The sequence below is a fragment of the Microvirga vignae genome (assembly GCF_001017175.1).
GTDB lineage: Bacteria > Pseudomonadota > Alphaproteobacteria > Rhizobiales > Beijerinckiaceae > Microvirga > Microvirga vignae.
This window is the reverse complement of the sequence record NZ_LCYG01000019.1, coordinates 55820-113490: the sequence shown is the minus strand read 5'-3', so window position 1 is coordinate 113490 and position 57671 is coordinate 55820. Positions and strand designations below refer to the sequence as shown.

Annotated in this window: 49 protein-coding genes and 1 pseudogene (2 of these 50 running past the window's edge); 16 read left to right on the top strand and 34 right to left on the bottom strand. The window is 59.4% G+C overall.

What is annotated here, in order from left to right; translation table 11 throughout:
* Positions 1–917: the 5' portion of a LysR family transcriptional regulator gene (locus AA309_RS08190; RefSeq protein ID WP_047188510.1), read on the bottom strand. 1 nt of this gene lie to the left of the window's left edge; 917 of the gene's 918 nt are visible here — the first part of the coding sequence; it begins with the start codon at positions 915–917; only part of the stop codon is in view: it crosses the left edge, with 2 bases visible at positions 1–2.
* A gap of 151 nt (positions 918–1068) precedes the next feature.
* On the opposite strand from AA309_RS08190, the gene AA309_RS08185 reads away from it, so the two are divergent.
* The gene (locus AA309_RS08185; RefSeq protein ID WP_047188546.1) at positions 1069–2538 is read left to right on the top strand and encodes an MFS transporter; all 1470 of its coding nucleotides are present in this window, start codon (positions 1069–1071) and stop codon (positions 2536–2538) included.
* A gap of 1076 nt (positions 2539–3614) precedes the next feature.
* A complete protein-coding gene (locus AA309_RS08175; protein WP_047188508.1) occupies positions 3615–3986 on the top strand; it encodes a hypothetical protein in 372 nt (123 codons plus the stop codon).
* A 327-nt stretch (positions 3987–4313) separates the two neighbouring features.
* Here the strand turns inward: AA309_RS08175 and AA309_RS08170 are convergent, their stop codons facing one another.
* The 5 genes from AA309_RS08170 to AA309_RS08150 form a co-directional block, all read right to left on the bottom strand.
* A complete protein-coding gene (locus AA309_RS08170; RefSeq protein ID WP_047188507.1) occupies positions 4314–6314 on the bottom strand; it encodes a CocE/NonD family hydrolase in 2001 nt (666 codons plus the stop codon).
* Positions 6315–6424: 110 nt separating this feature from the next.
* The gene (locus AA309_RS08165) at positions 6425–8056 is read right to left on the bottom strand and encodes an ABC transporter ATP-binding protein (protein WP_047188506.1); all 1632 of its coding nucleotides are present in this window, start codon (positions 8054–8056) and stop codon (positions 6425–6427) included.
* Positions 8049–8876 carry an ABC transporter permease gene (locus tag AA309_RS08160; protein ID WP_047188505.1) on the bottom strand — a complete coding sequence of 276 codons (828 nt, stop codon included), beginning with the start codon at positions 8874–8876 and terminating at the stop codon, positions 8049–8051. Before AA309_RS08160 ends, AA309_RS08165 begins: the two co-directional genes overlap by 8 nt.
* Complete coding sequence (locus tag AA309_RS08155) at positions 8873–9880, bottom strand: ABC transporter permease (protein ID WP_047188504.1); 1008 nt, start codon at positions 9878–9880, stop codon at positions 8873–8875. Before AA309_RS08155 ends, AA309_RS08160 begins: the two co-directional genes overlap by 4 nt.
* A 79-nt stretch (positions 9881–9959) precedes the next feature.
* A complete protein-coding gene (locus AA309_RS08150) occupies positions 9960–11549 on the bottom strand; it encodes an ABC transporter substrate-binding protein (protein ID WP_047188503.1) in 1590 nt (529 codons plus the stop codon).
* A 214-nt stretch (positions 11550–11763) separates the two neighbouring features.
* Here AA309_RS08150 and AA309_RS08145 point away from each other — a divergent pair, with 214 nt between their 5' ends.
* On the top strand, positions 11764–12015 hold the full coding sequence (locus tag AA309_RS08145; protein WP_047188502.1) for a CBU_0592 family membrane protein: 252 nt from the start codon (positions 11764–11766) through the stop codon (positions 12013–12015).
* 6 nt (positions 12016–12021) lie between these two features.
* On the opposite strand, the gene AA309_RS08140 is transcribed toward AA309_RS08145, so the two are convergent.
* The gene (locus tag AA309_RS08140; protein ID WP_244470294.1) at positions 12022–12885 is read right to left on the bottom strand and encodes a LysR substrate-binding domain-containing protein; all 864 of its coding nucleotides are present in this window, start codon (positions 12883–12885) and stop codon (positions 12022–12024) included.
* Positions 12886–13566: 681 nt separating this feature from the next.
* Here AA309_RS08140 and AA309_RS08135 point away from each other — a divergent pair.
* The gene (locus AA309_RS08135; protein WP_047188500.1) at positions 13567–13971 is read left to right on the top strand and encodes a DUF1236 domain-containing protein; all 405 of its coding nucleotides are present in this window, start codon (positions 13567–13569) and stop codon (positions 13969–13971) included.
* A gap of 417 nt (positions 13972–14388) precedes the next feature.
* Here AA309_RS08135 and AA309_RS31780 read toward each other — a convergent pair whose 3' ends face one another.
* The 4 genes from AA309_RS31780 to AA309_RS08110 form a co-directional block, all read right to left on the bottom strand.
* Positions 14389–15123: a LuxR C-terminal-related transcriptional regulator gene (locus AA309_RS31780; protein ID WP_084730976.1), complete on the bottom strand. Its 735-nt coding sequence runs from the start codon at positions 15121–15123 to the stop codon at positions 14389–14391.
* A 55-nt stretch (positions 15124–15178) separates the two neighbouring features.
* Positions 15179–15550, bottom strand: coding sequence for a DUF1236 domain-containing protein (locus AA309_RS31775; RefSeq protein WP_052954544.1), 372 nt, complete (start codon positions 15548–15550; stop codon positions 15179–15181).
* Between the two features lie 98 nt (positions 15551–15648).
* On the bottom strand, positions 15649–16416 hold the full coding sequence (locus AA309_RS08115; RefSeq protein ID WP_150117437.1) for an anti-sigma factor family protein: 768 nt from the start codon (positions 16414–16416) through the stop codon (positions 15649–15651).
* A 25-nt stretch (positions 16417–16441) separates the two neighbouring features.
* Positions 16442–16933 (bottom strand): RNA polymerase sigma factor, encoded by a 492-nt coding sequence (locus tag AA309_RS08110; RefSeq protein WP_047188497.1) that lies wholly within the window; start codon positions 16931–16933, stop codon positions 16442–16444.
* Positions 16934–18182: 1249 nt separating this feature from the next.
* Between AA309_RS08110 and AA309_RS35100 the strand changes: the two genes are divergently transcribed.
* Entirely contained in the window at positions 18183–19193 is a 1011-nt protein-coding gene (locus AA309_RS35100) for a S8 family serine peptidase (protein ID WP_160310417.1), read from the top strand.
* Positions 19194–19622: 429 nt separating this feature from the next.
* Here AA309_RS35100 and AA309_RS08100 read toward each other — a convergent pair whose 3' ends face one another.
* Together AA309_RS08100 and AA309_RS08095 are read right to left on the bottom strand one after the other, a co-directional pair.
* Entirely contained in the window at positions 19623–20015 is a 393-nt protein-coding gene (locus AA309_RS08100) for a response regulator (protein WP_084730988.1), read from the bottom strand.
* 364 nt (positions 20016–20379) lie between these two features.
* Positions 20380–22824: an AI-2E family transporter gene (locus tag AA309_RS08095; RefSeq protein ID WP_047188495.1), complete on the bottom strand. Its 2445-nt coding sequence runs from the start codon at positions 22822–22824 to the stop codon at positions 20380–20382.
* Positions 22825–23280: 456 nt separating this feature from the next.
* Between AA309_RS08095 and AA309_RS08090 the strand changes: the two genes are divergently transcribed.
* From AA309_RS08090 to AA309_RS08080, 3 genes are all read left to right on the top strand, one after another.
* Complete coding sequence (locus tag AA309_RS08090; RefSeq protein WP_047188494.1) at positions 23281–24432, top strand: efflux RND transporter periplasmic adaptor subunit; 1152 nt, start codon at positions 23281–23283, stop codon at positions 24430–24432.
* A gap of 23 nt (positions 24433–24455) precedes the next feature.
* Positions 24456–27641: an efflux RND transporter permease subunit gene (locus AA309_RS08085; protein WP_047188493.1), complete on the top strand. Its 3186-nt coding sequence runs from the start codon at positions 24456–24458 to the stop codon at positions 27639–27641.
* Positions 27642–27736: 95 nt separating this feature from the next.
* On the top strand, positions 27737–28957 hold the full coding sequence (locus AA309_RS08080; protein WP_047188542.1) for an adenylate/guanylate cyclase domain-containing protein: 1221 nt from the start codon (positions 27737–27739) through the stop codon (positions 28955–28957).
* Positions 28958–29047: 90 nt separating this feature from the next.
* Here AA309_RS08080 and AA309_RS08075 read toward each other — a convergent pair whose 3' ends face one another.
* From AA309_RS08075 to AA309_RS08030, 10 genes are all read right to left on the bottom strand, one after another.
* Complete coding sequence (locus AA309_RS08075) at positions 29048–30070, bottom strand: S1C family serine protease (RefSeq protein ID WP_047188492.1); 1023 nt, start codon at positions 30068–30070, stop codon at positions 29048–29050.
* An 83-nt stretch (positions 30071–30153) separates the two neighbouring features.
* On the bottom strand, positions 30154–30465 hold the full coding sequence (locus AA309_RS37590; protein ID WP_084730986.1) for a response regulator transcription factor: 312 nt from the start codon (positions 30463–30465) through the stop codon (positions 30154–30156).
* 256 nt (positions 30466–30721) lie between these two features.
* Positions 30722–31645, bottom strand: a complete 924-nt coding sequence (locus AA309_RS08065; protein WP_047188491.1) for a S1C family serine protease — start codon at positions 31643–31645, stop codon at positions 30722–30724.
* A gap of 267 nt (positions 31646–31912) precedes the next feature.
* Entirely contained in the window at positions 31913–32386 is a 474-nt protein-coding gene (locus AA309_RS08060) for a MaoC family dehydratase (RefSeq protein WP_047188490.1), read from the bottom strand.
* Positions 32387–32418: 32 nt separating this feature from the next.
* Entirely contained in the window at positions 32419–34020 is a 1602-nt protein-coding gene (locus tag AA309_RS08055; RefSeq protein WP_047188489.1) for an N-acyl-D-amino-acid deacylase family protein, read from the bottom strand.
* 40 nt (positions 34021–34060) lie between these two features.
* Positions 34061–34555 carry a hypothetical protein gene (locus AA309_RS08050; protein WP_047188540.1) on the bottom strand — a complete coding sequence of 165 codons (495 nt, stop codon included), beginning with the start codon at positions 34553–34555 and terminating at the stop codon, positions 34061–34063.
* Between the two features lie 47 nt (positions 34556–34602).
* On the bottom strand, positions 34603–35664 hold the full coding sequence (locus AA309_RS08045) for a D-TA family PLP-dependent enzyme (protein ID WP_047188488.1): 1062 nt from the start codon (positions 35662–35664) through the stop codon (positions 34603–34605).
* 18 nt (positions 35665–35682) lie between these two features.
* On the bottom strand, positions 35683–36564 hold the full coding sequence (locus AA309_RS08040; RefSeq protein ID WP_047188487.1) for a MurR/RpiR family transcriptional regulator: 882 nt from the start codon (positions 36562–36564) through the stop codon (positions 35683–35685).
* A complete protein-coding gene (locus tag AA309_RS08035; protein WP_047188486.1) occupies positions 36561–37640 on the bottom strand; it encodes an ABC transporter ATP-binding protein in 1080 nt (359 codons plus the stop codon). The genes AA309_RS08040 and AA309_RS08035 overlap by 4 nt, the downstream gene beginning before the upstream one ends.
* Before the next feature lie 12 nt (positions 37641–37652).
* A complete protein-coding gene (locus tag AA309_RS08030; RefSeq protein WP_084730984.1) occupies positions 37653–38345 on the bottom strand; it encodes an SDR family oxidoreductase in 693 nt (230 codons plus the stop codon).
* Positions 38346–38590: 245 nt separating this feature from the next.
* Here AA309_RS08030 and AA309_RS08025 point away from each other — a divergent pair, with 245 nt between their 5' ends.
* The 4 genes from AA309_RS08025 to AA309_RS08010 all read left to right on the top strand — a co-directional run bounded on the left by AA309_RS08025 (position 38591) and on the right by AA309_RS08010 (position 42024).
* Positions 38591–39847, top strand: a complete 1257-nt coding sequence (locus AA309_RS08025) for an ABC transporter substrate-binding protein (RefSeq protein WP_244470292.1) — start codon at positions 38591–38593, stop codon at positions 39845–39847.
* A 68-nt stretch (positions 39848–39915) separates the two neighbouring features.
* Positions 39916–40794, top strand: coding sequence for a carbohydrate ABC transporter permease (locus AA309_RS08020; RefSeq protein ID WP_047188484.1), 879 nt, complete (start codon positions 39916–39918; stop codon positions 40792–40794).
* A complete protein-coding gene (locus tag AA309_RS08015; protein WP_047188483.1) occupies positions 40791–41618 on the top strand; it encodes a carbohydrate ABC transporter permease in 828 nt (275 codons plus the stop codon). The genes AA309_RS08020 and AA309_RS08015 overlap by 4 nt, the downstream gene beginning before the upstream one ends.
* A 28-nt stretch (positions 41619–41646) precedes the next feature.
* The gene (locus AA309_RS08010; protein WP_047188482.1) at positions 41647–42024 is read left to right on the top strand and encodes a RidA family protein; all 378 of its coding nucleotides are present in this window, start codon (positions 41647–41649) and stop codon (positions 42022–42024) included.
* Positions 42025–42078: 54 nt separating this feature from the next.
* On the opposite strand, the gene AA309_RS08005 is transcribed toward AA309_RS08010, so the two are convergent.
* From AA309_RS08005 to AA309_RS07970, 8 genes are all read right to left on the bottom strand, one after another.
* Positions 42079–42870, bottom strand: a complete 792-nt coding sequence (locus tag AA309_RS08005; protein ID WP_047188538.1) for a lytic murein transglycosylase — start codon at positions 42868–42870, stop codon at positions 42079–42081.
* A gap of 111 nt (positions 42871–42981) precedes the next feature.
* Entirely contained in the window at positions 42982–43848 is an 867-nt protein-coding gene (locus AA309_RS08000; protein ID WP_047188481.1) for a hypothetical protein, read from the bottom strand.
* Between the two features lie 135 nt (positions 43849–43983).
* Positions 43984–44190 (bottom strand): hypothetical protein, encoded by a 207-nt coding sequence (locus tag AA309_RS07995; RefSeq protein ID WP_047188480.1) that lies wholly within the window; start codon positions 44188–44190, stop codon positions 43984–43986.
* A gap of 688 nt (positions 44191–44878) precedes the next feature.
* The gene (locus AA309_RS07990; RefSeq protein ID WP_425286858.1) at positions 44879–45784 is read right to left on the bottom strand and encodes a shikimate dehydrogenase; all 906 of its coding nucleotides are present in this window, start codon (positions 45782–45784) and stop codon (positions 44879–44881) included.
* Positions 45784–46233: a type II 3-dehydroquinate dehydratase gene (locus AA309_RS07985; protein WP_047188479.1), complete on the bottom strand. Its 450-nt coding sequence runs from the start codon at positions 46231–46233 to the stop codon at positions 45784–45786. The genes AA309_RS07990 and AA309_RS07985 overlap by 1 nt, the downstream gene beginning before the upstream one ends.
* A gap of 27 nt (positions 46234–46260) precedes the next feature.
* A complete protein-coding gene (locus AA309_RS07980; RefSeq protein WP_047188478.1) occupies positions 46261–47562 on the bottom strand; it encodes a TRAP transporter large permease in 1302 nt (433 codons plus the stop codon).
* A complete protein-coding gene (locus tag AA309_RS07975; RefSeq protein WP_047188477.1) occupies positions 47559–48077 on the bottom strand; it encodes a TRAP transporter small permease in 519 nt (172 codons plus the stop codon). Before AA309_RS07975 ends, AA309_RS07980 begins: the two co-directional genes overlap by 4 nt.
* Before the next feature lie 124 nt (positions 48078–48201).
* The gene (locus AA309_RS07970; protein WP_047188476.1) at positions 48202–49194 is read right to left on the bottom strand and encodes a sialic acid TRAP transporter substrate-binding protein SiaP; all 993 of its coding nucleotides are present in this window, start codon (positions 49192–49194) and stop codon (positions 48202–48204) included.
* Between the two features lie 180 nt (positions 49195–49374).
* On the opposite strand from AA309_RS07970, the gene AA309_RS07965 reads away from it, so the two are divergent.
* The 3 genes from AA309_RS07965 (at position 49375) to AA309_RS07955 (ending at position 52669) form a co-directional block, all read left to right on the top strand.
* A complete protein-coding gene (locus AA309_RS07965) occupies positions 49375–50043 on the top strand; it encodes a GntR family transcriptional regulator (RefSeq protein WP_047188475.1) in 669 nt (222 codons plus the stop codon).
* A gap of 5 nt (positions 50044–50048) precedes the next feature.
* Complete coding sequence (locus AA309_RS07960) at positions 50049–50717, top strand: GntR family transcriptional regulator (RefSeq protein ID WP_047188536.1); 669 nt, start codon at positions 50049–50051, stop codon at positions 50715–50717.
* A 65-nt stretch (positions 50718–50782) separates the two neighbouring features.
* Positions 50783–52669 (top strand): bifunctional sugar phosphate isomerase/epimerase/4-hydroxyphenylpyruvate dioxygenase family protein, encoded by a 1887-nt coding sequence (locus AA309_RS07955; RefSeq protein ID WP_047188474.1) that lies wholly within the window; start codon positions 50783–50785, stop codon positions 52667–52669.
* A gap of 218 nt (positions 52670–52887) precedes the next feature.
* Here the strand turns inward: AA309_RS07955 and pepT are convergent, their stop codons facing one another.
* Both pepT and AA309_RS07945 read right to left on the bottom strand, forming a co-directional pair.
* Positions 52888–54123: a peptidase T gene (pepT, locus tag AA309_RS07950; protein WP_047188473.1), complete on the bottom strand. Its 1236-nt coding sequence runs from the start codon at positions 54121–54123 to the stop codon at positions 52888–52890.
* 248 nt (positions 54124–54371) lie between these two features.
* On the bottom strand, positions 54372–54842 hold the full coding sequence (locus tag AA309_RS07945) for an opioid growth factor receptor-related protein (protein ID WP_047188472.1): 471 nt from the start codon (positions 54840–54842) through the stop codon (positions 54372–54374).
* Positions 54843–56824: 1982 nt separating this feature from the next.
* On the opposite strand from AA309_RS07945, the pseudogene AA309_RS37405 reads away from it, so the two are divergent.
* Positions 56825–56962, top strand: a pseudogene (locus AA309_RS37405) (cation transporting ATPase C-terminal domain-containing protein); the annotation flags it as partial.
* A gap of 33 nt (positions 56963–56995) precedes the next feature.
* On the opposite strand, the gene AA309_RS07925 reads toward AA309_RS37405, so the two are convergent.
* Positions 56996–57671 carry the final stretch of a glycoside hydrolase family 2 protein gene (locus AA309_RS07925; protein WP_047188468.1) on the bottom strand. The gene runs 1199 nt beyond the window's last position, so the window shows 676 of its 1875 coding nt (coding positions 1200–1875); the start codon falls outside the window, past its right edge — the gene reads right to left on this strand; it ends in the stop codon at positions 56996–56998.

The following is a 57671-nucleotide window of genomic DNA, read 5'->3' as shown; positions in this document are numbered from 1 at the left end:
CAACTTGACGCCTCGGTGCAGAACTGTTGCGTGCCGCAAACGTCCCGAATGCATCTCCGCAGCCACCGATGCGCTGGATCGGCATCCAGCCGCGGGTGCCACAGCAGCGAAACCGTGACTTCTGGCGTGGGTACGGGAAGGCGAAAACTATGCATTCCGGCGCGAAGGTTTCCGGTATGCCGTTCTGGAACAGTGGCGATCAGGTCGGAGGTCCGAGCGAGAGCCAGCGCAGTCGAAAAGCCGCCGACAATCGTGGCGATGTTCCGTTCCAGCCCCAACGGCTTCAAGGCTTCGTCGATCGGCCCCCTGTCAATTCCCCGCCGCGAGACGCAGATGTGCCTGCCGGTCGCATAACGGGAGGGAGTGATCTCGCCTTGGCTTAGTGGGTGCCCCATACGCACAGCGCCAACGAAATGGTCTCGGAACAATGCCTGAGTACGCACCTCCGGACCCGTTGTCTCCCCCACAACGCCTGTTTCCAGATCGACGAGTCCGTCGCGAAGGGACCTGCTGTCCTTGTCTGGCTTCGGCATGAAGCGGAGTCGTACGCCTGGGGCGTCCTCGCTAACGCGAGCAATGAGATCCGGCCCGAAGTTCTCCACGAAGCCTTCGCTGGTCCGCAGTGTGAACGTACGGACGAGCTGCTTGAGGTTCAGGCTCTCGGCGGGACGTAGAACTGCCTCTGCGGCCTGCACAAGCTGGCTGACTTGGTTTCGGAGTTCGATTGCACGGGGCGTGGGAACGAGGCCGCGTCCGGCTCTGACGAGCAACGGATCGCCGGTTGTCTCGCGCAAGCGCGCCAGCGCCCGGCTCATTGCCGACGGGCTGAGCCGCAATCTTTCGGCTGCGCGCGCAACGCTGCCTTCCGCGAGCAGCACATCAAGCGTGACGAGTAGGTTGAGGTCGGGGGACGGCATGCTTCCACCATAGCACAGCTTCATCATGATATGGCGTCAGGCGCATGAATAAAATGCAGACGATGCGCGTTCCGCCATGTCAGCCAAAGGACTAGGGTTCGGACGACTCCAGTCCCGGAGCCGCCAAGAAGCAGGGTCCAAAGTGAAGCCGATGGTTGTGGAACAAGACAGGACAAGGTCCGAAAATGCCAAACAGGCACCTCCGGTTCGGTGGGTGCTCGTCAGTCTGTCTCTCTCTGTGCTGCTGCCGGCGCTCGGCACAAGCATCGCCAATGTCGGCTTGCCGGCTCTCGCACAGGCGCTCCATGCCTCTTTCCAGCAAGTCCAGTGGATCGTTCTCGCATACCTGCTCACTATCACTGTCCTGATCGTCAGCCTCGGACGGCTGGGCGATATCGTCGGCCGCCGAAAGCTGCTGCTCATCGGGATCGCCCTGTTTACAGCGGCCTCGACCCTGTGTGGCGTCACCTCCACCCTGTGGCAGCTGATCGCCGGAAGGATCGTGCAGGGACTGGGTGCGGCCGTCATGATGACCCTCGCCATGGCCTTTGTCGGAGAAACGGTTCCGAGGGCAAAGACCGGTAGCGTGATGGGGCTGCTCGGGACCATGTCCGCGATAGGCACCGCACTTGGTCCCTCGCTCGGTGGGGTTCTGATCTCCGGCTTTGGCTGGCGGGCGATCTTTCTCGTCACCGTGCCGCTTGGCATACTCGCTTTTTTCCTCGCGTATCACACCCTGCCCATCGACAACGGGCGAACGAAGGCGGATCGACCTGGGTTCGATTCAATGGGCATGCTGATGCTTGGTTTGACGCTTGCAGCTTATGCGCTCGCCATGACAGTCGGGCGCGGGCATTTTGGCCTGCTCAACGTCTCCCTGCTGGCGACTGCTGCTCTCGGAGCCGTCCTCTTCGCGCGCGCCGAAGCAAGAACTGCGTCACCTTTGATCCACCTGGCGATGCTCCGGGATCCGGTGCTGAGCGCAGGTCTCGCCACGAGCACACTCGTCTCGACGGTAATGATGACGACGCTGGTGGTTGGGCCGTTCTATCTCTCCGTTGCGCTCGGGCTCGACGCAACTTTCACCGGACTGGTCATGTCGGTCGGCCCGGGCGTCGCGGCGCTCACCGGCGTGCCCGCCGGCCGCATGGTCGACTGGATCGGCGCCCAACGCGTGACTATCGCTGGACTCGCGGGAATGGCGGCTGGCTCGTTCATCCTATCCATGACGCCGGTGGAGGCCGGCATCGCCGGTTACATCGCTCCCATAGCTGTCGTCACCGCCGGCTATTCGCTGTTCCAGGCGGCCAACAATACCGCCGTGATGAAGGATCTCCGGCCTGACCAGCGGGGCGTCATCTCCGGCATGCTCAACCTTGCGCGTCACCTCGGCCTCGTCACCGGCGCATCTGTCATGGGGGCGGTGTTCGCGCTATCCTTGACGACGACCGATGCCACGATGGCGCACCCTGACGCCGTTGCCGCGGGTTTGAGGATTACGTTCGCAGTCGCCGCGATCCTGATCGTCCTCGCGCTTGCAATTGCAGTTGGAAGCGGAGCTCTTGCGACACACCCTTCCATTCTCCGGAAAATTGCAGGCTCCCTGCGTCACATCAGATAGACCTCTCCGGACGAGACGTATGACATCTCCTCAAGAGCCGCAGCGAGGTTCATGGAAATTGCGTCAAGGATGAGAAGGACGATGCGCAAGGTGATCATGCTCCACGCTCGCGGCCGCTCTCGGCCTCGCTGGCGCGTAGTAATGGCTTAATCGAGTTCTGCACTCCTCTCTGGTCCTTGGCATGCTGACCGCTCCTGTCGTGAACACGTCCCGCTGCTTCGAAGTTGGCGTGGTGATTGCATGAATGAAATACGACCTGAGAGTCAGCACATCTGCTGAAATTCCTTCATTGCTGATGCTTCGCCCGTCGAAAGGGCTACATAGTGAAATTGCTAAGCTTTTGCCGAGCTATAAGTAGCGAAGCCTGCTGGGCATTGATCTGGCGCAAATGGATTCCTAGCCGTGATTGGGATTCCTAAGGTGCAGAAGGACCTTTAGACTTTAGTTCGAGGCGTCGGGCTCACTTTGATCGCGAGGCGAGACCAGGGGCGCAAGCCTGAGCGACGTATTTGTTCGGGAGACCCCTGGTCGTGCTGCTGCAAACCTCACGAGCTGCTGCTCTTTGGTTCTGCTGAGGTATTCTCATCGTCAGAGGCAGATGCTTTTGAGACAGCTTCCTGTGGCGGACCCTTGGGCGCATTCGACTGACCGACACGCTTTCCATCCGACCACTTGTAGACCAGCCAACCCAGTCCTGAGACAATCGCCGCAAGCACAACCACGCCCGTGCTCGGGTAATCACGGAAACTGATACGCTTCCGTGAGCCCAACTCATCGTCCAAATCGGATTTTGGTTCGTCATCCCTGCTGGACATAAGGGCACCTCATCCTGCGAACTCTCTATATAGGTGCTCCGCCGGATCTTTGCGAAAGGCGATGAGTGGCTGCTCCGTCCGTTTTCCTCCTCATGCAGAGCTTTGCAGAATGCGGTGGGCGTCCGGTCATCACCCACAACCGTCTTTTCCGTTTCCGGCGCGGGCGGCCCGCGACCGAAACCGTCGGTTAACCCGGGAAGAGCATCCTTCCTTTGCGTGATTCAGGGACTGGGCGGGCCCCTCATCCGGAGATGATTGCTCATGACGGACAAGAACCTCGATGAAGCTATCGCAGAGAAGCTCAACCTGATCGCTCCGACCCTGAAAGCGATACAAGCCGGGGGAGAGCAAGCCTACCTGGGCGACCTCCAGACGCTCCTGAGAAAGAACTTGGCAAGCCTTCTCGCCCTGTTTGAGCGCGATCCCGGTCTCGATGCCGCGACGGCCGATCTTTACGCTGCGGCCGCCGCTATCGTGAAGGACGTCACGGCGGCCTCTCAGCCGTACGCTCGGAAGCGCCGCCTGCTCAAGGAAGCGCAAATGCGCTTCGAGGAGCGGATTGCTCTGGCAAGGCCCAGAGAGCGCAGACCGTCTGCCTCATGGCGCCAGAGCGAGCTCTTCTTTGCAGCCTGATTAGTATTCGGATCCAGCCTGGACATTGCCAGCGGATGGATCCAATCCGGGCCGATCAGCAATGCGAACAGCTGTGGTACGGTCTTAATTAGGCAACCAATCAAGGCAGGGGCAGGCATGTCGTCGTGGAGCCCTGTGAAGAACCGACCACTCGATTATTTGAGGCCGCCCTGTTTTTGGTCAAAAATGCGGCTCACTCAAGAAGAGAGCTCGTTCCACTCGAGTGGAACGAGCTCTCTTCATCCAATCGACATCTCCAACGGAGTTCTCAAGCCACCTGCCGCCGCTCAGCGTTCAGGTGGGAGCAGTTTGAGGACTACTTGAGGACTACGTGAAATCTCGTGGAATAGCTTTTTCGAAGGTCTTTTCGAAGACCTGGAGATCCCCCTCATAGGCGATCAATTCGCCTCTGAGCAGCCATTCCTTGGCCGTGCAGCGCATCTTCAACGTGGCCACAGTGCGAGCGGACCAGCCGGACCGTTGCAGTTCGCAGGTCCAGACGGAAGTGCCGTTCATCGACAGCGGGTCGTTCGGGGAAATCGACCAGAGCTCGTCTCGCACACTTCGGGTCGCCAGGCCTGTCTCCGGATGCTCGGTCAGACCGGTATCCTCCAAGATGCGGTAATCGGTGCGATTGGCCGAAAGATCACGCGTGACCGTGCGCTCCGTCCGACCAGCCTTGTGGGAAATGTACCTAGGCAGAGGATCAGGATTCTCCGGTTCCTTCACCGTGACCACTTCGTGGGCGCCGAGCCTTGGCAGGCCGAGGTCGAGGCTCGCCAGATCGATCGTCACTCCAGGGTCGACGGGCGGCGGCAGGATCATCGGCCAGTAAGAGGTGGAAATGGAGAGACGGATGCGATGGCCCTTGTTGAACCGGTAGCCGCAGGCATCCAGCACGATGCGGATCGTCGTGGGCCGACCCTTCTCCAGGGCTCTCGGTTCAGCATTGCCATCCCTGTGAGAGAGATTGATGACACCAAATGACACACGCGTCGCCGTGCCGTCCGGATGCACATCGACCAAGCGGGCGCAGAGATTGGCCCAGTCTTCGTCACAGGAGACTTTCATTGTCAGAACCGGCCGACCGAGAAGATCGAGCGTCTCCTCAAGGGGCGCCGTTTCCACCACAAGTGAGCCGGCATCATCAATGCGCTGGTCGCCAGGGAGCTCCGCATCCGGCTTCAGAGTAAAGTACTCTCCGGAGGCCGTGCCGGTATCGAGCGGGGACTTGATATAGACCGGATTTGCCGGGACCTGCGCCGACGGTTCCCCAGGCTTCAATGCGCCGACGGCATCCACGGAGAAGGAAATGACTTCGGGCTCCTCCCAGCGTTCCTTGGCGACCCAGAAGCCGTGATCTTCGCTGCGATGCGGCTGGGGCTTCACGCCGTCGAGGATATAGGCACGCACCTGAGGCATCTGATCGGCACCGGATTCTTCATCCCGAAGCCACCGATTCCACCAGGCGATGGCCTCGCCGAGGAAATCCTGGCGTGGCTTGGGCCAGGCGAAGTGCGGATATTTGTGAACCCACGGACCGATCAACGCTTTGGCGTTCTCCGGCATGCCTTCGACAGCGGCGAGCGGCGTATTGCGGTAGCCGTCGGCCCAACCTGCGATGACGAGGGCAGGGACCGTGACGGCAGAGAAATTCTCGCAGATCGACCCATGCTTCCAGAATTCGTCGCGCCGCTGGTGCGACAGCCATTCCGCCATGAGGAACGGTTCGTTCTCGAGCCGGTGCAGCCACATCTCCCTCCAGCGTTCTCCGACGAGAGCAGGATCCGGCGGGCGCGACTGGTAGCCGAACATGGTGCCGGCCCAGGATAGTTGGGCATAGAGATGGCAGCCGTTCTTATAGTGGATGTCGTCGTTGTAACGGTCGACGGTGGATGCAATCGAGATCACTGCCTTGAGAGCCGGCGGCCGAAGGGCTGCCACTTGAAGGCAGTTGAAGCCGCCCCAGGAAATGCCCATCATGCCGACCGAGCCATTCGACCAAGGCTGTGCGGCGATCCACGCGATGACTTTGCAGGCGTCGGACAACTCGCGCGGCGTATACTCCCCGTCGATAACACCATCCGACTCACCGCAGCCGCGAATGTCCACGCGTACGCCCGCGATGCCCGCTTCGGCAAATGCGGGATAGGTTGCCTCATCCCGCACGGACGTTCCATCCCGCTTGCGGTAGGGAAGATACTCGAGCACCGCCGGTACGGGGGATATGTCGGCCCCATCGGGCATCCAGATCCGCGCGGCCAGACGTGTGCCATCCGCGAGCGTAATCCATTCGTTCTCGATGACGGTGAATGTTCGGTTCGTCATGGGATCACTCTTGTCGTTATTGTGAATGGGTGGCGTCCTTCAACAGGCAGTCCGCGATGTGAGGACGAAGGGATCGTCCTCCTGCGGGCTGAATGCGCGACGTAAAGTCTTCAGTTTCCGGTGCTCTCCATCCGGCGTGCTTCCAGCACGCGCTCGAGCCAGCCGACCTCCATCTCGGGCACGGATTTGAGAAGCAGATCGGTATAGTCGTCGAAAGGAGGCGAAAGGACTTTCGACCTTGGACCGAAACGGACCAGGCGGCCGCGATGCATGACAGCGACGGAGTCGGCGATGGCGCGGACGATGGCGATATCATGGGTGATGAAGAGGTAGGAGACGGCTGTCTCTTTCTGAAGTCTCATCAGGAGTTCAAGAATGCCCTGCGCCACCAGCGGATCCAGCGCCGAGGTTGGCTCGTCGCAGAGGATAACCTCAGGTTGGGCCGCTAGAGCCCGGGCAATGACGACGCGCTGCTTTTGACCGCCTGATAGCTCAGCCGGGTAGCGATCGATGAAGCCGTTGCCCATTTCGATTTGATCGAGCAGTTCCTTGACGCGGGCGGTCTTCACAGCGCCCCGCAGGCCATAATAGAAGGTCAGAGGCCGACCGATGATGTCGCGCACCGTCTGACGCGGATTCATTGCCGTATCCGCCATCTGATAGATGAGCTGAATTCTCCGCAGGTCGTCTTTCGAACGATCCTTGAGTGCCGGCGTCAGTTCCTTCCGGTTGAACGAAATGCGGCCCTCGCTTGGCGGCAGAAGGCCGGTGATCACGCGCGCCAGCGTCGACTTGCCGGATCCGGACTCGCCGACGATCGCCAGGGTCTGGCCTTTCGGCAGATGCAAGGATACGTCGTGCAGAACTTCGAAACCATTGGGGTACCGGGCGCTGATCTTCTCCACCTTTAGGAGAGGGTCCGACTGATCGGCGGTCTCCTGGCGAATGGACTGTCGTACGTTCACCAGCGCACGGGTGTATTCCTCCCGCGGCATTTCGATGATTTGCCGGACGGAACCGCACTCCACGGTTCTGCCTCGACGCAGGACCATGATGTCGTCGGAGACCTGTGCGACGACCGCAAGGTCGTGGGTAATGTAGAGGGCCGCGGTACGGGTCTCTTCAATTGCGTGCTTGATCGCTGCCAGGACATCGATTTGCGTCGTCGCGTCCAGAGCCGTGGTGGGTTCGTCGAAAACGATCAGTTCTGGATTGGGGCAGAGGGCCATGGCTGTCATGGCACGCTGAAGCTGTCCGCCCGACACTTGGTGCGGAAAGCGCCGCCCGAAGGTCTCCGGCTCAGGCAGCCCAAGAATGCGGAACAGATAGACTGCCCGCTTCTCCGCTTCCGCCCGGCTCATGATACGGTGGCGAAGCGATGCTTCTATCACCTGTTCACCGAGGCGGTGGGCTGGATTGAAGGCCGCTGCCGCAGATTGCGCGACATAACATACCCTGGCGCCCCGAATGCCACGTATCTCTTTAGGCCCCAGCGTGAGAATATCCTGGCCATTGAGGCCGATTTGTCCCCCGGCGATACGCGCGCCGCCGCGTCCATAGGCAAGAGCCGCAAGCCCGATGGTGGATTTGCCCGCTCCGGACTCGCCGATCAGGCCAAGGACCTTTCCTTTGGTGAGGTCAAACGAAACGTTGTCGACCAGCGTCACGGTCCTGGGCGGCTCACCCGGCGGGTAGGCGGTCGCCTCGATCTTCAGATTACGTACAGACAGAAGATCAGGCATCGCCGCGCCCTCCCTTGAGTGAGGATGTCCGTTTCGTCAGCCAGTCGACAACGAGATTGATGCAGACGGCCAGAAGGGCGATGGCCGCGCCGGGAATGAGTGACGCGGATACTCCGAAGATGATGCCGTCCTTATTGTCCTTCACCATGCCGCCCCAATCGGCCGTTGGAGGCTGAATGCCGAGGCCCAGGAAGGAGAGAGTGGAGAGAAACAGGATTGCGAAAGCGAAGCGCAGCCCGAATTCGGCCAAGAGAGGCGATAAGGTGTTGGGCAGGATCTCCCGGAAGATGATCCACAGCTTCCCTTCACCGCGCAGCCGCGCTGCTTCGACGAACTCCATCACCGCGACATCCAGAGCCACTGCCCGGCCGATGCGGAAGACGCGGGTGGAGTCGAGAATCGCCATGACGAGGACGAGGATCCATGTCTCCTGCGGCAGGACTGCCAGCACGACGAGTGCAAAGATCAGAGTGGGAATAGCCATCATCAGATCGTTGAAGCGCGAGAACGCCTGATCCACGATGCCGCCCCTGACAACGGCCATGAAGCTGAGGAACATGCCGATGGCGAAGGAGAGAACGGTTGCTGCCAGCGACACGAGAATTGTGGTGCGGGCGCCATAGATCAGGCGTGATAGGAGGTCGCGGCCGAGATTGTCCGTGCCGAGCAGGAAATCGCCTCCCAGGGGGGCCCAGATGTCACCGACGACATCGCCTTCTCCATGGGGCGCGACCCAGGGAGCGAACGCCGCGCAGACCAGTGCAACCGCAAGGCCTGCCATGCCGATCCACGCACTCAAGGGAATAGTTCTCAGATTCATCGCGGATGTCTCAGGCGCGGATTCGCAATGATCGCGAGAATATCAGCGATCATGTTGAGGAAGATGTAGAAGGCTGCAAAGATGAAGCCGCAGGCTTGGACGACCGGCATGTCGCGCACCGAAACTGCGTCGACCATGTACTGGCCTATGCCCGGGTACACAAAGACCACCTCAACGACCACCACGCCGACTACAAGATAGGCAAGGTTGAGGGCGACGACATTGATGACCGGAGCCAACGCGTTGGGAGCGGCATGTCTGGCGATAATACGCAGCCCGCCAAGGCCTTTAAGTTCCGCCGTTTCCACGTAGGCTGAGGACATGACGTTGATGATCGCGGCACGGGTCATGCGCATCATATGAGCGATCACGACGAGGACCAGCGTGGCGGTCGGCAACGCGATTGCCGACAATCGGTCGAGAAAGGGCATACCGTCATAGACGGTCGCCGGAAAGGTGGCGATTCCAGTGTTTACCGCGAACCACACGATCAGCAGGTAACCTACGAAGAATTCCGGCAGCGAGATGGCGGCCAAGGATACGATGTTGATGATCCGGTCCGGCAGACGGTTGCGGAACAACACGGCCAACATGCCAAGGCCGACCGCGAGCGGTACGGAGATAATGGCGGCGAAAAAGGCGAGGAAGAGCGAGTTTCCGAGCCTCCCGCCGATCTGCTCGCTCACAGAATTACGATTAGCCCAGGATGTGCCAAAATCTCCGGTGAGCGCGCCACCGAGCCACTCGACATAACGCGTGACGACCGGTTTGTTGAGCCCCAGCTCCGTGCGGATGTTGGCAACAGCTTGCGGCGTCGCCGATTGGCCCAGATATGTGGTGGCAAAATCGCCAGGCAGAGCCTCAATCCCGCCGAAGATGACGATCGAAACCGCAAACAGCAGGACGACGCTGAGAAGCAGCCGCTGAATGATCATGGACAGCAGCGGAAAACGCTGTCGCAGCGTCCGGCCGGACATGAATCCGGCCTTGGATGAATGGATCATGGAATAATCCCATGGCAATTCATGTCAGGACCACGACTATGTCGTGGTCCTGACCGATTATGCAGGTCGTTGCGAAGGATCAGGCGTCTATCCAGACGCGGCTGGCGACATAGCCATTGGAGCTGTCGTTGCCGATGTCGTGCACGAAACCCTTCAGCGACTTTGTCGAGGCGGCCAGATAGTCATTGAAGACCGGCAGGATCAGACCACCCTCATCGCGCACGATGACGGCGATCTGTCTGTAGAGTTCCTTGCGCTTGGCCTCGTCCAGCTCGGAGCGAGCCTGGAGCACCAGCTTGTCGAAATCCGGCCGCTTGAACCTCGTGTCGTTCCATTCGGCGTTCGAGACATAGGATGTCGCATAGCGCAGATCCTGCGTCGCCCGACCGCCCCAGTAAGAGGCACAGAAGGGTTGCACGTTCCAGACATTCGACCAGTAGCCGTCGTCAGGCTCCCGCTTCACGTCGATTTGGATGCCGGCTTTTTTCGCGCTCTGCTGGAAGAGGACGGCTGCATCAACCGCGCCGGAAAACGCCGTGTCGGCCGTGCGTAGCACCAAGGCACCGGTATGGCCTGACTTCTTGTAATGGAAGGCAGCCTTGTCGGGATCATACATACGCTGCTCGATGCCTTCGGGAGCCAGCGCGTAGCTCGTGTTGATCGGGTAGTCGTTGCCGATCCTGCCGTATCCGCCGATGACTTGTTTCAGCATAGCTTCTCGGTCGATTGCGTATTTCAGCGCCAATCTCAGATCGTTGTTGTCGAAGGGCGCCGTGTCGCAGTGCATCAGGAAGCTGTAGAAGCCTTTGCCCGGAGAGTTGAGAATTTCCACGTTCCGGGCGCGCTTCAGCAATCCGACGGTCTTGGCGTCGACGGAGTTGATGTAATGAACCTGGCCTGACGACAAAGCTGCGACGCGCGCCGTCGCATCGTTCATGACGATGATTTCAACGGTATCAGCATGACCGCGGTCGGAGTGCCAGTCGTCCCGGTTCTTCTCGAATGTGATGCGGACGCCCGGTTGGAAGTTCGTCAGCTTGTAGGGGCCTGTGCCGATCGGGGCAGAAGGATTGTCGAGGCCGCCATTCGGCTGAACGAGGAGATGATAGTCGCTGAGGGTCAGCGGCAGGTCTGCGTTACCTTCACTCAGGGTGATGACGAGGTCGCCGCCCTTGCTTTCGATGCTCTTGATCGAGCGCAAGAGGCCGAGGGCCCCGGATTTCGACGTTTCGTCCGAGTGACGTTTCAGTGTTGCGACGGCGTCTTCGACCTTCATTATTCGGCCGTCGTGAAACTTCACGTCCTTACGAAGTTTGAAGGTCCACACTGCCGCATCCGGCGAGGCTTCCCACGACTCGGCGAGGCCGGGCATCGGTGCGCCGGTGGTCGGATGCGTCTCCACCAGCGTGTCGCCCCAGCAACGGCCGGTAATGAACATGACTGAGGTGCTGTAGGCCGCGGGATCGAGGGAATCGGTCGAAGCGCCACCCTTGAGACCGAGTTTCAGGTGGCCGCCTTTCTTAGGCTGCTGGGCATTCGCGGAGGAGGCGAGCAGCGAGTTGGCCGTAGCCAGGGTCATCCCGGCAACCATGGCGCGGCCCAGAAACTCACGCCGGTTCATCCCGCCGAGCAGCATGCGCGCTCCGAGTTCCCTTATATCATCGGTCATTTTTCTCGTTCCCTGTGCTTAATCGATCTTGAGATGTTCTTTTTGACCTTCTCACAGTCCGGTTGATGACTGCGGGGCCTCCGGGACGGAGGTTAAGGCAAGGATTTTCAACCATTGTCATGAATTTGTCGCATATCCCTATGCGGCATTTTCGTTCCTGCCGTGTGCTCACTTGCTCATAGACACTCTGCTTCACACGAAGTGGAGAGCATCCATGAGCACTGCAGATTTCGTCGGATTGATAGGGGTTGCGGCCTATCTACTGGCCTATGGGCTTCTGCAGATGGGCATGCTGAAGATTGAAGATACCCGCTATGCCGCATTGAATGCTGTCGGGGGACTGGCGATCATTTACTCGCTGCTGTTCAATTTCAATTTGTCATCGTTCATCACGCAGGTGCTTTGGCTTGTTTTTACGATCGTCGGGTATGCACGCTCACGGAGCCGGCGAACACAGCCTAACTGAGTCTTCTTAAGACACGTCTCCTTCATTGCTGGAGATCAGCCAATCAGCGACTTCGCGCGCAATACGTCGCTGGTGGCGATCTGCGGGTCTGAGAAGATAAAAGCATCCTTCCGAGGCCAGAGTGTAGTCGTGGGCGGGAACGAGCTTTCCGCTGTTCAAATGCTCACGGATCAGCCAAGTCCATCCCAGTGTAATCCCGAGTCCGCCGACAGCCGCCTCGACAGCCAGTTGATAGCCTCCCAGTTTCCAGAACCGCGTGGCGGTTGGAAGGTTGGCTTGAGCGGCCATTATCCAGTCGGGCCAATCGAGCCACTCTCGGAGAGGGTCCTCAATAGACAGGAGAATCGGATCCAAGGTGTCTCCGAGCCTTGGTGCCCCAGGACTGCAAACGGGTATGATCTCCTCACGCCCCAGGATTGTAGCGGCAACGCCAACCGGTTTCTCCCGCCGATAGAACACGGCAAGATCGAACTCGTCCAGCCGAAGATGCAGAACATCATCCGTGACCCGCAGGCGCAGCTCGAGGCTGGGAATAGCAGCCTCCATTCGGCCCAGTCGCGGCATGATCCAGAGATCCGCGATCGCCCGGGAGCAGGCGATCGTAACTTGGCGCGGACCAGTCCAGGCCCGGACACCATCCGTCACCCCCAGGATGTCGTTGAGGATTCGCCCGACCTCTGCGGAATAGGTTTGCCCGGTCGGTGTAAGGAGTACGCCGGAGGTTGTGCGCGTGAACAGCTTGGAGCCGAGAAAAGCCTCAAGCTTGTTGACCTGCCGACTTATGGCGCTCTGCGTCAGTCCAAGTTCAAGACCCGCCCGGGAAAAGTTCCCCAGGCGGGCGGCTGCCTCGAAGATGACGAGTGCATCCAATGGTGGCAGCTCTCTCCCTCGCAACATTATTTAGTAACTCCTGGTGAATTCCAACTTTCACGCAATAAAGCGATAATGGTTGCGCTAGCAACGCTTACCAGGAATGCCGCCTATGACATTGTGGCTTATTCCGATCGCAATCAAAAAATTTAAGTTGTTCAGGCAAAGGGCCTGCATCGGGCACGACGCGGAAGTCGGCCGACAGACCAGCATCACTGAAGTTCCCGAGCTTCGCACCTATCGTACATGGTGATCGGCGATGGGATCGCGATGGTCGAGCCTGAAAACCGCCGGGTGCTCGAAGTCACCGAATAAGTCTGCTCCGACACGGAACCCATAGGATCCTCCATGTCCAATCCTAGTTCGGCGGGGTGCTCCAACGCACCCCGCCGATTGCTCTGGGAGATGCTCCACAAAGATGATGTGACAGACCCATGCTGCGATTCCAGAGTAATGTCAGCTGGCGAGTTGGTGCCATGAAGCAGTGTATTCGCAAATGTCATCACTGGAAGCAGTATGCGGCCTTAATGTTGAATAAATGAGCTGTTAATCCAGTGTTCATACTCGTGGCTTCTGCATAAACGGTATGTGAATTGTATATTTGATTTGAAACTACTTCGCGCGAGTCGAGTTGAGTGAGCAGCGGGCAGAGAGCCCGAATCTAAAATTCAGGAGTTATCCATGTCGAAGAAGTTCCTTCTTGCTGGTGTTGTCCTCGCATCGCTCGCCCCTGCGGCTGCTTTCGCGCAGTCCGGCGCCGCGACCGGGGCTGCTGCCGGCGCAGTCGGCGGTGCGGTCGTCGGCGGTCCGGTCGGTGCCGCCGTGGGTGGCGTCACGGGCGCCATCGCGGGCGGTATTGCTGATCAGCAGCAGCCGGAGTTCCGCCAGTATGTGACGACCCAGAAGGTGCCGTCCTATACCTACAAGGAAGAGGTGCGTGTGGGCGCGGTTCTGCCGGAATCCGGCGTGACCTATCACGAGGTGCCAGCCCAGTATAAGGTGAAGGGCTATAAGTACACGGTGGTGAATAACACCCCCGTGCTGGTCGAGCCGGGCAGCCGCAAGATCGTGCAGGTTATTCGCTAAGCGACATTCCGGAAAATTGAAGGGGCGGTCCTGCGGCCGCCCCTCATGTAGAGAACCGGAATCGTGCCGGCAGGTGGCCAAAAGGGATATCGGTCCTCGGGGTTAACCGACGGCTTGTGGTCTTCGGTGGAATAGGAAGAAGTCACCGTCCTTTGCGGATCTGTTCGCAGGGGTGTCAGCGTCAAACAGCGTCCTGATGTCCAGCGCACGGGCATATTCCCAGTCATCCGCCGTTAAGAACTCCGGAACCGGTCTGTCCTCTGGAACGGCACAATACAGGTCCACTTCATCCTTATGTCTGAACAGGTTGTAAATAAGCATGGGCCCCTCGAGTCCGTCGTGTCGTTGATATTCGTTTCACGCACTTGATACGCCAGAGTGACATCGAGCAATTGCTCGTCGTGTCGTCGTCACTGATCATTCGATCACCGCATCGGGCGGCAGGTGATACGCTGCCCAGATAGCGGCTTGAGCCCGATTGTGAACTCCGATCTTCCTGAGGATTGCCTTGACGTGGACCTTCACGGTCGCTTCGGCCAGATCAAGTCTGCGAGCAATGACTTTGTTGGGCGCTCCTTCTTTGAGCAGGCCCAACACCTCAAATTCTCGGTTGGACAAGGGCAAACGCGGAGCCGCGCCAATAGGTTTCTCACGGATGGATCCAGGCAGACAGTCCACGCTGGATACGCGTCCTTCTATGATCGCGAGAGCCAGCTCTGACGGAACCACAATCTCTCCAAGCATAACCAGCTCGATCGAACGGACCAGGACATCGCGGCTGCTGGTCGTGAGACAGAGCCCGTCTGCTCCGGCGTGCCGAGCGGAAATGACAGCATCGATATCAAATTGGCCGGCAAGAACGATCACTCGTGCCGCCGCATTCTGGGCCTTCAATTCTGCGATCAGTTCGAGGACTCCATGGGGACGGTAATTCTCATCCACGATGAAAAGATCTGCTGCCGTATCATCAGCGGCCGAGCGCTCCGAGGTGGTCTGAAGTGCAGAATTGGCCACAACGAAGCGTACGTCATCCAGGATCTGCTCTATTCCCGTACGGAGAAGGGGAGTGGCGTAAACATGCACTCTTGTCATGCATGATCTTGCCGTCTCCATGAGAAATTGTTGTTCCTGATTAGCTTGATCGAATAACATGAGTATCGTTCCGTTCTCAGGATGGAGATGGTGTATGCGTGATCCGGAACAGTCATCACTCGATGACGTAAACGATCTGACGTGAGGCCGCGTCGACGATCACACGGCGTCCATTGACAATCGTGTATCGGTAGGATTCGTGCCTCGGAACCACGTAGAGCACGGCTCCTTCGGGAGGCACATCGCCTATCTGAAGACGTGGAGTGTCCTGGCCTCTTGCGGAAGGTTCCGACCACGTCTGTGCTCTCCCGTCGGCAGACAGATGTGCCTTGGCTTTTCGGACGAAAGAGACGGCTCCGGTGAGGGTTCCAGTCTGTGCATTGGCCAGCTTGGAACCGGAGTTATCAGGAGTCTTTCTGGCCCCTTCGAAGGTCGCCATGGCACCCAGAGAGAACACGGCAAAGATCAGGATGAGCAGTATCCGCATCGTGGACCTCCTTCGCCTGCCTGAATGCAGAACGGATGGCGGCCCGACTTATTCCAGAAGCTGTGGTAATTTTCGAATTTGCGGACGATCGCCGTGCCTCATCTCTGAGGCTGAGCCTCGCTCAATGCCTTCATCTCAGCTGAACCAAGAAGCGGCTCGCCAGCGCCAGCGTTCTGAAGGTAGCTTGCCATGAGATCCGCTCCGCCACTTGGAACATAGGGATCGTTCGTTGGGGCCGACGCGGTTGCGAAGGTGATCACCCAATCGTGATCGCGACAGGCAACCGCATTGGAAGTTCCAGAGGGCATTTGGAGCTGGAATTCCCGACATAGGGGACCGTTCGCCATGCGGAATGTTGAGATCACCCGCATTCGTCCGAAGGGTAAATCCTGGTCCTGTCCTGAGGGGCTTTCGCTGAGGGTACGGTTGACTTCAGGAGCCGTGAGGTTTGCTATTGGGCCAGAGGATGAAGGCTGAAGTCCCTGTCGGCCAGCCAGATAGCCGCCTGTCGCGATTGCGAGCGCCGCGAGGCTGGCAGCCAGAGCCATCCCGAGGCGCCACCTTCCTGAGGAAGGCACGCTCTGCGAGGCTTGGCCTCCTCCAGATGAAGTCGGCTGAGTGGCGTGTCTCTCGAAACGATCGACCTGGGCCTGTACCGCGGCCCGCAGTTCAGGAGGAACGTCGGATGCCGTCTCGCTGGGGAATGCTGACCGGATGAGATGTCGACTGCGCAGGAACTCGGCAACCCGCTTGGCGACTGCCAAGTCGCTGGCCATAGCCTGCTCGACCGTGGCAGCGACCGGCTCATCGAGTTCCCCATCCGCGAAGGCCATGAGGATCTCATCGCTAAAGTGAAGTTGCGCCATCAGCATCTCTCCGCAGTCACGTCCGTCAGGCGGCAGCCGTCATTTCGACGAGCCTTTTACGGGCTCGTGCGAGACGGCTCATCACTGTTCCAATCGGAACACCCAAAACCTCGGCCGCTTCCCGGTAGGCGAGATCCTCGACGCAGACCAGCAGCAGCACCTCCCGCTGCTCCGGCGGCATCGTATCAATGATCTGCTGGACTTCTGCCAGCAGCAACCTGCTCAGGATCGGCTCTTCACCGGCATCTCCGACGATTTCCATCTGCGCTGCGACATCCTCTTTCATGCCCTCGGTCCTCAATCGTCTCAGGTGATCAATCCAATTGTTGCGCAGAATGCGGAATACCCATGCATCGAAGCGCGTCCCGGGTGCCCAGCTGTCCGCATTGGCCAGCGCCCGCTCGCAAGCGCTCTGCACGAGATCGTCTGCCAGGGACGGCGAACGGCAGAGCACCAAGGCGAAGCGCCTCAGCCGCGGCAGAAGCGCCACAAGTTCCTGTCCGATGGCTGCTGGCATTTCTGCTCCGCGCTGCCCCCTGCTCCTGAAAACGGATCTCGGCCCGCTTTATTCCCTCCATAATTTGCATGATTATAGACAGGTCTGTTTGATCCGGGACACTACCGGATACAAAGTCGGACTTTATCGTTATCGTTAGCGCTCTGCGCTGGCGTAACCTCACCAGGGATGTCCCGCTCTGAAATCAGAGCGGGAGGTTTCGGATATCTGCCGAGTATTTCGTAACAGAGTACCGCATGCTGTCCGGTTCATACGGGTTCTTCAGGTCCCGCGTACCGGAAGAGAGCCATGAGGAACCTTAATGGCACGTTGGTGGCGATATCTCGTGATGGTAGCCGGAGGTGTAGCTGTTGCGGCACCCGTTCAATTCCGCTTCGATCATGGTTCACGTGCTGACCTCCAACTTACCCCATCGACAGCCATCGCTAAGCCAGGTGGTGGAAACGGAAACGCTGGTGGAAAAGGCAATTCTGGAAATGGGAACGGAGGCGGCAATGGGGGGGGCCACAATGGTGGCGCCCAAGGAAATGCCGGAGGCAGCAGCGGAAACGCTGGTGGTTCCGGAAACGGGAACTCCGGAAAAGGGAATTCGGGTGCGAGCAACGGAGCTGGTGGGACGAGCAGCGGCGCGAGTAACGGTGGAAGAAGTTCCTCTAGTGGCAGCAGTGCCGGGCAGGGCAGCAGGAGCGGCAATCAGAGTACCGGGAGCGGTCCGGCAGGGGAGGCGCCGGGGCACTCTTTGAACGCATCGAACTCGACGGGCAAGAAAGCGGCTGGATTCGCTAAGGAGCCGAAATCTTGGAAAGGCGGGACGATGAGAAAGATTCATCTTGGAGCCGTGCCAAGTGCCAAGCCTTCGGTTCCAGGCCGGAGCGTCGCAGCCGGTAAGAGGAACAAGGAATCTAAGGAGACCAGGAGAGGACAAATCGCGAAGGGCAGCATTACGCGTGACAATGGAAAGACTGCCCCTGACTTGGTCGCTCGAGACACGCCGGAGTCAGTCAAGGGCTCTCGTGCAGTTCGATCCGCTCAGCCATCCGCGGCCGAACGTGCCGCCTCCACAATCACGAACGATCGCCCAGAGTTGATTGGTTCGCCATCCAAGCCCCGGCAGGCGCCGAACTCAATTGTCGTCTCCGGCCTCTCTGAACAGGAATTGGCTAGGCTGGCGGCATCAGGCCTGCAGGTCAGGTCTCAGACGCGCGGCCTCATCGCTCCGCGTATCGTTCGGCTGGGCGTTCCTGCGGGCATGTCCATCGTAGAGGCCGAGCGGGCCGTGCGGAGGGTCAACTTCAAGGCATCTACCGATGCGGACTCCTACTATTATACGGATGGAGATTCCGAATGTGCCGCCCCTGGTTGTGAAGCTTCCGCACTCGTAGGCTGGAAGCCAATAGCGGTTGATGCCTGCGAGGCGCCGCCGCTCATCGGTCTCATCGACACCGGCATTGATCTTGAGCATGAGGCCCTCAAGGGCCAGTCGATCGAATTGTTGAACATCTCCAAGGAACCCGGGAGCAGTTCCTCTCTTGATCATGGCACTGCTATCGCCGCGCTCCTCGTCGGACGGCCGGGGAGCATGACGCCTGGGCTGATTCCGCGGGCGAACCTCATCGCCGTTGATGCCTTTTCCAAGGGAGACGGTACGGCTGACAGGTCCGACGTCGTGTCCCTTGTCAGCGCCCTGGAGGCTCTCGCCGATCGTGGCGTGAAGGTCGTCAACCTCAGCCTGTCAGGGCCACCGAACAAGGTTCTCGAGGCAGCGATAGAGGCCGCCCATGCACAGGGAATCGTCCTTGTAGCGGCAGTCGGAAACAACGGAGCCGGAGCCGAGCCATCCTATCCGGCGGCCTATTCCGGCGTCATTGGCGTGACAGCAGTGGATCGCCAGCTCAACGTCTATCGGCGTGCAACCCGCGGTTCATATGTTGCTTTCGCGGCTCCGGGTGTCGAGATCCGGACGGCTCAATCGAAGGGAGGAAGCGCGGTAAGGAGCGGAACGTCCTTTGCCGTACCCTTCGTGTCAGCCGCCATGGCGATGATGCTGGCCAATAACGCGGAGATAGATGCTGAGAGACTAGAGAAACACTTGCAAGACACCACGCGGGATCTCGGCGCGCCTGGTCGGGACACCACGTTCGGATACGGTCTCGTGCAGATGACCAACTTGTGCTCTGCGCCGAAAACAACGCCCGTTCCCATAGTCGGCCATGTTTCCTCCGTTGCACCTCCTCGACGCGAAGGGCATCAAACACCATGACGAGGGCAGATTCCGGTCTGATGCACCAAATCTGATCTAGCTGGGAACGGCCATACGCCTCAGCGGCGGTACTGCGAACCGTTCAATGGCTGAAGTCTTCTTACTGCTTCCACACGCAGGGTGTAAGCGACAACTTGGTCATGACTACCAAGCGCGCCCTTCTTCATTCGTCCTCTTGTTGGATGCCGTTGCAGCCCGGAAGACGCTTATCTCCGAGATGAAGCAGGCTTATGCAAATTATGCGGCCTTTTGCTCGCGGAAATGCGTGCGAGTTTTCAGCTTTCGAACCATGCCCCGAAGATGGACTCTTACTCAGCCATCCTGTGCCTTCTTGATCAAAGACTTCTTAGCGTGTGGGGCCGTCATGTGATTAGTTTGTGTTGTGAACTGGGCCTCCTAATCCCGCCACGCTGATGTTCCCAGGCGCACCTATGCCGGCTCATCCCTAGCGGAAGCAGCTACCACCACTTGGGGAGTGGACATCTGCTGAATGACCTGGATCACCGTTGCAGGAAGATAGGGCTTGGACACAAACGCCACTCGATCTGACAGATCGTCCGGACCGGGCCGTTCTCGTCCAGAGGAGAGGACTACTCCCACGCCAGGCCAGCGCTCCTGGATCAGTTTAGCCAATTCAAGGCCGTTCATCGAGCCAGGCATCTCAATATCAGTGATCACTGCCTGTATGTCGGGCCGAGCCTGAAGGAGGGCCATGGCTTCATCGGCACTAACGGCCTCGAAGACCTTGAACCCGGCCTCGTCAAGAAAGTCGGTCAGAAACATGCGCACGAGGGTTTCATCCTCGACAACGAGGACCACCATGCGGGACGCCGAACTGGACATAGGATTATGCTCGACAGAAGGACTAAGAGGCCTAATAAGAACCAGAGATGGAGCAGCTTTGTTCCTGCTGCCCTGGACTGACTGGCACAGGTTCGCGCCGCTCGCCACGGCCTCGCCTAGGGCCCTTTCCGTAAAACAGTCTTCAACGGAATATGACACGCGATCCGGAGTGTCTCCAATCGGCACAATGCGGAAGTCGACCGGCTGTCTGCTTGAGAACGCAACACCGGACGTTACCGAAGGGAGGGAACACTCCTGGTTTGACCCTGAGCCGACCTTCCAGTGCCAAGATCCTGGGGCACCTGCCACAGCGGACTTTGTCTGAGATTCTCTCCGAGGCGCTTCACTGGAACTCACCGACTTTTGGCTCTGTCGATGAATGACTCTTTTGGACGACGCCCGTAGCGTGGGATTGATCTTCAGTGGTCCGGTGCTCAATCTGCGCCATCAATGCATCGGCCATCTCTTGGAGGCGTCGACGGTCCTGTTCCGGGAATTCGCGCGGCTGGGTGTCGATCACGCAGAGAGAACCGATGACGACCCCGTCAGAGGTCCGCAGCGGGGCGCCGGCATAAAAACGAATTCCCTTCTCGAGCACGAGCGGATCATCGGCGAAGCGCGCATCCTTGGTCACGTCCTCGGAGACCAGAACCTCGTTCGCAGCAACCACGTGTGCGTCGAGCGCCTCCTCATGAGAAGCCTGCTGGATCGTCTGAATGCCCTGGGATGACTCCGGTGTATCGGTCCGGGGCTGATGCACCTCGTCAACGAGGGATACCAGAGCGATCGGAGCATCGAATGCCTGCGCGACTTTCCTGGACACCTCATCGAATTGCCGGCTCCTCGCGGAGGCTAGGCCGAGGTCGTGGAGTGCAGTGAGCTGCGCCTGCTCAGTGTCGGGAAGGAGCGGGGGCGTTGATTTGAGCGACGTCGGGCGTGATAGCCATGCATTGACCTGGTCAATACAGGCCTCCAGCGAGGCGAACACAGCATCGGCCGCCATCTGCTTTTTTAGATCCTCCATCTGTCCTGTCCCCGGCGCCAGGTTCCAGCAGCACACGACGAGCTTCACGTGAGGTGCCCTGCGGCGCAGGCGACGGCAGATGTAGCGGGCATAGACCTGTGGCTGCGGGTGAAGATAGGACAGGCACACCACCTCCACGCCTTGGAGATCGAGTTGGCCCAAGGCGCCCTGGCTGACGGCGATCGGCGGGACGACTCGAGCGCCGATTCCGCGTTCGTCCAGCACCTGCGCCATCATCTCAGCCGTGGCGCGATCCAGCTCGGTGCGGCCCGCCACGCAGAGCACGGGCGAGGGCCGCGCCTCATTGGCAGATGCGAGGCGACCTTCGCCTGTTTGTTCGCTTTGCTCGTGGGTGGAAGCAGCCTTTTCCCGGACGTGGTCTTCGATCTCCCGCACGACACAGATCGCCGTATCAGCCACGAGGCGCCGGTAGTTGGTGTCCGTGGTGCTACGCTGGCGGTCGTTTTCTGCGAGACGAAGGGCGGGGATGGCCACCTTGTCGTAAAACTCGCGCGACGAACATTCGTCGACATAGTCCTCGGCGATTTCCACTGCCTCCTCCAGGTTGCCGGCCAGTAGGCGCTGATAGAGCCGCTCCTCTGGCGCGAGCACCGGATCACTGCCCAGGAGCACGCCCAAAAATTCCAGTTGCGGGACATAGCGGCCGATGACGACAAGGCACACCGTCAGGGGCGTCGCCAGAAACAGGCCGACCGGGCCCCATAATGTGGTCCAGAAGATTGCAGCCATGATGATGGCCAGGGAGGATAGGCCCGTGCTGGAGCCGTAGAGCCATGGCTCGATGACGTTGTTGCTAACGAGCTCGGCGATGAGGAACAGTCCCACGACCCAGAACAGCATGGTCCAGCCGGGATCGACCGCGACCGCCAAGGCGATGGGGAAGAGGGCGGCCAAGAAAGGGCCGAGATAGGGGATGAAGCGGAGGACTGCGGCCAGCAATCCCCAGAGCACCGCGTTGGGCACGCCGATGAAGTAGAGCGCGATCCCGATCGGGATGCCGTAGGTCAGGTTGACGACGAGCTGCATCAGCAGGTAGCGGCTGACCCGGGCGGCGGCATCGTTGATAGCCTGCGTGCTCTTCTGGAGATCGCCTGCCCCGGCAAGCTTGATGAAGCGGTCGCGGAGGTCCTCTCGCTCGAGCAGCACGAAGATCACGAAGATCACGACGAGGCCGGCCGTGGCGAGCGGCGCGAGCAGCGGACCGACGACGGTCTGGATAATCTCAAGCGGATTGGCCCGCGGAGCTTCGAGCCGGACGGTGACTGGCTCGTGCGAAGATCCTGCCCCGAGGCGAGGCTGCGGCGTCTCGGGCTTCTTTTCCTCGCCTGAGAGTTCCTTGCCGAGATCCTCGATGGTGGTCGTGACCTTCTCGACGATGCTGCCTCCAGGCGCAGACTGCTGCAAGGACCGGATCTTCTGCGTGATGGTGGTCTGATAAGTCGGAAGGTTGTTCGCGAGTTGGACGAGCTGACGCCCGACCACGAAGGCGATGCCGCCTATGAGAATGAAAGTGAGAGTTACGACAACGAGTACTGCGGCAATCCGGGGCAGCCTGATCCGTCGGAGCCAGTTCACCAGAGGGGTGAGTGCGAAGCTCAGGAGAATGGCCAGAGCAAAGGGAATGAATATGTCCCGGCCGAAATAGAGGCCTCCGATCGCAAGGACGATGCCGCCGGCAGTCAGAAGCGGAGAGCTTACGGACGTTGCGGCCGGCGGGGACGGGAGCGGAGCCGGGTCGGCCATGATGTAACACCTTCCGGTCGAGTCAACCGAAGGACAACTCGGCATAAACCCGTTAGATCCGGTTGCGCCGAGCGGGCATTGTCTCGGATTGACGCTCGCTCGCAAGACGGACTGCTGGGGTGAAAACCCGCTCGCGACAGAGCTCTATGGTTTGCCTTTGAGCAAGTGAGAGATGTTCCCCCTGAAAACCTAGCCGATTGGGCAGGTGACTGGCATCAGACTGGGCTCTACCAATAGGATGGTTGCGGCTGGTTTTCCTGCTCAGCTCCCTGGCGCAAGATGACCGCTTGATTGCGCCGTAGATGCGCATGATTGTTGCATTACCTTTCCGCCGTCACAAAAATGCATAATATGCCGATGCAAGCTGAGCGCAGCTTGTCTTCTCGCTTTCGCAATGAGCCGCAGACGAAAGTGGATGTATAATGTAGCATCGATGATGCCGATCAGGAGGTTCGCATGCGTTGTCTCCGGTCTGTTGTTGCTCTGGGTATCGTCACTGGATGGTTGGCTGTCTTCAGCTCGGTTCTCGCCCAAGGAGGCCCAGGGCAAGCACCGCCCGTGACGGTTGCGAAGCCAGTCGTTAGGAACATTGTCGAGCAGACTGATTTCATCGGACGGTTCGAGGCCATCGATCAGGTCGATATTCGAGCGCGGGTCTCGGGCTATCTCGACAAGGTGCATTTCCAGGACGGGACCTTCGTCAAGGTGGGAGATCTCCTCTTCACCATCGATCCGCGGCCTTACCGAAACGCTCTGGAGCAGGCGCGGGCCGCGGTCACATCCTCCCAGGTCCGCATGGAATTCGCGCAGAGCGATCTCGACCGGGCCGAGCAGCTGCGCCGCACCGGCAACATCACCGACCAGCTCCATGACCAGCGGCGCCAGTCATTCCTGACTGCGAAGGCCGATCTCGATCGTGCACAGGCAGCCTTGCGACAGGCCCAGCTCGATCTGGAGTTCACGGAGATAAAATCTCCTTTGTCGGGAAAGATCTCCCGTAAGCTCGTCTCCGAGGGCAACCTCGTCAACGCCAACGAAACAGTCCTGACGAATGTCCTCTCGCTCGACCCGATCCATTTCTATTTCGACGTCGACGAGCGTTCGTTTCTGGCCTTTTCGCGCCAGACCCACGGAGGAACGAAGACCACCGTCAATGGGGAGGCCAACGAAGTTCTGCTCACCTTGACGGATGAACGTCTTGAACGACGCAAGGGGCAGCTCGACTTCTTCGACAATCGGCTGGATGCGGCCAGCGGTACCATTCGCGCCCGCGCGCTCTTCGAGAACAAAGATCTTTTTCTAACCCCTGGCCTGTTCGGTCGAGTCACGGTCGGTGCCTCAGATCCCTACAGGGGCATTCTCCTGCCCGACGAGGCAATCGGCAGCGATCAAGACCGGCGCGTGGTCTACGTTGTCGGCGACAACAATGTCGTCAATCTCAAGCCTGTCCGCATCGGCCCGAGGATCGACGGCTACAGGGTTATCCGGGATGGTCTGACCGGCAATGAGACGTTGGTCGTGAACGGACTTGTCCGGGTAAGGCCCGGAGCGCCGATCACGCCGCAGATGACGACGCTTCCTCCAACACGAGAGCGAAACGGCACCTGACCTCACGCGCCGAGGAGGCCCCCATGCGCTTTGCACATTTTTTCGTCGACCGGCCCATCTTCGCTACCGTCCTGTCGGTTATTTTCGTGATCGTCGGCGGGATCGCCTACACCACGCTGCCGGTCGCCCAATATCCGGAGATCACCCCCCCGACGGTGGTGGTCAGGGCCAGCTATCCGGGAGCCGATGCCCAAACCGTAGCCTCCACTGTGGCAACACCTCTGGAACAACAGATCAACGGCGTCGAGGACATGCTGTATATGTCCTCTTATTCTACCGGCGACGGTTCCATGGCCTTGACGATCACGTTCAAGCTGGGGACTGATCTCGACGAGGCCCAGGTGCTCGTCCAGAACCGGGTCGCCATTGCAACGCCGCGCCTGCCCGACGAGGTGCGGCGTCTTGGAGTCACGACACTGAAGAGTTCTCCGGATCTCATGATGGTCGTGCACATGCTCTCGCCGGACAGCTCGTACGAGCAGCTCTACATCTCGAACTATGCCCGCAACTACGTGCGCGACATTCTCCTGCGCCTCGACGGCGTGGGAGACATCATCATCTTCGGCGAACGCCAGTATTCCCTACGAGTCTGGCTCGATCCCGAGAAGATTGCGGCTTACGGTCTGACATCCAGCGACGTGGTTCGCGCCGTTCAGGAGCAGAACGTCCAAGTTTCAGGCGGTGCCCTTGGGCAGGAACCGACACCAACCGATGCAGCCTTTCAACTGACAGTCACGACACAGGGACGTTTCGAAGATCCACGTCAGTTTCGGCAGATCATCGTGCAGTCCACGCCGGACGGACGCTTGGTCCGTCTGCAGGATGTGGCCCGGATCGAGCTTGGCGCCCAGGATTACGTGACAAACTCCTATCTCAACGGGAAATCTGCCGTCGCTCTCGGGATCTTTCAGCGGCCTGGTACCAATGCATTGGCTGCGTCGGATCAGATCATCCAGACCATGGAGCAGCTTAAAGCCAATTTCCCGCCCGGCATTGCGTATCAGATCGTCTATAACCCCACCGAGTTCATCGCCGAGAGCGTGAACGAGGTCTACAAGACGCTGTTCGAGGCTACGGCTCTCGTCGTGCTTGTGGTGATCGTGTTTCTGCAGAGCTGGCGCTCGGCCATCATTCCCATCGTGGCGATTCCCGTCTCGCTGATCGGCACCTTCGCCATCATGGCGGCCCTGGGTTTCTCGCTGAACACTCTCACCCTGTTCGGGATGGTGCTCGCGATCGGCATCGTGGTCGATGATGCCATCGTGGTGGTCGAGAACGTTGAGCGCAATATCGCGCTCGGAATGTCGCCGCGGGATGCCGCTCATGTCACCATGGATGAAGTCGGGGCCGCTCTCGTGGCCATTGCGTTGGTCCTGGTCGCGGTCTTCGTGCCGACAGCCTTCATCCCCGGAATATCCGGCCAGTTCTACCGGCAGTTCGCTCTGACGATCGCCGTCTCGACGGTGATCTCGGCATTCAACTCCCTGACTCTGTCGCCAGCTCTTGCCGCATGGCTCCTGAAGCCGCACAGTCATGTAACTCCGCACAACCCGCTTCTGCGAGCAGGCAAGGCCCTGGCAAATGGCTTCAACCGGGGCTTCGATGCGACCTCCCGTGGTTATGCCCGGGCTGTCGGATCGGTGGTGCGGCATAAGCTGATCGTGTTGCCGATCTATGGCGGCTTGATTGCCGGAACAGTGTGGATTGCCAATCATGTGCCGCGTGGGTTCATTCCGACCCTGGACCAGGGCTATGCCATCGTCGTGGTTCAGCTGCCAGATGGGTCTGCCTTGTCCCGTACCGATGCAGTCGTGCAGCGGGCCTCAAGGATTATCCAGGAAACCCCCGGCGTTGAAGATGCAGTCGCCTTTGCAGGCTTCTCCGGCGCGACCTTCACCAATGCGACCAATGCTGCAGCCATTTTCGCCAGATTCAAACCTTTCGACGAAAGGATCGAGGCCGGAGATTCAGCGACCAAGATCATTGGCGATCTCTTTGGCCGCATGCAGCAGATCGAAGAGGCTTTCATCATTGCCATTCCGCCGCCGCCCGTCCGGGGCCTCGGCAATTCGGGGGGCTTCAAGATTCAGCTCCAGAACCGGACCGGCGACGATGTGCGCGGAATTCTCGCTATCGCCTATCAGTTGATGGGGCAGGCTCGGCAAAACCCGAATCTCGTCGGCGTATTCACGACCTTCTCCGCCAATTCGCCCCAGGTCTATCTGGAGATCGACCGCCAGAAGGCCAGCATTTTGAACGTGCCGATTCCGAACATCTTTGAAACACTCCGTATCAATCTCGGCACGGCCTATGTGAACGACTTCAACGCGTTTGGCCGCGTCTACCAGGTCAGGGCCCAGGCAGATCAACGGTTTCGGGTCGATCAGGAAGACATCAACCGATTGCGCGTCCGCTCCTCTACGGGGGCTCTTGTTCCATTGGGCACGCTCGTCGAGATGCGCGAGGTGTCCGGTCCGGACCTGATCCAGCGCTACAACATGTTCACCTCGGTCGCGCTGCAGGGCAATGCGGCTCCGGGTGTCTCCTCCGGAGATGCTCTGAACATCATGGAGGGTATGGTTCGACAGAGCCTTTCACCGGGGATGGGGTTCGAGTGGACGGAACTCGCCTTCCAGGAGCGGCAGACCGGCAACTTGGCGGTGTTCATCTTTGCCCTGTCCGTGCTCTTCGTGTTCCTTGTTCTTGCTGCGCAGTATGAAAGCTGGTCCTTGCCTGTTGCCATCATTCTCATTGTTCCGATGAGCGTTCTCTCCGCACTTCTCGGTGTGATGCTGCGAGGGCAGGACAACAACATCCTGACTCAGATCGGCCTTGTGGTGCTCGTCGGACTGGCTGCGAAGAACGCCATCCTTATCGTCGAGTTCGCCAAACAGGCGGAGTTCGAAGGGAGGGCACCGGTGGAAGCGGTTGTGGAGGCGTGCCGGTTGAGGCTGCGCCCCATCCTGATGACGGCCTTTGCCTTCATTCTCGGCGTGCTGCCGCTCGTGATCGCGACCGGACCAGGGGCCGAGATGCGACAGGCGCTGGGGACAGCAGTGTTCTTTGGGATGATCGGCGTGACGCTGTTCGGGCTATTCCTGACCCCAGTGTTCTATGTCACTCTGCGGCTCTTGGTGCTGCGGGTGTTCAGGCGCCCCGTTCCGGAACCATCCCGCACGATGGAGCCCCGGCCGTCCGCAGCCGAATAGGAGAGCCAAACGCCCGAGCCGCGGAGACAGTGCGAATGGAATAAGCGCACCTGTGCTTGATGCTGGGGCAGTCAAGTCACAACGGAGGTTTTTTCGTGGATGCAGCACGAATGGCGGGCCTGACGAGATGGGTCATGGAGGCAGGGCTGAACGGCATGATGGAGCAGGAGATCCTTCATGGCTTCTGCAACCGCTTGGTCGAGGCAGGCCTTCCGGTCAGTCGGGTGAACATGATCATCGACACGCTGCATCCCGTCTATGAAGGGCGCGCCTTCCGTTGGCGCAAGAACCAAGCGGACATCGAACCGGTTGTCGAGTACGGCCGCACCCATGAAGGCGAGGCTGCCGAGAACTGGCGCCGCAGCACCTATTATCACCTTTTTCACACTGGGGACGACATGCTCCGGCGCAGGATAGGCCCAGAGCATCCAGTCGACTTCGTCGTTCTGGACGAACTGCGTGGGGAAGGGCAGACGGATTATCTGGCTCTCGCGCACCGTTTCGCGGCCGAGGGCTCCATTGGCGAAATGGATTGCGTTTACTCGTCATGGACGACGGATGTGGCCTCCGGTTTTTCGGACGATCATGTATCGCTTCTGCGCGATCTGGCGCTGCCGCTGGCTCTTGCCGTGAAATGTGCGTCGCTCGCGCGCATCACCGAAACTCTCGTGACAACCTATCTCGGCCGGGATGCAGGCCGCCGGGTCCTGAGCGGCCGGATTGCGCGCGGCGTTACGGACAGGATCCGGGCCATTCTATGGTTCAGTGACCTGCGTGGCTTCACGCATGTGACGGAGACCGCCGAGCCCGAGCAGATCATTCCTTTCCTGAACGACTATGCAGAGGCAATCGTCTCATCGATTCACGATGCCGGCGGCGACGTGCTGAAGCTGATCGGGGATGGAATCCTCGCAATCTTTACAGCAGAGGATCCTGTACAGGCGTGTCGATGCGCTCTCGAAGCTGAAAAGAGTATGCGTGCCCGTATCAGCACGCTCAACAAAGAGCGCACATGCAGGAATCTACCGGTTGCCGATGCTTATCTCGCCCTCCACATCGGCGAGGTCTTCTATGGAAATATCGGCAGTCAGGATCGTCTGGATTTCACAGTCGTCGGTCCTGCGGTGAATGAGGTCAGCCGGATTGCCGCCCTTTGCCATTCAGTCGAGAGAGACGTTCTGGCGTCCTCGGCCTTCTTCTCGGCAGCATCGGAGAGTGATCGGGCGGGTCTCGTGTCGGTTGGACGGTACGCCTTGAGAGGCGTCGAGCGTCCGCAGGAACTGTTTACCCTTGATCCTGAATCGATCGATAGATAACGACAGGACTTGAGGAGATCCTGCGGCGGCTCAAGTCCTGTCGTGAATGATGCCGGGATGCGATCCAGGTTTACCTATGTCTCTCGTCCGTTATTTCGGTCGGGCAACCGCGATTTTGCGTTCTACCGGAGTGACCGGCACGGAGCGCATTTCGCCGCGCCGGAGAACCACAACTTCCATGATCTGTCCGATGCAGTCGCCGTTCAGAAGCCGTATGAGATCGTCGATCCCTCCGACGGGTGCGCCATTGAGAGAGAGGATCACGTCGCCCGGTTCGAGATGCGCCTCTGTCGCGGGGCTGTCAGCCTCGACAGCCGCAATGACGACCGCAGAGTTGAAGGGCGATCCTGCTGCGTAAGCGACACGCCGCGGAAGCGGCACCGTCTGACCCGCCACACCGATCGAGGCCCGCCGGACACGTCCGTGACGGATCAGTTCCGTGACGACAAAGCTTGCCGTGTTGCTGGCCACGGCAAAGCAGATGCCTTGAGCGCCCATGATCACAGCCGTGTTGATGCCGATGACTTCCCCGGAGGTTGCGACGAGTGGCCCACCGGAATTGCCCGGGTTCAGGGCCGCGTCGGTCTGGATCACATCGTCGATAAGCCGCCCTGATTTCGCGCGCAGGCTTCGACCGAGGGCCGAAACCACCCCGGCTGTGACCGTGGACTCGAACCCGAGCGGGTTGCCGATTGCGATAGCGATCTGGCCCCGCCTCAAACGCTTGGAATCGCCAAGGGTTGCAAATGGCAGCCTATCGCCATTTGCCCGTAGCAGGGCAAGATCTGTATCGGGATCGTCGCCGATCATCCGCGCTTGAAACGGGCGCCCATCGTGGCCGACCAACTCGGCCTCTCGGGATCCCTGCATGACATGGCTGTTGGTGAGCAGGAGACCATCCGGAGAGATGAATACGCCGGAGCCCATGCCTGCTGTGCGGCCCGAAATCTGTGGCTCGACCCGGACCACGGCGGGACCGACACTGTCGACGACGGTGGTGACCGCCTGCGAATAGGCATCGAGCAGAGCTTCATCGTGAGGCGGAGAGGATGGCTGCGGCCCTGAGGGCGGATTATCCTTATTGAGAAGATTGATCGGTGTGCGATCGAGCATGGAGAGCTCCGATGATTATATCGTTCTGATTTATATGGTGACGGCCAAGTCCTGATCCAAGAAAGCGGAGCTTCCGCCAATGCTCACAAAAGAATGAGTCCAAGGCGCACGGCCTGTGCGACGGCATCCGTTCGCCCTGTGGCGTCAAGCTTCGCGGCGATCGAGGCAACATGGAACTTGGCGGTGTGGAACGAGATCCCGAGCCTTCGGGCAATCACTTTGTTTGAGGCTCCCTCGGCCAGCAACCGCAGGACTTCAAACTCGCGCACGGTGAGCGCATAACCGCGCGGCACATCATTGGGATTGTCTGAAAGGCGATTCAGTGTGCCGTCCGGCAGTTCCGGACTGCGGACTTCTCGCGGGAGGATTGAGAAACCGCGGGCCACGGCATTCATGGCGAGCAGCAGATCCGAGAGGGTCACGTTGCGGGGCAGCACTCCGCTTGCTCCAGCGTTCAGGACCGCAAGCGCATTCCCGGGGGCTTCGAGAACAATCGTTGGTATCTCTTCGCGAACAGGCAGGTGGTCGGCGATCACCACATCAGGGTCCCTTGCGTCGAGCGCGACCCTGTTCGGCTCGCTAGCCAACATCGTACCGACGCGGTCGAGCAGGTCAGGGTCTTCGATATCAAGCGCCACGCGTTGCAATGCGTCACTCTTGAGGGTTGGGGCGTTCCGCAATCTCGACAGTAAGTGATATCTGCTTCCCGGATCGCAACACGCCAAGCACAACTGATTGGCCTACGCTCTCAGGCCCAAGGAGCGCGTAAACGCGACGGACCGAATACAAGGGATCGGCATTCCATCGGATCAGAACGTCGCCTTGCTTGATCCCGGCTCTCTGGCCGGGGCCGCTGGAATCCACGCTGATGACGATCAGGCCTCTCGGCTCGGTGAGCCCCGCCGCATCAGCAACGGTTTGATCGATCGATACAGGCTGGAGGCCTAGTCCCAGATAGCCACGGGCGATCCTTCCGTGGTCCAGCAATTGCTGGGCCACGCGTCCGATCGTCTCTGATGGGATGACCAGAACCCGCCCTCGGGGCCCGAGCACCGTCATTCCAATGATATCGCCACTGACGTCGAGAGCGGCCCCGCCCTCGGATCGGGCATCGAGCCTGAGGTCCAGATGGAGCCTGCGATCGATATGGCCGCCGCGCAGGCTCCTCCATGGACCACCTGCAAGAGCCACAATGCCGAGGGCAGCACTCAAGCCTTCAGACTGACGGCCGGCTGCAAGAACGAGATGTCCGACCCGGAGCCCAGATGTCTCTCTGAAGGGGAGGTCGGCAATGGGCTGTTCCTCGGTGCGCAGGAGGGCGATGTCCGTGCTTGGATCGCGGCCGACGAGGGTTGCGGGCGCTCGACTCCCATCCGGGCGAGTAACCACAATGTCCTCGTCCACCTCCAGCGTCTCTTCTGCGGTGACGACAAGTCCGGGGCGCCAGATAATACCGGTCGACGAGCTGCGTCTGGCACCATGAATCGCCACGAGCCTCGGTGCGACACGGTCAAGAAGATCGGCAGCCCGGTTCGAGATTGCATCGAGGGAGAGGTCGGATAATGGACTGGACATGACATACCCTCCTTTGCACGTCATGGCCCATCCTGCCGGTAAACGCCCTTTCCGGGTACTGACCAGGTGGCTAGGTATTGCCTTAGCCAGTCGATCTGGGAAGCTGTTTCAGCCGGGTCTACCGGAGAGCGGTGATCGTATTCCCAAGATGGGCTCTACCTGCCTCAACCTATTACCAGGGCTTGGTTTTCGCACAGAACGGAAGGAGAGCGTCCGCATTTTCGCAGAGAGAGGACCATTGCGCGAGCGAGCTTGGCATAATTGCCATCATTTCTTGCCGCTGGACTGGCGGCGTGGGACCACGAGCTTCGACGTCAGCACCTGAACGACTTCGCTGCGCTGATTGCGGGTCTCGCTTCGCAAAACCACGATACCCCGATCCGGCTTTGAGCGCGATGGTATGATCTCCTCGACCTCACTGACGACATGAAGCTCGTCGCCAGGACGAGTAGGCTTCGGCCAAGCGATCTCAACCGCTGCGCCAATGATACCCCCGGCGATCGGAGCGCCGCCGTTCACAAGCAGCCGCATCGTGAGAGCGGCCGTGTGCCAACCGCTGGCAGCAAGACCAGCGAACAGCGACTGGGCGGCGGCATTCTCGTCGAGGTGGAAGGATTGCGGGTCGAACTCTTGCGCGAACCGTTTGATCTGCTCGGTATCAAGGCGGTGCGACGGGCTCGTGAAGGTTTGGCCGACATGCAGATCGTCAAGAAACAGATGATCTCGTTTTTCGCTATTCATCCGAGCACCTTGCGTTCGGTTTGTCGCTTCTTTCACATTGAGGCTGGAAGCATCCGGCCCGGTCGGGCTCCCGTCGGCGCGCCATCGCGCACAATGGCCTCTCCATTGACCCAGACATGGGTAATGCCGGAAGGCAGAAGGGTCGATGTGTCGAAGGTGGCCCGGTCTGTCACGCCTTCTTCGAACAGCACCAGATCGGCCATCATGCCAGGTCGCACCAAACCGCGATCTTGGAGAGAGAAGCGCTGCGCCGCAATCGATGTCATGCGCCGAACGGCATCCTCGATGGAGAACCAGCCCTTATCCCGGCGCAAGGGGCCGATGATACGCGGAAACGTTCCAAAAGCGCGCGGATGAGGCTTCGTGCCGGGGCGTGGCAGGCCGTCCGATCCCACCATATACAGACGGTGACAGCACGCTGCATGCAGATCGTTTTCATCAAGCTGGAAGAGAATGACGCCGGTCTGGCCTTCGTCTTCCTCAACCAAGCGGATGAGCAGATCGTAAGGTTCGGTTTTCTCGTGCTCGGCGGCCTGCCGCATGTTCAGGCCTTCCAGAGCCTTGAGTGCCGGATTGTTGACGCCGGAAATGCGCACGTTCTCCCAACCGATCAGGGACAGCTTGCTCTGACCGTGGAAGGCCGGGCCGCCCTTTTCTACCCAGCGGCGCAGGACCGGGCCGATTTCGGGATCGCGGAGCCTCTGCTTCAGTTGGTCGAGCCCTCCTTCGAGGGCGGCAGGCGGGAGCAGCTGCAGAAGGTAGGTGCTGCCCGCCGGATAGGGATACATGTCGAAGCTGATATCGATGCCTTCCTGTCGCGCGGCTTCCAGGGTCTCCAAGGCACGCGGGATCTGGCCCCAGTTCGGGCGCCCCGCAGATTGAAGATGCGAGAGCAGGCCCGCCGCGCCGGACTGCCGGAGGATCTCGACGAATTCCTCGATAGCTTGGACGAGTTGATCCTCATAGCTGCGCACATGCGCAGTCATCAGCCGTCCGTGAGCTTTCACCACCTTCGCCAGCGCCACCATCTCGTCGAGAGCGGCAAAGGCGCTCGGGGGATAAACCAGTCCAAGGGACAATCCGATGGCGCCTTGCGAGAGCTGTCGGTCGAGAAGAGCCTCCATCGCGGCGATCTCGTTCAGTGTCGCGGCGCGACGCTCATATCCCATCACCGCGAGACGCAGCGCCGCATGGCCCACGAGGGAGACGACATTGATGGCTACTCCTCGATGGAGGCGCTCGCGGTAATCCGCGAAGTTGTCGAAAATCTCATCCGGTGCCGTCTGGCCGAGCAAGCCCGAGAAGTGTTTGCGTAGATCCTCGCGGGATTGTCCACGTGCCGGATAGAGTGAGAAGCTGCAATTGCCGACGACCACCGTGGTCACGCCCTGAAGCGCCTTTTCAGGCCGATCCGGGTCGCGAAGGCAGATCAGGTCGTCATGGCAATGGGCATCGATGAAGCCGGGTGCGAGATAGCGGTCCTGCGCATCGACGATTGTCGCATTCGCTCCCACCTTCAGGTTCGCGCCGACGCCGGCAATCCGTCCGTCGACAACATGCACTTCGCCGCGGAACCAGGGAGCTCCCGTGCCGTCAATGATCCGGGCATTTCGAATAAGCCAGTTTTTCGTCATCGTATTCTCGGCCGCATTGGCAGGAAGTGTCGATCACGGTTCAGCCGCGGGGCTTCCCCATCGGAAACGGCATATATCCAACGAAGCCCGTTATCTTCCAGCGCCCATTGAGGCGGGCGCAGAAATATAAGGTTTGCCAGTTGAGCACATCGACACCGCCATCTTTCAGGGCGATGGTTCCGTCGAATTTCTTGTGGCAGACGGCCGTATCGCCTCTCAAATCGATGTCGCGCATGTTGGTCGCGCGAAACAGAGCGTCGCGGACGGGCTCGGCATATTCGACCGCCTGTGAGGCTTTCGCCTGGCGCAGCCACTCGTCACGATAGGTTTCCAGGTCTGGAAAATCGAGACGCCAGCTGTCGGGCAGCTCCGACTTGTGCGCATGCAGGCCCAAAAAACCTTCCCTGCGGAAATCGGAATCCACCATCGACCAATCGGCTGCGAGAAAGGCGTCTATGTCGCGTTCGACCAGCATGGTCCAGATCTCGCGGCGATCCGGGTCGGTGTCGGAAAAGGGATTTTGCGTGTGGGATATCACAACGGAACCTCTGGGATTGGGGCGGAAGAGGGAGTGGGGCCGATTCAGGTAACCTTGCCGCGAGCCGCGACTGGAACCGTATCGATCACGTCGTCGCCGCGCACGAACGTTACTTCGTCGAAGAGGTTCGATACGGGGCAGACATGGTTCGGAATGATGCGAACCACCTCGCCAACTTCAGGCTTTGCGGCGGAATGCGTGAGATCAACAATCCCGTGCTCTTCGCTCAGAGATACGATGGCAGCATCTGGATATTCGACGATGCGACCGAAGCCCTGAAGGCCCAAAGTGTCGCTGGTGAGTGATTTCGAGCCGGTATCGAGAATCGCGCGGGTGTCGGTGGGGCGCGAGACGACTGTTGCGAGCACCGTGAGCGCGCAATCATCAAAGCTGCCGACGCCTTCCTGAACCTGAAATCGGTCGAGGTAGATATACGTGCCGGGGCGGTATTCTGTGGCTGCGCGGTTTTCGCCGCTTTGCCAGATGTCCGGCGTTCCCCCAGTGGAGACGATCTCGGGCGAGAGGCCCGCTTCCTTCAGCAAGGCCGTCGTGCGTTCCAGCCAGGCATTCGCCTGCGCGGCCATGCCCTTTGCGGGGTATGTCATCAGACCGGCAAAACGCAGCCCTTCCGAACCGGCAATGCGCTTGGCGAGGGCGAGCGCCTCCTCGGGTGTCTGGACGCCGACGCGCCCACCGCCCGTGTCGCATTCCACGAGAACAGGCAGGATGATGCCGGAGCCTGCGAAGGTCCTGGAATAGCCGTCGATGGTGGTGGTGCTGTCGGCTGTGACCTTGATGGATGTGCGCCTGGCGAGCGCCAGAAGGCGCTTCAGCTTGGGCTCGCCGAGGATGTTGTAGGGAAGGAGGATGTCCGTGATCCCGGCATCCGCCATCACTTCAGCCTCGCCGATTTTCTGGCAAGTGATGCCGATGGCGCCGAGTTCCATCTGCCGCTTGGCGAATTGCGGCAGCTTGTGGGTCTTGATGTGGGGTCGAAGCTTCACCCCATGGGTGTCGGCATACTCCTGCGCGCGCCTGAGATTGGCTTCGACGCGGTCTAGGTCGATCAGCACGACGGGAGTATCCAGCTCATGAATCTTGGTCATTGCAAAGTCCGACTTCTTCTAGTCGCCAAGGGGCAATCGGGGGTCGTTGACGTTCACCGCTGAGAGGCTGTGCTTGATGCGGCGAAGCCCTTCGAGAACGGAGGGGCCGATGGCTTCGGCCGTGGTCATCGCGATCAGATCAACGATGGCCATCATCGCATAGCGAGCGGAGTTGGGTTTGTAGAGATTGCTGTCTTCCGGCACCGAGAACGGCAGGAGAATTTCCGCCTCCCGGGCCAAGGCCGATCCCGGTGCGGTCACGGCAACGGTTTTGGCCCCATAATGACGGGAGATGCGCACGGAGTCGACGACCGAAGGCGAGTAGCCGGAGATCGAGAAGGCGATCACCACTGTCTCCGGTGTCGCCACCGAAGCCGTCATTCTCTGCATCTGACCGTCGCTGTGAGAGAGGACGGATAGACCGAGACGGAAGAGCCGATTATGGAGCTCCATCGCCATGATGGAGGAGTTGCCTCCGGAGCCATAGGACAATACCGAGCGTGCCGTGGAGATATGATCGGCGATCAGGCCGATTGTCTCCATGCCGACGCTGGAGCGCAGGCGCTCGATCGCCGTCATGGCGCCACCGCATACGGCCGCAAGAACACGTTCCTCGCGCTCCTCACGTTGCAGGGGGGCAGGATTGAGATAATTGCCACCGACGGCCAAAGCCTGAGCGAGATGATATTTGAAGTCGCGAATGCCCTCGCAGCCAAGTGCTCTTGCAAAGCGTGTCACCGTGGGCTCGCTCACCCCTGCGCGACTTGCAATGTCGGCAATCGTCGCTTTGGACACATAGGCGAGATCGCTCAGAATCATGGACGCGAGCCTGCGCTCCGCTTTGGAGCCGTCCTCGGCCCATCGGCGAACGCGGGTGATGATGTCCTGAGTCGCCTTCACACGGAGGCTCCCGGAAGGCGCACGCCGGTGTTGGCATCGAACAGGTGGACCTTCTCCGGTTCAACGGACAGGTTGAGCGTTTCGCCAGGGCTGACGGAAATTCTCTCCCGAAAGACCGCACGCACTTCCGAAGGGCCGACATGCCCATAGACGTGACTTTCCGAGCCCGTGGGCTCGATGACATTCACCACAAGCCGGATCGGACCTGCGGGATCGAGCCGGTAGTGTTCCGGCCGGATGCCAAGGGTCACGCTGGCGCCATCGGGGGCGGATGTGCCCGCAACCGGCACCAAGGCCCCGTCCGAGAGACGAACGGACGCGCCCTGGTTGGACATCAACACAGTTCCATCGATGAAGCTCATGGCCGGCGAGCCGAGGAAGCCTGCCACGAAGAGATTGGCCGGATGATCGTAGAGCTCGATAGGAGTGCCGACCTGTTCGATGCGCCCGCCGTTCATGACGACGATGCGGTCGGCCATGGTCATGGCCTCGATCTGATCGTGCGTCACGTAAATGATCGTGCTTTTGAACTTGTGGTGCAGCGCCTTGATCTCCGTCCGCATCTGCATCCTGAGTTGCGCATCCAGGTTGGAGAGAGGCTCATCGAACAGGAAGAGATCGGGGTTGCGGACTATGGAGCGCCCCATGGCCACGCGCTGGCGCTGGCCGCCGGAGAGCTGGCCGGGGTGCCGGTCGAGGTAGGCACCGAGATTCAGCATGGAAGCCGCGCGATTCAGCTTTTCCTTCGTTTCCTGCGCATTCTCGCGGCGGATGCGGGGGCCGAAGGTGATGTTGTCCTTCACCGTCATGTGAGGGAAGAGCGCGTAGGACTGGAACACCATCGAGATGTTGCGCTTCTGCGGCGGCACCTCATTCGCGCGCAGGCCGCCGATGCGGATCTCGCCGTCGGAAACCGTTTCCAATCCGGCGATCATGCGCAGCAGGGTGGACTTTCCGCACCCCGACGGACCGACGAGGACTACGAACTCGCCGTCTTCGACGGCAAGATTGATCCCATGGAGAATTTCGAGAGCCCCATAGCGCTTCTTGACATTGTCGAGGTGGAGTTCGGCCATCGGGAGCTCCTCTCACCGGATCGCATCGATAAAGGGCAGGTTGCCCGCCGTCAGACCGCCATCCACGGGAAGAACGACGCCCGTGATCCCAGCCGAGAGAGGAGAGGCGAGGAAGACCGCTGCATTCGCCACGTCGACGGGAGAGACCATGTGGCCGAGGGGATAGAGGCGCGAGACCTTCTCAAGAATATGAGGATCCTTTGCGATCCGGTGGTCCCAGGCATGCGTGCGCACGGAACCCGGACAGATCGCGTTCGACCGGATGCCATGGGCTCCGCACTCCGTCGCGATGGCTCGGGCATAGGCCACAAGACCGGCTTTGGCCGCCGCATAGGCAGGATTGCCGAAATGGGCGAGGGCGTTCACGGATGAGATGAAGACGAACACGCCCGAGCCTCTCGCCTTCATGGGTTCAAGGAAGGGAGCCGTGAAATTGCGAGCCCCATTGAGGTTCACGTCGAGCTCAAAGTTCCAAACACGCTCGTCGACCTGCTCGAGGGTTTCCGCGCGCGTATAGCCCGCGTTGCTGACAAGAATGTCGGGCAAGCCGAACTGCGACAGTATGCGTTCGCAGGCCTTCTTGCACGCGTCGGCATTGCCCAGGTCGAAAAATTCCTTGTGGGTCACGTCCAACGATCCGAGAGCCTCCGCCGAGACGTCGCAGGCGACGACCCTTGCTCCAGCCTCCTGAAAGCGCCGGACCATCGTGACACCAATGCCGCCGCCCGCACCCGTGATCACGGCCAGCTGGCCTTCCAAGCTGTTTGCCAATGACTTGCTCCGAACTGCTTCTAACCTTTGGTGTCCCTAAGGCTGGAGCGATTTATGAAATTTAGCAACATAAAAGCCAGGAATTTACGCAAAAATTCCCTTGCCTAAGTAATTTTCTTTCACAACAATGCTTGTTGCCGGGCTGCTTTTCTAAGGTGTGCGGCCCTAGCAGAGGGAACATGCACGTGAAAACACTCAACAAGAACACCTTCTTCAGTCTCAAGGGACTCATGCTCGCAGGCATCGGCGCCATCGCCCTATCCGCGAGCGCCAATGCGGGCACTGTCCGTGTCACCGTCGCGGAATATTCGGCCAAGACCGGCCCTTATTTCGAGCAGGTGGCCAAGGACTTCGAAGCGGCCAATCCGGGGATCAAGATCCAATTCGAGGTGGTGCCGTGGGATAACCTGCTCCAGAAGCTGACCACCGACATTTCGGCCAACGCCAATGCCGACCTGTCGATCATCGGCACGCGCTGGCTTGTGGACTTTGTCCAGCAGGGAATTGCGGAGCCGCTCGACAGCTACATGACCCCCGAGATCAAGGGACGCTTCATCGAGACATTCCTGACTCCCTCGGTGATGAACGGCAAAACATATGGACTGCCCATCGCGGCCTCCGCGCGTGCGATGTACTACAACAAGGATCTGTTCGCGAAGGCTGGCCTCTCCGATCCTCCCAAGACTTGGGCGGAGTTGGAGGATTACGCCAAGAAGATCTCCGCGCTGGGCAACGGTGTCTATGGCTTCGGTCTTCAGGGCAAGGAAGTCGAGACTGACGTCTACTTCTACTACGGGATGTGGTCCTTCGGGGGCGACATCGTGAAGGACGGCAAGTCGGGCCTCGACTCGAAGGCCGCGATCGATGCTGCGTCTCTTTACAAGCGCCTCATTGATCAGGGTGCCACCCAGCCGGGCGTGACTTCCTATGCCCGCGAGGACGTGCAGAACCTGTTCAAGCAGGGCAAGATCGGCATGATGATGACGGCGCCCTTCTTGGCCAACCAGATCCGTGACGAGGCGCCGAACCTCAAATACGGCGTGGCACCGATCCCGAAAGGACCGGGCGGCGATCAGGGCACTTACGGCGTGACCGACTCCGTCATCATGTTCCAGAACTCCAAGAACAAGGCCGAGGCTTTCAAATTCCTCGACTTCCTGTTCCAGCCGCAGCAACGTGTGAAGTTCACGATCAACGAGGGATTCCTGCCGGTGACCAAGGCGGAAGCGCAGGACAAGTACTTTGTGGAGAATGCTGATCTCAAGGTGTTCACGAGCCTTCTGCCGACCGCCCGCTTCGCGCCTGTGATCGCGGGCTGGGAGGAGATTGCCGATACCACCACATCGGCGTTGCAGCGGATCTATCTCGGCCAGGGCCAGATCGAGCCGACGCTGAAGGAGGCCGCATCCAAGGCCAATGCGGTTCTGAAAAAGTAGTCTCGACAAAGGGGCCGGGCCTTTGGGCCTGGTCCCGTCACGCTGTTTGCTCAGTCAGCGGAACGCTTATGACCTCGAAGCGTGTGGTTGCGCCCTACGTCCTCATTCTCCCCAGTTTCGTGCTGGCAGCTCTCATCGTCATCTGGCCTGTCAACGAGCTGGCGCAGATCGCGAGCCACAGCGTGAACCGCTTCGGCCAGTTGCGCGACTTTGTCGGCATGGCGAATTTCAGGGCGCTGCTCGACGATCCGAATTTCATCGCCTCGCTCTGGCGCACGGGGATTTGGACCGTCGCGGTGGTCGGCGGCGCCGTCATCTGTTCCGTTCCCGTTGCTCTCGTCTTGAACGAGGACTTTTATGGCCGCGATCTCGCGCGTGTGATCGTCATGCTGCCATGGGCGGTTTCACTGACCATGACCGCCATCGTCTGGCGCTGGGCGCTGTCGGGTGAAAGCGGCATGCTGAATTCGGCCCTGCTCGAATTCGGGATCATCGATCAGAATATCCAATGGCTTGCCGAGGCGAGCACTGCCTTCCCGATGCAGATTCTCATCGGCATCCTCGTGACCATCCCCTTTACGGTCACGATCATCCTGGGCGGTCTCTCGTCCATTCCTGACGATCTTTATGAGGCAGCGGCCCTGGAAGGGGCAGGGCGGTGGGAGCAGTTCCGGCATATCACGCTTCCGCTCATTACCCCCTTTCTGAACATCGCGCTCGTGCTGAACACGATCTACGTCTTCAACTCCTTCCCGATTATCTGGGCCATGACACAGGGTGGGCCGGCGAACTCCACCGACATCCTTGTCACCTACCTCTACAAGGTCGGGTTCAGGCTTGGAAAGCTCGGAGAAGCCTCCGCCGTCTCGCTGGTGATGTTCGGCATTCTCCTGGTCTTCACCTTGATCTATGTGCGGCTCACGACCTCCCGGGAGGTGAAGGCATGAATTCTTCCAAGCTCCGCCGCTCCATCATATGTTGGCTCGCGCTCTCGCCCGTTGTAGTCGTCACGATCTTTCCCTTTGCCGTTATGCTGATTTCGGCTCTCAAGCCCAGTACCGAGGTGCTGACGCCGACCTGGTGGCCCTCCCGGATCGCCTGGGAAAACTTCCAGACCATGTGGGTTGCCACCAATTTCGGAAATGCCCTGAAGAACTCGCTCTATGTCTCCGTGCTGGCGACTCTGGGTTCGCTGATCGTCTCGATTCCTGCTGCCTATGCCCTGACGCGCTTCGACTTTAAGGGGCGTGAGTTTTACCGCCAGTTCCTGCTGGTCACGCAGATGCTGTCGCCCATCGTCCTTGTAGTCGGTTTGTTCCGTCTCATGGTGTCGCTCGGCTTGATCGACAGCATCAATGCGGTGACGGTTGTCTATGCGGCCTTCAACATCGCCTTCTCAGTCTGGATGCTGCAGAGCTACTTCGCAACCATTCCGCTCGATCTGGAGGAAGCAGCCTGGATGGAAGGGGCGGGGCGCGCCAAGACCCTTGTGAAAGTGTTTCTGCCGCTTGCCGTGCCGGCAATGGTCGTGACGGCGATCTTCACCTTCATCAACGCCTGGAACGAGTTCGTCATCGCGTTGACCCTGCTGCGCTCGCAGGACAGCTACACGCTGCCTATCCAGATCTTCTCGCTCGTGTCCGGCCGTTACACCGTCGAATGGCATCATGTGATGGCGGCCACGTTCGCAGCGACCATTCCGGTTGCCATCGCGTTCGCGTGGCTTCAGCGCTACCTCGTGCGGGGCCTTGCGCTCGGCGCAGTGAAATAAGGCCTCTCAAGAACAGAAGGAAGAAGTCATGTCGAAGCAGACATTCGGGTCGTCCCATGTCCCTCTGTCGCCGGCAGTTCGGGCGGGAGACTTCATCTTTATTTCAGGGCAGACGCCAGTTGGCCCGAACGGGGAGAATGTCGGCGGCACCATCGAAGTGCAGACCCGTCAGGTGCTTGACAACGTTAAGGCTGCTTTGGCATTGGCCGGCGCCGAAATGTCGGATGTGGTCAAAACAACCGTGTGGCTTGAAGATGCTCGGGACTTTGCCGCCTTTAACAAGGTTTATGCGACCTATTTCCCGTCCAACCCACCCGCTCGGACCACGGCTGAGGGACGCCTCATGGTTGATATCAAGATCGAGATCGAGGCGATTGCCTATAAGCCCATGAGGACGATACCGTGATGGCAGGACAGGGGCTTTTGCTGTGAGCTCAGCACCATCCCGAGCTCCGGCCCATCAGCGTCTGGCAGATGTACCATCTCCTCCATCAATCTGCTGGCCGATCAGTGCGATAGCTCGCTGATAGACTGAAGCTGCGTTCCACGCCTGGATCGCTCTGAAATTGGCTTCCCCGGGCTGATAGCCTTCGCCCGCGCGCCAGCCATGGGCTCTGAGGAAATTTGCCGTCGAGGTCAGCGCGTCGGCCGCGTTATCGAGATCGCCGCCATTGCCATAGTTCAGGATGCTCTTGGGCAAGAATTGGGTCTGGCCGATTTCACCATGCATAGAGCCGCGCGTGTCGGCCGAAAGAATGCCGCGATCGATCAAGGTTAGAGCGGCGTAGAGCTGCTCGGTGAAGTAGGCCGACCGACGGCAGTCATACGCGAGTGTTGCTACGGCTGACAGAGTGTTCTGGTTTCCGCGTTGTCGCCCAAAGGCTGTTTCCATCCCCCAGATGGCCAAGAGCGGTCCCGGCGGGATGCCGAAGCGTTGTTCGATGGATGTGAACAAGCCTGCATGGGATTGCTTGAGCGCGCGCCCGCGCGCGATAATGACTGAGCCACCTCGCTTGGCGAGAAACTGATCGAGCGATAAGCGAAAGCTTTTCTGACCACGGTCAGCAGCAATGGTCGCCGTCGCATAAGTGGTTCCCATGAGAGCTGTGATGGTCGGAGCGCTGACGCCCCTTGCTCTCGCTTCACTGGCAAACTGCTGCTTCCATGCTTCAAAGCCGGCCGCCGTAGTGCCGCACTGCGCAGCACTGGCCGTGCTCACTGTTGCCGCGTGCAGCAAGGATGTAATGACCATGATCTTTATCTGGTCGCCTGTGATCATTTCGAGTTCCTTTCGCATCCTTTGCAACGGGCCAATGCTGTCATGCCACACCGACGTCATGTGGCGTGATCGTTAGGATAACCTTCATTGGAGGTTAATGGCTCCCAGTCCAAAGCCTGTTTGATCGTGGGTGATCCAGACCTCTCCCTCGCCGATCATCATCCCTTTGTCTCGAACAAAGACCGTCTCGAAGGTGGATTTCGCCACAATATCCCGAATGCGCGGGTCCATGGCCGCGTCCTTCGCTGTACGAAGCTGCTCGCGGGTGCGAATGGTCCGCTTGGCCTTTCCTGTCACTGTCAGGGGATAGTGGGCGACCTGAGCGAGGAGGTCGATATCGCCGGAGCGGAAGGCTGCCTTGACGCGCCTGAAACCGTAATAAGCCTCCAAGGGATTGAAATTGAGAGCGCGGTAGCCAGCCTCAATCTCAGGCGACAGCTTCGGCCGGGAGAAACCCGCTTCGGGCGTCCTGACAGGCAGGTCCATGGATCGCCTCAGCTCCCGCGCAAGGAGGTTCAGGGCTCGGCGCTGGTCAAAGATCTTCTGCAATTCGGGCGAACGGCTCGGTATCGCTCCCGTCGCGAGGGATTCTGTGAGCTCCTGATTGACCGCCTTCGGGTCAGGTCCGGCATTTCGCCGCTCAGTGGAGGCGGTTTCCTTCCCCAGTGCGTGATCAAGCCGGTTTTGTGCGATCCAGAGCCTTTCCTCGACCTCGGCCAGAACCTGTTCGTGCGATGGCCTGAAGCCAGGGCCTTTTGCGAGATCGGAGGGTAGGGCTTTCATCGCCTCCTGGGGCGTCGGGCCCTTCTGCTCGTCAGACGGATACCGAGGGTCGATCTTGTAGGTCCTGCCGTAGACCCGCACGAAGAGAGGGTCTGCATGGACCGGGAGGCTCAGGAGAGCCAGCAGAAAACCGATGACCCTGAGATCCCTGGCGGGAAAGCCAGCCATAGCCGCCTCCATTCCAAAGGAGATCGGAGGGCCTAGTGTACACGTCAGCTTCCGGGACGGGAATGGCTAGGGAGGAGCTAGAAGACGTATAGCGATTAAATTGGAAAGTGGCGTTATCTCCCCCGCCAATATCGTCTAATGAAGCCGACGTTCTGAAATCGCTTCTTTGACGTGAACCAGCTTATGGAGCTTGTGCTGATCCACGCCGAGCTGTCCCGCCCATTCATGCAACGCGGAGCTATAGAGCTGGGCGAGGAAGCGGGTCGGGTTCTCAGCGCCGCCCTTCAGCCTCACGAGTTCGTTCAGGGCTTGTTTCAGCATCGTACGATCAACGGGCATCATCACACCTCGTTCCTGAAGGAGCTAATGTGCGTTTTGGAGGCCACGCCGTCAAAGGATCAAAAGGCTTACCATCTGGAGCGGCGGGTGCTTTCTACGCGAGCCTCTCGTCAAAAACGCTAAGTCCTTGTCCCAGTTGATCAAGCAAGGTTCGTCCAACTCGATTACAACATTCCGCCGACAGCAGCCTGTCTCAAACTGTGCATGGCAAGGGTTTCGCTCCTGCCAGACGATACCGCGGCCCAGCTTGGTGGCATGGCGGTGGAGGTATCCTCGGAGCTGGTGATTCGGACGGAGCAGGCTCGAAAATTTTATTCCTACTGTGAGCGGGCTTACCGTCCGCGTCTGTGAGTGGCATGCGATTGGTCGCGAAATAGACCGTCACAGCTCGTGCCATGGTCCGTTTCCCGTGTGAAGCTAATGTCTCACGTCCAAAGCCAAGCGTCAGCAGGCCGAGAATGGCAGGGCCTGTTCCATTCCAAATCAATCTCTGCTCATCTTCTGACCACTACTCCGTTCAGCCGCGGCACAGACCAAATCTGCCTCACGAGAGCTGAAACAGAACATGGGTGGCGCCTCGCTCCAACTGGATCTGGCTTCAAATTCAAGCCGGAGCACCGACGGGAAACAATATTCGGAAATGAATCCTCAAGATGTGGCTGCTCCACCTATACGACCGCAATTCCGAGCATTACATTTCGTTGAAGTGCTGAAGCATGCGCACAGCGTCTGGTTCCCGGTCTGTGAACAGGCGGAAAGCTCCAACAGCTTGGAATACGGCCATTCCGCCGCCGGACATGGTGCGGCAGCCGCGTGCTCGGGCCTGGCGCAACAGTTCCGTCTCCAAGGGGAAGTAGACGATGTCGGCGATCCAGAGATCGGAGCGCAGCAATTCCGCAGGCACCGGCATGCCGGGATACTTCGCCATTCCGAGCGGGGTCGTATTCACCATGCCGTCCGCATTGGCCATTGCCTCCACGATATCGGATTTCGCGGAGGCGCATCCCGCACCGAAACGCTCGCTCAAGGCTGCAGCAAGATTGCGGGCGCGCTCCTCATGTGAGTCGATGAGAGTGATCTCGCCGACTCCGAGCGTCAGCAGGGCATGCGCAACGGCTGCTCCAGCTCCGCCAGCACCGAATTGAACCACGCGATCTTTACGGACATCAGGCAGTTCGCGCTTGAAGCTCTCCGCGAATCCCCACCAATCCGTGTTGTGACCGATACGCCTGCCATCTTTCAGAACGATGGTATTGACTGCTCCGAGCGCGGCTGCATCGGGTGACAGCTCATCGAGAAGCGGGATTACGGCTTGCTTGCAGGGATAAGTGATATTGAGACCCGCAAAACCGAAACGCTGTGCTGACGTCAAAATTTCCGGCAATGCGCTTACATCAAGGCCTAATTCTTCGAGATCGACGAGCTTGTAGACATAGCGCAAGCCCTGTTCGGCGCCCTCGCGCTCGTGGAGGCGTGGGGTACGTGAGGCCTGGATACCAGCACCCACTAATCCGACGAGAACGGAGGGCCATGTCCATAGGCGTTCCGCTTCGCGTTTTCTGTCGGCCGATGACGGTCGCTCCCTCGTCATCGACATCAGGCGCTCGCCGTCGCTTTGGAAATCATATTGAGCATTGCTTTGACAGCTAATGGGTAGCCCTCCGTGCCAAGACCCGCGATGACGGCAGTCGCAATCGGGGAGACATAGGACTTATGGTAGATCGGCTCGCGTCGATGGATGTTCGAGATGTGCAGCTCGATGATAGGGCCAGGAAACATCTTCAGGGCATCCATGATGGCCATGGAGGTGAAGGTAAAGGCTGCCGGATTAATGATAATCCCGCTGCCCCCGTCGATGGCTTCATGGACCCAATCGATAATCTCGTATTCGCGGTTCGATTGCCGGAACACGATTACCTGTTCGGATGCAGCTGCCCGGCACATGGCCTCGACTTCGGCCAAAGTCGTCCGACCGTAGATCTCAGGCTCGCGGGAACCGAGGCGGTTCAGGTTCGGCCCGTTGAGAATGTAGATTGGTCTGCTCATCAATAGCTTCTCTCAATTTGAGGCCGCTCATCCCTGATACCCGAACATTCTGGGCAGCCAGAGCACGGTTTCCGGCATGAAGGTGAGGATGGCGAGGGCCACGATCATGGCAAAAAGGAACGGCAGGGTGTCGCGGACGATGTAACGCAGCGGCTCTCCTGAAATGTTCGCCATGATGAACAGAAGCAGGCCATAGGGAGGCGTGATCAGTCCGATCATGATGTTGACGACGACCACCACGCCGAAATGCACGAGGTCGATACCAAGCGCCTGAGCCGTTGGGATGAAGACCGGCACGACGATGAGGAGGATCGCCGTTCCTTCAAGTACGCAGCCCAAGAGCAGCAGCAGGACATTGACGAGGATCAGAAAGCCGGTAGGTGAGAGTTCCCAGGCCGAGAGAATGGCTTTCACCCCTTCGGGAATGTTCTCGACAGTGACGACGTAGTTGAACACCAGTGATCCCGCGATCAGCATGCCGATGGATGTCGAGGTTCGAGCGCTGACAGCGAGGGAATTGTAGAAGTCGCGCCAGCTTACACTGCGATAAAGCCCGACCGAAATGATCAGTGCGTATGCGGCCGCGACGGCGGCGGCTTCGGTCGGCGTCATGATGCCGGTGTAGATGCCGCCGAGCAGCACAACCGGCATCATGAGGGACGGAAAAGCCTCCCAGGTGATTCTCGGGAGCTTGCGGAGGGGAACGGGTTTCTCGATCGGGAAATTCCTGCGCCGGGCCGTGACGGCTACGATGATCATCTGGCTGAGCGCCATCAACAGCCCCGGAATGACACCGCCCAGGAAGAGGAAGCCGATGGAGGCATCGGAGATCAGTGCGTAGAGCACCATCGGGATGGATGGCGGGATGATGGGGCCGATGACCGAGGAAACGGCAGTGAGGGCGGCTGCATAGCTCGCGGTGTACCGGCCGTCGCGGGTCATCATGACCTGCATCATGCGCCCGGTGCCGGCCGCATCTGCAATCGCGGAACCCGACATGCCGGCGAAGATGATGCTCTGCAGTATGTTGACATGCGCAAGCCCGCCCCTGAAGCGGCCGACAAGAGCGTTGCAGAACGTCATGAGCCTATCGGTCATGCTACCGATGTTCATGAACTCGGCGGCGAGAATGAACAACGGGACCGAGAGGATCACGTAGTTGGAATACATGCCGTTCAGGATCTGCTCTGCAGCGGTTCCCATGTCGAGACCCGCGAGCAGAAGATAGAGAATCGATCCGGCGATCATCGCGTGGCCGATAGGCAGTCCGAGGAAGGCCAGAGCCGTGATCACGATCAGCGTGATGGAAAAGGGACTTGCCAGGTTCATACGCCGGAGCCCGCCTTGGTGGGATCGAACTCGTCAGGCGCGACGCCACGCATGGCCTGCCAAGCCAGCCAGATGTAGCGGATGATGGTTGCAATGACGAAGACGACGTAGATTGAAAAAAGCCAGTCGAAGCGGATCTTGAGATAGCCGGTCCGTTCCACCTTCATGAAGGTGACGTAATCGACGATGGCCGGCAGCGAGATCGTATAGAGTGCGATCAGTGCAATGGCCGTGATGATGCACATGATCCTTCGCGGACCAGGGCCGACGGCTCCGTAGATGATGTCGAAGCGGATCTCCTCCCGTTCGGTGATAACGAACGAGGCACCCCACAGAACGAGCCAGATCCAGAGGATCACACTTATTTCGTGCGTCCAGCCGATCGGGAGGTTCAAGGCATATCTAAAGACGATCTGCAGGAGAAAGGCCAGGAACATCAAGGCCAGCATGAGGGCTGCGACGTTCTCGGCGCGTCGTGCCAGCCAGGGACCAACGTGTCGTACCCACGCAGACATGAAAAGAGTTTCCTTGTGAAAAGAAGGCGCCAGTCAGTGCGAATTAACCGGCTTTCCGCTGAGACGCGATACTGGTCAAGGAGCTGCCGAGCAATGGTGTCACGGCAGCTCCTCAGCTTGAGCCTCACATGGCGTTGATCTTATCCAGCATGCCCGGCTCCCAGCTCTTGGCGAGGTCCGAGGCGAGATATTTTTTCTGCGCATAATCGCGGAAGGCCTTCAGGTCCGGCGTGTAGACGGTGAGGCCCTTTTCCTTGAAGAAGGCAGCAAGTTCAGACTCCTTCTTCAGGTGTTCCTGCGTGCTCCACTCGATCGCCTTGTCGGCCGCGGCCTGGAAGGCTGCCTGCTTTTCCGGCGACATCGCGTTCCAGACCTTGTTGGAGACAGCCAGGAGATCGAAACCGACGAGATGTGATGTCAGGGCGATCTGCGACATCACCTCGTAGAACTTCATGTTCTGCACGTTCGGCAGCGGGTTGTCCTGTCCGTCGATGGCGCCGGTCTGCAGACCGGTATAGACCTCGGCATAGGCCATAGGCGTGGGGTTCGCGCCAAGCGATTGACCGAGGAACTGCCATGCATCGCCGCCGGGCATGCGCAGCTTGATGCCAGCCAGATCCTCCGGCGTGTTGATCTTCTTGTTCGGCTTCAGACCGACATGCCGGGCGCCGAAATAGGTCGGACCCAGGATGTGAATGCCGAGCTTATCCGAAGCCATTTTCTTGAGTTGCTGGCCAACATCGCCCGCAAACACCTTCTTCAGGTGATCTGCATCGCGGAAGAGATAGGCGGATGTCACGATCGACCAAGCGGGGATCTGGTTGGAAATATCCTGCGGCGCGATGTTGCCCATTTCCAGGTTGCCGCGCTGCATCGCCACGAGCTCGGTGCCCTGCTTGAACAGGGTGCCACCGTAATAGGGCTGGAGAGTGAAACCCTGAGTCTTAATGTCCTCGGCAAAGCGCTTCATCATCTCGGCACGGATGTCCTGATCCGAGAAGACAGCCGAGAAGCGTAAGGTGGACGGCGCCTGCGCGGCGGCCGGCCCGCCCATGTTCCACGCCAGAAAGGCCGCGCCTGCGGCCATCAGTACACGACGGTTGATGCTGAGTGGCATGTGTTCCTCTCCTGAATGTCAGCGCGCATTTGTTGCGTCTTAGGCGGAACTATCTGCTCGGATAGTTACAAAATCAATAGGCGTTTTCAAAATCATCTGATATTTTAGATTAAACCAGATAAATTTAGTGCGTTCTCTACCCTGTGGAGAAGGCTTGAGAGTGATCGCAAGCGTGACGGAATGAGTGTTGAGCTTTTAGCGACATCGATTGCGGACCGGGCCTATGACCGAATTCGGGCTGATATCGTCTTCGGGCGTCTTGCGCCCGGAGGCAGGCTTCGGCTCGACCGGTTGGCAAAGGATTACGGCGCGAGCGTCAGCACGGTTCGAGAAATCCTCAGCCGCCTCTCGTCGGAAGGGTTGGTGATTGCGGAAGGGCAGCGCGGCTTTCAGGTCACTCCTGTTTCGCCTGAGGGGCTCCAGGACGTGGCGTCGATGCGGTTGCTCCTGGAAACCTACGCGCTCCCCCTGTCCTTTGCGGCCGGCGATCTGGAATGGGAAAGCCGTGTTGTCGCCGCCCATTACAAACTAGCGGTTTTGGAGCGCCGCATGATGGCGGGCGAGACTGCAGGCATGGAGCTCTGGAAGCGGTATGACCGCGAATTCCATCAGACTCTCATCGAGGCCTGCGGCTCGCAGACCCTTCTCGATCTTTATGGCGGAGTCTTCGATCAATACCTCCGCTATCAAATGGTGGCGGTCGTCTTTCGTGGAGAGATAGCCGCCCAGGAGCACAAGCTCCTCCTGGATTGCGCTCTGGCCCGCGATGCCGAGTGTGCCTGCGAAGTTCTCAGCCGGCATGTGAACGGGTGCGTGGATTATACCTTAAACAGCGGTGCCCTGCGATGAATGACATGGCGACGAACCCGCAGCTTCAGGGCATAGGCGAAAGCGCCTACCAAAAGATCCGGACCGACATCGTATTCGGTCGCCTTTCTCCGGGAAGGAAGCTGAAGCTGGAACAACTGAAAGCCAACTATGGAGCAAGCGTCAGCACGCTTCGGGAGATCCTGAACCGGCTCTCATCCGAACGCCTCGTCGTCGCGGAAGGTCAGAAAGGGTTCGAGGTCGCGCCCGTCTCCATCGCGAACTTGCGGGAGATCGCAGCCCTCCGTCAGTTGTTGGAATGTCGCGCTCTGGAACAGTCCTTCCGGGCGGGTGACATGGAATGGGAAGGGCGCGTTGTCGCCGCGCACCACCGCTTGGCGCGCATGGAAGACCGGATGGCTGAAGGAGATCGAAGCCAGACCGAGGAATGGAAGCAGTACGACTGGCAGTTTCATCAGGCGCTGATTTCCGCCTGCGGTTCGAAGATGCTGATCGACACTCATGCAGCGGTCTTCGACAAATATCTCCGTTATCAGATGATCGCCCTGAGCTATCGCGGAGAGATTGCTGCCGAGGAGCATCGGCTCCTGCTGGAATGTGCGCTGGAGAGAGACGCGGCACGGGCCTGCGAGGTGCTGACGCGCCACGTTGCTGGCGGCGTCGAGCATGCGCTCGCGACCGGAACAATCAAGTGACTGAGAAAGAGCGAGCCGGATGGCAACGCTCACCTGGAAACCATGAGGGAGCTGGATCCAAGAGCATGCGTACCGCCATCGCCACAGTTTGTTTAAGCGGCACTCTCACCGAAAAGATTGAGGCCATTGCGGCCGCCCAATTCAAGGGCGTGGAGATCTTCGAGAACGATCTTCTCTCCTTTAACGGCACGCCGGTCGATGCGCGGCGCATGATCGAAGGCTTAGGTCTTAAGACCATCACCCTCCAGCCCTTTCGCGATTTCGAGGGAATGTCGGACCCGCAGCGTTCCAAGGTCTTTGCCAGAGCTGAACGCAAGTTCGACGTCATGCAGGAACTCGGCTGCGACCTCCTCATGGTGTGCAGCAATGTCTCGCCGGACTCTCTCGGTGGAATCGAACGGGCAGCCGCCGACTTCCATGAACTTGGGGAACGTGCCGCCAAACGTGGCATGCGCGTGGCTTTCGAGGCTCTCTCCTGGGGTCGTCACATCCACGATTATCGTGATTCCTGGGAGGTCGTGCGACGGGCAAACCACCCTGCAGTCGGACTGGTGCTCGACTCCTTCCACATTCTCGCCCGCGGGACGGACCTGTCGGCGATCCGCTCTGTTCCTCCGGAGAAGATCTTCCTGGTGCAGATGGCCGATGCACCGAAGCTCGACATGGATTATCTCTCATGGAGTCGGCATTACCGCTGCTTCCCGGGGCAGGGCGATCTACCGATTGAGGACTTCATGCTCGCCCTGCATGCAACTGGCTTCGACGGACTTTTATCGTTGGAAATCTTCAATGACCGTTTTCGGGCAGGCTCGGCGCGCAATGTCGCTATCGATGGGCAGCGCTCCCTCATCGTCATGCTCGATGAGCTCCGGCGGCGGATGGGATCGACGATACCCGATCTGCCTGAGCTTCCACAGAAAGCTGCTTGCTCCGGTGTCGAATTCGTTGAGTTCGCAGTCGATGAGCGGAACGCAGTTGGATTCGAGCGGATCTTGACGGGCCTCGGATTCCGCAAGGCCGGGATTCACCGCTCCAAGGCCGTGACGCGTTGGCGGCAGGGCGACATCAACATCGTCGTGAATTCAGACAAGGAAGGATTTGCTCATTCCTTCAATATCACGCATGGAACGTCCGTGTGCGCCTTGGCGCTTCGCGTCAATGATGCGCCCGGAACCGTGAACCGGGCCGTCACGCTTCTCGACCAACCATTCCAGCAACCGGTCGGGCCGGGGGAGACGAATATCCCGGCAGTCCGCGGACTTGGCGGAAGCCTGCTGTATTTCGTGGACCAGAAGAGCGGGCTCGACAGGCTTTGGGATGTGGATTTCGAGCCTGTCGACGCCGAAGACTTCAAGGGAGCCGGGCTGACCAGTGTCGATCACGTATCCCAGTCCATGCATTACGAAGAGATGCTGACTTGGCTTCTGTTCTATACATCGCTCCTCGATGTTCAGAAGACGCCGGTTCAGACCGTGATCGACCCAGGCGGCGTCGTGCAGAGCCAAGCCATCGAGACCGGGGATGGCTCTCTCCGTCTGATCCTTAATGCCTCGCAGAGCCAACGTACCTTGTCGTCTCGATTCCTGACTGAGCTGTTCGGATCGGGAGTGCAGCATATTGCTCTGAGGACAGACGACATCTTCACGACAGTTGCTTGCCTGAAGGAGAACGGAGTGGACCTCCTGCCCATTCCGGAGAACTATTACGACGATCTCGAGGTCAGAGCAGATCTCGCCGCCGATGATGTCGAACGGATGCGCTCAGCCAACATCCTGTATGACCGTGAGGGTCCTGCCGAGTACTTCCAGGTTTACACCAGGACTCTGGAAGGGGGCTTCTTCTTTGAGATCGTGGAGCGGCGTGCGTACCGGGGGTATGGCGCCGTCAATGCGCCAATCCGCCTTGCCTCGCAGACACGCCTTGCATCCGATACTACGCCCCCTGGCCTTTGACGAGCAGTCTCGGGGTTGGGACGGACGGAACGGTGCCGCTTCTGACCCCAAGCAGTCCCTCAGCTGGTCCCAGGCCGAGGAGACGCTTTAAGCGCATCGTGCGGACCCGAAGGGCCGCGTCAGCGAAAAGTGGCCCCGGTTTTCCGCATGATGCGCTGCTTATAAGACGGAGCAGCGGATTGATCCCAAAAGTGGATCCCACTTTTGGGATCAATGCTCTAGGCGCGCTCCTCCCAGAGCTTGGTGAGCTCGACGATGGTCTTCACCGCCTTTTCCATGTCCTGGCTGCTGACGAATTCAAGCGGGGAATGGAATGCATGGCCGCCGGCGAAGATATTGGGGCAGGGCAGTCCCATGAAGGAGAGGCGCGAACCGTCCGTACCGCCCCGGATGCTGCCGCGCACCGGCTCCATGCCAGCGCGCCTGATCGCTTCTATCGCATACTCGACGATCTCCGGATGCCGGTCGAGCACGACCTTCATGTTGCGGTACTGTTCCTTGACGGTGAAAGTGTAGGTGGAACCCGGATAATTCTTCATCACCTCCTTGGTGATGTTTTCCAGCAGCGCCTCCTTGTGCTTCAGTCCGTCCTCCGTGAAGTCGCGAATGATGAAGCTCAAGTTCGCCTTCTCCATCACGCCGGACACGCCGGTCGGATGGATGAAGCCTTCACGGCCCTTTGTCGTCTCGGGAGCCATGTCCTTCGGGAGGCGATCAATGATGGCGCCGGCAATCCTGATGGCGTTTTCCATCTTGCCGTAGGCGAATCCCGGATGGATTGCTACGCCCTTGATGGCGATCTCAACCGCATCGGCGGAAAAGGTCTCGTCCTCGATCGTGCCGGCCGTCTCGCCGTCCATTGTGTAGCCGAAATCGGCGCCAAGTTTTTTCAGGTCGACTTTGTCGACGCCGCGGCCGATCTCCTCGTCAGTGGTGAAGAGGATACGGATCGTGCCGTGCTTGATGTCCGGGTTCTTCGTCAGAAACTCGGCGGCCGCCACGATTTCGGCGATGCCGGCCTTGTCGTCCGCTCCCAAGAGCGTCGTGCCGTCCGAGGTGACGATGTCGTGGCCGATCAGATCATTCAGCACGGGATGATCGGCAACCCGGATGACTTGGTTGGGATCGCCTGGGAGCCGGATGTCACCGCCCTGGTAGCTCCTGACGATCTGCGGCTTGACGTTGGTGCCGGAAAAATCCGGTGCCGTATCCATGTGGGCGCAGAAGCAGATGACGGGAACGTTGTTCTTGGGCGTGTTCGCCGGAATGGTCGCATGAACATAGCCGTGCTCGTCGAGATGCGCGTCGGAGATGCCGATCTCCAGGAGTTCCTCGACCAGTAGACGGCCGAGGTTCTTCTGCTTCTCGGTCGAAGGCTGGGTCGGAGACGAGGCGTTGGACTGGGTGTCGATGACGACGTAACGGAGAAAACGATCGGTAACGCTAGCGGCCATGGGGCAAGATCCAAATCGCGAAAGAAACAGCGGACTTGTAGCGGGACAACGCCGTCTCGGGAATGGGCTGTCAGGAAATCCGTCTTTTCGAGTGCTTTTATCATCCACTTAGTGCGGAGCGACCAAGGTCTCGGGGGCTGCTGCCCATACGGGACAGGCGCGGCCTCTGGATCAGCTGGCCACTTTTCTCAGCTGAGGCGGCTCGCGATTGAGCCTTCGCGATGGAATCTTGCGCCACTCTCTCGGGACTAGTTCTCCGCCGCCTCCGCCCAGTAGCGAAGGCTTTGGTGATTGATGGGGGCTCCGGCCGCGTCATGCAGGGCCAGAATAGCCTCGTGAAACCGGCACGCCGCGTCCGTTCCGGCGAGCAGGCGGAGGCTGTTGATGATCCGCGTGATCCGCAGATGGTTATGGTCTTGCCACCTGAGCCAATCGTTCGTCTCGCGGTAGAAACGAAGCATCCGTTCCGTTGCTTTCAGGAGAGTATCTGACGCGCGGCGATCTGCCCGGATAGCTTCGATTTCCGCTCTTGTCAGAACGGGAGCGCCGGGCTGGGCGGCGCTGCGGGTCGGAAGGGGAAACAGCCACTGAATGTAGTCATGCACGGCTTCGAACTGCTGATTGGAGAAGCCGAGCACATCGGCTGCATAACGCCCTCGGTGATCGCATCCAATGCCAGCGAGATAGGCGTGAAGGGGGCCAGACGAAGGTTCAAACATTCGTCGTCTCCAATGCCGGTGCCAGAGACTTTGGACGAAGTCTAACACAATAGCCGATGCTACCGCACGGCCCTGAAGCTGGCGGCATCACAGCTGTGAAGCCCTCAGACGTATGAAGCGGCTTATGCCTCCAGAGGCTCAAGGCTACCTAAAGAGACCCACCCGATGGGGCGGTGAGGAACAGGGACGAGATAGGCTCTGCCATCCTCTATCTTCTCGATTTTACAGGTGAGGGCTCTTTGGTCTCCCGGAGGGCGATACACGACAACCGTGCCAACATGAAACTGATCCAAAGCAGAATTCTCGTTGACGTTTTCCTGTTTCGGAGCGGCGCTATCCGGCAACACCGTAGCATCTCTTGCGGCTCTGAAGCGGTCGAGGGCAGCGATGGCCACTCGGGCTCGGTCCTTATACCGCTTGCCGACAGCCCTCAGGATCGGGCCGCTGGAGCGCCCTGGATACCAGGAAGAACCGCCCACTTTTGCGAGTTCGTGGGCAACGGCTTCAATCTCGTCTTCTGTCACCTAGTCCCGCCCCAGTCATGTAATCCTATGAAAAGGATTACATAGGGCTGGTAGAGAAGGAGTTAATAGTACTCATGTGTCGATCAGTGAAAAAGAAGCCAACTGATCAGGGTCAGAGGGGCGACGACTCCTAGTGCAAACGGCGCAATGTGGCGAGCCATGGGGATCATCCTTAGATGATCTATTCTTCCCTTGCGTAATGCGCCTGTCTGTGACTTGCCGCACACGGGAGTGAGTAGGGATTGTTCCAAGTCGGGTGTGTGGCCCGCGACAAGAATGATGCCCACTTCAGCCAAAATGCCCCGGGCTTCTAGGTCAAGGCCGATGAAGTGTTGGCAAGCCTCCCGCAAGCCTGCGGCCTCAATCTCTCATGCGTACGGGCGGATTCGCCTGATCGAGAGTGCGGAGGGACTCCCATGGCGGCAGTGTTGACTTGTGCGGTGATCGTCTCGCTGACAGGCCTCATCGCGCCACCTGCCTTGAAGATCATCAGGCTGGGTCGCGAAGGGCGGATGGAGCTAAGGCCGGCTCGGCCTGCCTTTGCTCCTGACTAGGATAGAAGGGCGCTCGCCATCCGAGCGCTGAGTGAACGGGCTAAGCGTCCAGACTGATGAGATCCCTGGTCCAGTTCCAAGCGGTATAGAGAATTCCATCGCTATCAAGAACATAGACGTTCTGGTGGGCGGACGCGCCAGCGCGGTGCGCAGAGGTCACGGCAAATTTCAGCGCATTGGTTCGAAAATAAAAGGCTCCAAGGTCCCGGCCCTGGTGCAGAACAGACCATCGCTTATCGCGATACGCAACACAGTACGCTTCGTGGGGCATTCAGGCACCTCCGAAGTTGTTGGTGATCAAATCAGACGGGGCCTTGCTAACCTTTGCCGGCAGTCCAGGCAACCCGTAAACCGAAGCTCGTATAGCCGGGGCGTGTTAAGGATCGGTAGATACAAGGTTGGTCCGCCGAGACAGGTAAAGTTTGGCTTAGGAATGAAAAGCCTCCTGACCCGCCTTTTGAATGAACCGGCAGATCAGGAGGTTCTGATGTTGCAGGCTGCGACCAGCCTTCCTGATGCTCACCTCGAAAGAGGTTGTAGGCACTGCTTTATTGGTTTTCGCCCTGCACGCTTATGTCTCGACGAGAAGAGCGGCGCCTCTCGCGCCTGATGCGCTTCATGAGAGCGATCGATGCCACAAGCGTCCGCTCGAGTTGATGCAATGATGGAGGCGTATCAGGTGATGGTGACAAACGCTGAATATCTCGCATGCTCTAATGTCTCGGCCTTTCTGCACGACTTGTATCAACAGTTCACGTGAGAACCTTGGCTTGGCAGTACGGCCAGAATGTGGCTGCCATTGAGAGGGAGTAAGGCTGTAGGGAGCAACTGGCTGTATCGGAGTCTTGTGAACATTGTTCTATCCGGCAGGCCATGGCGTTCACGACACTGATGCTGTTTTCAGATCTTCGATGTCTTCAATGCGCGCTCAGACGAGCACAGCGCCTTCCAGGGACACTTGACGAACCGCTGGCTTTGGATCGCCGTTCGTACATCGCTTCTCCTGCAGATCGTGGTGATCTACGTTCCATTCCTGCGGCAGGCGTTCTCGACCGTGAGCTTAAGCCTTAGTTGTCTATTCCTGTCCGCGCTCACGCCGTCGCCGCTCCACCTCCTGCTTGATCAACACATCCAGAATTTCGCTCGGCACCGCCTTCGAGGGGCGGCTGTTGATCGCGCGCAGCCGTTCGATGTCGAATTTCGGTTCGCGGTTGACGGTGAAAAGGCCGTTGGTTTCCTGGGCGGTATCGGTCAGTTGGGTGTAGCAGAAGCCGGCGAGCGCCGTGGAGGAGAGCAGGGCATCGACAAGCTCCTCATAGCGCGCAAGAAGATCGTCAGCGCTCGCAAACTGGCCATAGCCGAACCAGTCCTCGGTTGCCTGCGGCACGAAGCCAAGCCCGCCGAACTCGCTGATGACGATCGGCTCGTCTTCGATCTCGACACCCTCGCCGAGCAGCGGGTGATGGTGGGGGCGCACCTCTCGGAACGTGTGGGCGATGGTCTCGCGGTCCGCGTAACGTTCCCGCAGCATCTCGCCGGTGGGTGCATAATCATGGACGCCGAAGACATCGCCAACCGCATGCTGCCAGCCATCATTGCCGATTACGGGGCGGGTAGGATCGATCGCCTTTGTGAGATGATAGAGAGCCCGCACGAAATCGCGCTGCTGCGCCGACCGGTCGAGATCCGGTACGCCCCAGCTCTCGTTCAGAGGCACCCAGGTGATGATCGAGGGATGGTTGTAGTCGCGG

Excerpts from the sequence above, each read along its gene's own strand:
- AA309_RS08185 (WP_047188546.1), top strand. The coding sequence starts at position 1,069 with ATGGTTGTGGAACAAGACAGGACAAGGTCCGAAAATGCCAAACAGGCA.
- AA309_RS08175 (WP_047188508.1), top strand. The coding sequence starts at position 3,615 with ATGACGGACAAGAACCTCGATGAAGCTATCGCAGAGAAGCTCAACCTG.
- AA309_RS08170 (WP_047188507.1), bottom strand. The coding sequence starts at position 6,314 with ATGACGAACCGAACATTCACCGTCATCGAGAACGAATGGATTACGCTC.
- AA309_RS08165 (WP_047188506.1), bottom strand. The coding sequence starts at position 8,056 with ATGCCTGATCTTCTGTCTGTACGTAATCTGAAGATCGAGGCGACCGCC.
- AA309_RS08160 (WP_047188505.1), bottom strand. The coding sequence starts at position 8,876 with ATGAATCTGAGAACTATTCCCTTGAGTGCGTGGATCGGCATGGCAGGC.
- AA309_RS08155 (WP_047188504.1), bottom strand. The coding sequence starts at position 9,880 with ATGATCCATTCATCCAAGGCCGGATTCATGTCCGGCCGGACGCTGCGA.
- AA309_RS08150 (WP_047188503.1), bottom strand. The coding sequence starts at position 11,549 with ATGACCGATGATATAAGGGAACTCGGAGCGCGCATGCTGCTCGGCGGG.
- AA309_RS08145 (WP_047188502.1), top strand. The coding sequence starts at position 11,764 with ATGAGCACTGCAGATTTCGTCGGATTGATAGGGGTTGCGGCCTATCTA.
- AA309_RS08135 (WP_047188500.1), top strand. The coding sequence starts at position 13,567 with ATGTCGAAGAAGTTCCTTCTTGCTGGTGTTGTCCTCGCATCGCTCGCC.
- AA309_RS31780 (WP_084730976.1), bottom strand. The coding sequence starts at position 15,123 with ATGTTATTCGATCAAGCTAATCAGGAACAACAATTTCTCATGGAGACG.
- AA309_RS31775 (WP_052954544.1), bottom strand. The coding sequence starts at position 15,550 with ATGCGGATACTGCTCATCCTGATCTTTGCCGTGTTCTCTCTGGGTGCC.
- AA309_RS08115 (WP_150117437.1), bottom strand. The coding sequence starts at position 16,416 with ATGGCGCAACTTCACTTTAGCGATGAGATCCTCATGGCCTTCGCGGAT.
- AA309_RS08110 (WP_047188497.1), bottom strand. The coding sequence starts at position 16,933 with ATGCCAGCAGCCATCGGACAGGAACTTGTGGCGCTTCTGCCGCGGCTG.
- AA309_RS35100 (WP_160310417.1), top strand. The coding sequence starts at position 18,183 with ATGTCCATCGTAGAGGCCGAGCGGGCCGTGCGGAGGGTCAACTTCAAG.
- AA309_RS08100 (WP_084730988.1), bottom strand. The coding sequence starts at position 20,015 with ATGGTGGTCCTCGTTGTCGAGGATGAAACCCTCGTGCGCATGTTTCTG.
- AA309_RS08095 (WP_047188495.1), bottom strand. The coding sequence starts at position 22,824 with ATGGCCGACCCGGCTCCGCTCCCGTCCCCGCCGGCCGCAACGTCCGTA.
- AA309_RS08090 (WP_047188494.1), top strand. The coding sequence starts at position 23,281 with ATGCGTTGTCTCCGGTCTGTTGTTGCTCTGGGTATCGTCACTGGATGG.
- AA309_RS08085 (WP_047188493.1), top strand. The coding sequence starts at position 24,456 with ATGCGCTTTGCACATTTTTTCGTCGACCGGCCCATCTTCGCTACCGTC.
- AA309_RS08075 (WP_047188492.1), bottom strand. The coding sequence starts at position 30,070 with ATGCTCGATCGCACACCGATCAATCTTCTCAATAAGGATAATCCGCCC.
- AA309_RS37590 (WP_084730986.1), bottom strand. The coding sequence starts at position 30,465 with ATGAATGCCGTGGCCCGCGGTTTCTCAATCCTCCCGCGAGAAGTCCGC.
- AA309_RS08065 (WP_047188491.1), bottom strand. The coding sequence starts at position 31,645 with ATGTCCAGTCCATTATCCGACCTCTCCCTCGATGCAATCTCGAACCGG.
- AA309_RS08060 (WP_047188490.1), bottom strand. The coding sequence starts at position 32,386 with ATGAATAGCGAAAAACGAGATCATCTGTTTCTTGACGATCTGCATGTC.
- AA309_RS08055 (WP_047188489.1), bottom strand. The coding sequence starts at position 34,020 with ATGACGAAAAACTGGCTTATTCGAAATGCCCGGATCATTGACGGCACG.
- AA309_RS08045 (WP_047188488.1), bottom strand. The coding sequence starts at position 35,664 with ATGACCAAGATTCATGAGCTGGATACTCCCGTCGTGCTGATCGACCTA.
- AA309_RS08035 (WP_047188486.1), bottom strand. The coding sequence starts at position 37,640 with ATGGCCGAACTCCACCTCGACAATGTCAAGAAGCGCTATGGGGCTCTC.
- AA309_RS08030 (WP_084730984.1), bottom strand. The coding sequence starts at position 38,345 with ATGGTCCGGCGCTTTCAGGAGGCTGGAGCAAGGGTCGTCGCCTGCGAC.
- AA309_RS08025 (WP_244470292.1), top strand. The coding sequence starts at position 38,591 with ATGCACGTGAAAACACTCAACAAGAACACCTTCTTCAGTCTCAAGGGA.
- AA309_RS08020 (WP_047188484.1), top strand. The coding sequence starts at position 39,916 with ATGACCTCGAAGCGTGTGGTTGCGCCCTACGTCCTCATTCTCCCCAGT.
- AA309_RS08015 (WP_047188483.1), top strand. The coding sequence starts at position 40,791 with ATGAATTCTTCCAAGCTCCGCCGCTCCATCATATGTTGGCTCGCGCTC.
- AA309_RS08010 (WP_047188482.1), top strand. The coding sequence starts at position 41,647 with ATGTCGAAGCAGACATTCGGGTCGTCCCATGTCCCTCTGTCGCCGGCA.
- AA309_RS08005 (WP_047188538.1), bottom strand. The coding sequence starts at position 42,870 with ATGGTCATTACATCCTTGCTGCACGCGGCAACAGTGAGCACGGCCAGT.
- AA309_RS08000 (WP_047188481.1), bottom strand. The coding sequence starts at position 43,848 with ATGGCTGGCTTTCCCGCCAGGGATCTCAGGGTCATCGGTTTTCTGCTG.
- AA309_RS07995 (WP_047188480.1), bottom strand. The coding sequence starts at position 44,190 with ATGATGCCCGTTGATCGTACGATGCTGAAACAAGCCCTGAACGAACTC.
- AA309_RS07990 (WP_425286858.1), bottom strand. The coding sequence starts at position 45,784 with ATGTCGATGACGAGGGAGCGACCGTCATCGGCCGACAGAAAACGCGAA.
- AA309_RS07985 (WP_047188479.1), bottom strand. The coding sequence starts at position 46,233 with ATGAGCAGACCAATCTACATTCTCAACGGGCCGAACCTGAACCGCCTC.
- AA309_RS07980 (WP_047188478.1), bottom strand. The coding sequence starts at position 47,562 with ATGAACCTGGCAAGTCCCTTTTCCATCACGCTGATCGTGATCACGGCT.
- AA309_RS07975 (WP_047188477.1), bottom strand. The coding sequence starts at position 48,077 with ATGTCTGCGTGGGTACGACACGTTGGTCCCTGGCTGGCACGACGCGCC.
- AA309_RS07970 (WP_047188476.1), bottom strand. The coding sequence starts at position 49,194 with ATGCCACTCAGCATCAACCGTCGTGTACTGATGGCCGCAGGCGCGGCC.
- AA309_RS07965 (WP_047188475.1), top strand. The coding sequence starts at position 49,375 with ATGAGTGTTGAGCTTTTAGCGACATCGATTGCGGACCGGGCCTATGAC.
- AA309_RS07960 (WP_047188536.1), top strand. The coding sequence starts at position 50,049 with ATGGCGACGAACCCGCAGCTTCAGGGCATAGGCGAAAGCGCCTACCAA.
- AA309_RS07955 (WP_047188474.1), top strand. The coding sequence starts at position 50,783 with ATGCGTACCGCCATCGCCACAGTTTGTTTAAGCGGCACTCTCACCGAA.
- pepT (WP_047188473.1), bottom strand. The coding sequence starts at position 54,123 with ATGGCCGCTAGCGTTACCGATCGTTTTCTCCGTTACGTCGTCATCGAC.
- AA309_RS07945 (WP_047188472.1), bottom strand. The coding sequence starts at position 54,842 with ATGTTTGAACCTTCGTCTGGCCCCCTTCACGCCTATCTCGCTGGCATT.